Origin of the sequence: Microbacterium sp. ZKA21, assembly GCF_050434165.1 — a bacterium.
In the GTDB taxonomy this organism is placed as follows: domain Bacteria; phylum Actinomycetota; class Actinomycetes; order Actinomycetales; family Microbacteriaceae; genus Microbacterium.
This window is the reverse complement of the sequence record NZ_JBNPVV010000004.1, coordinates 286,841-341,304: the sequence shown is the minus strand read 5'-3', so window position 1 is coordinate 341,304 and position 54,464 is coordinate 286,841. Positions and strand designations below refer to the sequence as shown.

Sequence of the window (54,464 nt, the reverse complement as noted above, 5' to 3'; positions counted from 1 at the left end):
GCGACGCCACGGAGCGAGAACGCGTACCCGCGGTCCGGGGTGACGTTGATCTCGACGGCGACATCGTCCAGCCCCAGCAGAGCGAGGGCGTCGATGCCGACCTCGGGATCGAGACCCAGCGTGGACAGGACCAGGATGCCGTTGTGCTCGTCGCCCAGACCGAGCTCGCGGGCCGAGGCGATCATGCCGTCCGACACGTGCCCGTAGGTCTTGCGGGCCGCGATCGGGAACGGACCCGGGAGCACTGCGCCGGGCAGGGTCACCACGACCTTGTCGCCGACGGCGAAGTTGCTGGCACCGCACACGATTCCGCGGGCACCGCCGTTCGCTTCGCCGACATCGACCTGGCACCACCGGATGGTCTTGCCGTTGGACTGCGGCTCCTCCTCGAACGAGAGGACCTGCCCCACGACGACGGGGCCGGAGATCTCGAACCGGTGGATCTCCTCCTCCTCGAAGCCGACGGCCACGAGCGCCGCGAAGACGTCCTCGGGGGTGGCATCCGCAGCCACATCGACGTACTCACGCAACCACGAAAGCGGGACGCGCATCACACCACCATCCCGAACTGCTCGCTGAAGCGGACATCGCCCTCGGCCATGTCGCGCATGTCCTTCACATCGCTGCGGAACATCAGGCCCCGCTCGATCCCCATCCCGAACGCGAACCCGCTGTACTCCTCGGGGTCGATACCCGCGGCGCGCAGCACGTTCGGGTTGACCATGCCGCAGCCGCCCCACTCGATCCAGCGCGCGCCGCCCTTGAACGTCGGGTGCCACAGGTCGAGCTCGGCAGAGGGCTCGGTGAACGGGAAGTAGTTGGTGCGGAAGCGCGTCTTCGCCTCCGGTCCGAACAGCTGGCGCGCGAAGTGGTCGAGCGTGCCCTTCAGGTGCGCCATCGTGATGCCCTTGTCGATGACGAGGCCCTCGAACTGGGTGAACACGGGCAGGTGGGTCGCGTCGAACTCGTCGGTGCGGTAAACGCGACCGGGGCACAGCACGTAGATCGGCACCTCGCGGTCGAGCATCGAGCGCACCTGGACGGGGCTCGTGTGCGTGCGCATCACGAGGTGGCGCGAGGTCGGGTCGACGTAGAAAGTGTCCTGCTCCTGACGAGCGGGGTGGTCGACGTCGAAGTTCAGGGCGTCGAAGTTGAACCACTCGTGTTCGAGCTCCGGCCCCTCCGCGATCTCCCAGCCCATCCCGACGAAGATGTCGCACACCTCGTCCTGGAGCAGGGTCAGCGGATGCCGCGCGCCGACGCGCGTGCGCGAGGACACCGCGGTGATGTCGACGCGCTCCGCCTCGAGGCGGGCGGCGGTCTCGGCCTCGGCGAGCTCGGTCTCCTTGGCTGCGAGCGCCTGGGTGACCCGGCCACGGCCCTGGCCGACGAGCTTGCCGAACGCCGCCTTGTGCTCGGGTGCCACCTGGCGCATCGAGGCGTTCAGGACCGCCAGCGGCGATCCCTCCCCCACGTGCGCGGCGCGCGCGGCCTTCAGCTCTGCGGTGCTGGCTGCGGCGCGGATCGCATCAAGCGCTGCTGCGACGGCGGTCTCCACCGCCTCGGGCGTGATCTCGGGTACGTCTGACACGAGAATCGAGTCTACCGGCGCGCGGTGGCCGCGCCGGTACGTCAGATTCCCGGCATCCCTCCGATATCGTGCTTGCCCGCACCCTTCTGCAGCGCGATCGCCTCTGTCAGCGTCGACTCGTCATCCGCCGCCGGGTTGTGCGCATTCGCGATCGCCCGGAGCTTCGGTGACCGACGCGTGCGGATCTCGATGTACTTCGCAATCCCCGAGAGGATCAGACACATGACGATGTAGATACCGCCGATGATGAACGCCGATTGCAGGATGGGACGCCCCTGCTGCGATCCGAGCAGCTTCGCGAAATACAGCAGTTCAGGGTACGTGATGATGAATCCGAGAGCGGTGTCCTTCATGGTCACCACGAGCTGAGCCACGATCACCGGGAGCATCGCCCGGACGGCCTGTGGCAGCAGGATGAGTCGCATGACGCCGTTCTTGCGCAGCCCGATCGCGTAGCCGGCTTCCTTCTGGCCGCGGGGCAACGATTCGATGCCGGCGCGCAGCACTTCGGCAAGTACCGACCCGTTGTACATCATGAGCGCGATGACCACGGCCCAGTACGGCGGCATCCTGACACCGATCACAGGAAGGCCGTAATACAGCAGCATCATGAAGACCAGCACCGGGACAGCCCGGAAGAACTCAGTGACGACCGTCACGGGGACGCGCACCCAGGCATGCTCCGACAACCGGCCGATCGCGAGCACGAAGCCCAGGATCAGGCTCAGAACCGCCGCCAGGCCGAACGCCGCAAGCGTCCGCCCCAGAGCGTCGAAGATCTGCACCCAGACAGCGGAGAACGTGAAGACGTACCAGCGAGAAGCCTCGAACTGTCCGCTCTGCCACAACTGGTAGGAGACGAAGCCGAGGACAGCGAGGACGACGATGACCGTGGCCACGCCGAGGATCCGATTGCGGAGTATCGCCTTCGGGCCGGGCACGTCGTAAAGGACGGAAGTCATCGCGCGATCCTCCACTTGTTCTCGAGATAGCGCTGCAGCCAGCTGAGAAGCATGACGAGCGCCACGAAGATGACAGCCACCCACAGTAGGACGACCAGCGCATTCTCCCCGCGTTCGCTCATGTACGACCGGACGGCACCCAGCTCGACCACGGAGAATCCGGCCGCAACGGTCGTGTTCTTGAGGAGCGCGATGAAAACGCTCATCATCGGCGGCACCACCGAACGGAACGCCTGCGGCAGCACGACCAGGGTCATCACCTGTCCGAATGGCAGGCCGATCGCCCGCGCTGCTTCCGCCTGCCCTGTCGGCACCGTGTTGATGCCTGCGCGGATCACTTCGGCAACATACGTCGCGGTATAGATCCCCAGTGCGAAGATGCCCAGGACCGTCGGATCGACCTTGGGAAGTCCCAGTTGCGGATAGCCGAAGATGAAGAAGAAGAAGACGAGTGTCAGTGGCGTGTTGCGGACCAGGTTGACGTATACCGTCCCGACCCCGCGCGCGATAGGCACGGGCGCGACACGCATGGCGCCGACGAGCACGCCGATCACCATTGCAAGCGCGCCGCCGGCGAAGAACAGCACCAGGGTGTTGCCCAGTGCCTCGCCCCACAGGTCGAGATTCCCGAAGATGACGTCCACGCCGCCCTCCCCTTCCGTGTGTCGAAGAGGGACGGTCCTGAGGACCGTCCCTCTTGAGCCGATCAGTCGACCGCGGGCTGTTCGACCTCGATACCCGACGAACCGAGGTTCGCGTCGAAGATCGCCTGCCAGATGTCGCCGCCGTCGGTAAAGAGCGTGTTGATGTGCTCCTGCAGCGCCGCATCGCCCTTGGTGAGGCCGACGCCGTAGCGCTCCTCAGTGAACGGCTCGCCGACGACCTTGAGGTTGTCCGGGTCCTGGGCTGCGTAGCCGATCAGGATCGCCTGGTCGGTCGTGACTGCCTGGACCTCGCCATTGAGCAGTGCCTCGACACAAGCCGAGTACAGGTCGAACTCGCGAGTCGGAACCTCCGGGTAGTTGTCCCGGATGTTCTGGATCGGAGTGGAGCCGGTCGCAGAGCACACTGTGGTGTCCGCGTTCAAGTCCGCTTCGCTCTTGATGTCGCTGTCGCTGCCGACGAGGAGTCCCTGCCCAGTGATGAAGTACGGACCAGCGAAGTCGATGATCTCCTTGCGCTTATCGGTGATCGAGTAGGTTCCGACGTAGTAGTCGATGTCGCCGTTCACGAGCGCCTGCTCGCGGTTCGCGGACGCGATCGCCTTGAACTCGATCTGGTCCTCGTCGAAGCCGAGGGAGGCCGCGATCCATCGCGCGATGTCGACGTCGAAGCCGGTGCGCTCCTGAGTCGTCACGTCGAGGTAGCCGAGACCGGGCTGGTCCTCTTTGACGCCGATGATCACGCCGTCGCGCGCGCTCATGTTGTCGAACGTGGGGCTGCCTTCGAGCGTGACGTCCTCGGCCACCTCGAACCAGGTCGTCTCCTCGCCGGTGTCGCCGCCGTCGGTGTCTCCACCGGGATCGGTCGGTGTGCCGCTGTTGCAGGCGGTCAGCGCGAGCAGCGCTGCTGCCGCGATCCCGATCCCTGCCAGTGTCCGTGTGCGTCGCATGTGCGTCTCCTTCGTGTGCTGTGTGTGCAGGATGGTCAAGTCGGATCAGTGGGTGAGGAGCTTCGAGAGGAAGTCCTTCGCACGGTCGCTCTTCGGCTTCGTGAAGAACTCCTCCGGCGTGGCCTCTTCGACGATCTTCCCGTCCGCCATGAAGACGACACGGTTCGCAGCTTTGCGGGCGAAGCCCATCTCGTGTGTGACGACGATCATCGTCATCCCGTCATGGGCGAGCCCGACCATGACGTCGAGGACCTCGTTGATCATCTCGGGGTCGAGCGCACTCGTCGGCTCGTCGAACAGCATCACCTTGGGGTTCATGGCCAGCGCCCGTGCGATCGCGACGCGCTGCTGCTGCCCGCCGGAGAGCTGAGCCGGGAGCTTGGTCGCCTGCTGCGCCACGCCGACGCGGTCCAGCAGCAGCATGGCCTCCTTCTCGGCATCCGCCTTCTTCATGCCGCGGACCTTGATCGGCCCGAGCGTGACGTTCTCGAGGATCGTCAGGTGGGCGAAGAGGTTGAACGACTGGAACACCATGCCGACGTCGGCTCGCAGGTGCGCGAGTCCCTTGCCCTCGGCGGGGAGCTCCTTGCCATCGATCGAGATCTGGCCGCTCGTGATCGTCTCGAGTCGGTTGATCGTGCGACACAGCGTCGACTTGCCCGACCCGGACGGCCCGATCACCACCACGACCTCGCCCTTGCCGACGGTGAGGTTGATATCGGTCAGTGCCTGGAACTCGCCGTAGTGCTTCTGGACGTTGTCCACGACGACAAGGGGTGCACCAGTCTCGGTCATGCTCCCCACCCTAGGAGTCGGCGGGCGCCGGAACCAGAGCCGAACCGCCCGAGTTACATAGTTGTAACCGGGCGGAATCGTTCAGCGCGCGGCAGCGGCGCGTTGCGTGAACGCGCTCTCGTACAGGCAGACGCTCGCCGCGGTGGCGAGGTTCAGGGATTCCGCACGTCCGAAGATCGGCAGCTTGAGCGCACGGTCCGCCAGCGCGAGCGACGCGTCCTCGAGTCCGCGCGCCTCGTTGCCGAACAGCCAGGCGGTCGGCCCGTCCAGCACACCCTCGGCGCGGGCTGCGAGCAGGTCGTCGCCCTTCACGTCGGCCGCGAGGACGGTGATGCCGGCGGCACGGGCTCGGGAGACGACATCCACCAGATCCCCGCCGACCGACACGGGCAGGTGGAACAGCGAACCGGTGGTCGCCCGGACGACCTTCGGATTGTAGGGGTCGACGGTGCGGCCGGTAAGGACCACAGCGTCCGCGCCGGCGGCATCCGCTGCCCGGATGATCGTGCCGAGGTTGCCGGGATCCCGCACCTCCTCGCAGATCGCGATCAGACGAGGGGATGCCGCGAAGATCTCCTTCACCGCCGTCGGCGTCTGCTGGACCACCGCGACGAGCCCCTGCGGCGTGACCGTGTCGGCCATCGCGTTCAGGACGTACTCGGTGACGTACTCCACCTCGACGCCGTGCTCGCTCGCCTTGGCGCGGATATCGGGATGCTTCTCCCACCCGGTCGGCGTAGAGAACAGCTCGACGATCGCCTCGGGGCGGTACGAGAGCGCTTCGCGCACCGCCTGCGGACCCTCCAGCAGGAACAGGCCCGTCTCGGTGCGGGCACTGCGCTTGGTGAGCTTGGCGACGGCGCGAACGCGGGGGGACCGGGGATTCTCCAGCACGGTCTCAGTCTAGGGACACGGGGACCGCTCCCGCGCGCATCGCGGAGCGCTGTTCACTCGGCGTCCACGCAGATCAGCGGGCTAGTGTGCCCTGGTGCCCTCCGCCGTCCCGCGCTCCCCCGCCCATCGGCGCATCGCCGTAGGCACGGCGGCCGTCCTCACGATCGCTGCGGGGCTCCTCGTGCACCGGTACGGGTCGGGTGATTCCGGAGACATCGTCGGCGACGCGCTCTACGCGGTTCTCCTGTATCTGCTGCTCGCCCTGCTCGCCCCGCGCAGCCCGCGGCGCCTGATCGGCGCGCTCGCGCTCATCCTCTGCGCCCTGGTGGAGTTCCTGCAGCTCACCGGCATCCCCCGCGAGGCCGCGGCCGTCTTCCCGCCGGCCGCGCTCGTCCTCGGTGCCGGATTCGATCAGCGGGATCTGCTCGTCTACGCGGCAGCGGTCGTGATCACGATGATCGTGGATGTCGTGATCTCGCGTGCCACACGTCCGCGCTCGCACACGGCGTAGGAACGACGAAACGGGCGCCCTCCCGAAGGAGGACGCCCGTTTCCGAGAGGATGCTTACGCAGCCGTCTTCGGTGCGTTCACGTCCGAAGGCAGAGCCTTCTTGGCCGTCTCGACGAGCGAGGCGAACGTGGCCGGCTCGTTCACCGCGAGCTCGGCGAGCATGCGACGGTCGACCTGCACACCCGCGAGGCCGAGGCCCTGGATGAAGCGGTTGTACGTGATGCCGTTCTGGCGGGCCGCAGCGTTGATGCGCTGGATCCACAGACGACGGAAGTCGCCCTTGCGCTTGCGACGGTCACGGTACGCGTAGACGAGGGAGTGAGTGACCTGCTCCTTGGCCTTGCGGTACAGACGCGAACGCTGACCGCGGTAACCGGACGCGCGCTCGAGGATGACGCGACGCTTCTTGTGGGCGTTGACCGCCCTCTTGACTCTTGCCATTTTCCTGTGTTCCTGTTCGTGCGTTCGGGCGCGTCAGCGACCGAGAAGCTTCTTCGCGACCTTGGTGTCAGCCTTCGACAGCACCTGGTCCTGGTTGAGGCGGCGGGTGCGACGGCTCGACTTGTGCTCGAGGTTGTGGCGCATACCGGCCTGCTGCTTCTTCAGCTTTCCGCTTCCGGTGATCTTGAAGCGCTTCTTAGCACCCGAGTGGGTCTTCTGCTTCGGCATCTTCTCTTCCTTCGTATGGCGCCTTCTCAGGCGACGGTGTTCACCCGCGCAATGCGGGAGTCTGTGGGGCGGGCGTTACTCCGCGGCGGCCTCGTCCACGGCATCCGTGGTCTTGCCGTCGCGGGCGGCCTGCTTGTTCGCGGCGCGCTGTGCGTCGCGGACGGCGTTCTGCTCGGCCTTCGCCTCGGACTTGTTCTTCAGCGGAGCGACGACCATGACCATGTTGCGTCCATCGATCGTGGGGTTCGACTCGACGGTTCCGAACTCGGCGACATCCTCCGCGAACTTGCGGAGCAGGCGCACACCCTGCTCGGGGCGCGACTGCTCGCGTCCACGGAACAGGATCATCGCCTTGACCTTGTCGCCGGCCTTCAGGAAGCCCTCGGCACGCTTGAGCTTCGTCGTGTAGTCGTGAGCCTCGATCTTCAGACGGAAGCGGACTTCCTTGAGGATCGTGTTCGCCTGGTTGCGGCGAGCTTCCTTCGCCTTCTGGGCGGCCTCGTACTTGAACTTGCCGTAGTCCATGATCTTGACCACGGGCGGCTTCGAGTTGGGGGCAACCTCGACGAGGTCGAGGTCGGCTTCCTGCGCGAGGCGCAGCGCCGCCTCGATGCGGACGACGCCGATCTGCTCACCCGCGGGACCGACGAGGCGGACCTCGGGGACGCGGATGCGCTCATTGGTGCGGGGATCGCTGATGCGGAACTCCTTAGACGATGGTTTCGGCCACCAGGATGCTGTCGGCATCCCGGGCGAAATCAGAATCGTCTCCCACCCACCGGCATTCAGACGCCGGCTGGCACCCTGTCTACCGGTCGATCTTTCGAACGGAACCGGCGGAGTGCTAGACCCGGTAGCCTGGAACGGCAAGCGCGGGTGGGAAGTGAATCCTCTTTCGTACCGGAACAAAACGTTCCGGAGCCCGGCACAGTCTAACAGAAGGCAAGGCGAAGTGACGACTCAGGCATCAGGCGACGACCACCGGCACGACGAGTGGGCTCGGCAGGAGGATGCCGCGACCGCCGCATCCCGCGATATCGCCGACGTTCCGGCGGTCGAGGTGATCACCACCACGGCCGTGCACCTCATGAGTGCGGCGGCCGTGAAGCTCGGCCTGGCCGACGACCCGGACAATCAGCTCGACCTCGACGAGGCGCGCAAGCTCATCAACGCACTGGCCGGCCTGATCACCGCAGGGGCACCGGAGATCAGCGACATGCACGCCCGCTCGCTGCGCGATGGACTGCGGTCGCTGCAGCTCGCGTTCCGCGAGGCATCCGCCATCCCGGACCCGATCGGCAAGGGGCCGGGCGAGAAGTGGACGGGGCCGGTCACGTAACCCGGTCGACGGGCTCCGGTCCTGCGGGCTCCGGGGCGCCGCCTTCGCTCGCAGAGCGGGGACCCTCCCGCTTCGCGGGCCCCTCCCGATGCTCGCTCCGGTCGGCGCCCCTGCGCCCTCCGGACCTGCGCCCTCGCGAGTCCTTGACTGGTGGATGAGGAGGAAGCTCCCGCGACGCCCCTGCTGACTCCGGCTGCTCGCTCGCATTCGTCGCTGAACCGGTGGATGAGGAGAGGAGGCGGGCGGAGTCGAGAAACCAATCCGGGCTCGAGAAACCATGTCTGCGGGTGTTTCTCGAGCGGAAAGTGGTTTCTCGGGTTCAGGCGGAACGGCGGAGCTTCACCGTCAGGGAATCCGCAAGGACCGCGATGCGGTCGTCGGCGGCCCAGCGCTGCGCGAGGCGGGCGAGCACGGCATCGAGGACCTCGCGCTCCAACCCGTCGACCAGTTCGAGGACGACGACGAGCTCTGGGCCGCGCAGCCGCGCGTCGGGGTCCCCCGGCGCCACGGCGACATCGATCACGGCCAGTTCGTGCGCGACGCTCTCCTGCAGCGCCGCATAGACCTCGGGAGAGAGGAAGCTCGGTTCCCAGGCATGCCCCTGCGCCACGGCCCACACCGCCGGGCGGCGCAGCACGAACTCGGTATCGCTCGTCGGATCGAGCACGATCAGATCCGTGTCTTCGGCTGACGCCGCCAGAGCGGCGCGCACGGCCTCGACCGGTATCGGCCGCGCCGAAGCATCCCACCGCTGCATCGCATCGACCGAGGAGAACACGGGCTGGACACGTCGTCCGTCGGGGGCCGCGACCGTCACGATCGACAGCTCCTGCGTCTTGTCCACCGCGAGCCCCGAGGGCGCGATGCCCTCCTCGCCCTTCTCGGCGATCAGCGGGATCAGGACGCGCGCCGAACGGAACGCGTCGACGACCTCGGCCTGACTGCCGGCTCCCGCACGGAAGCGCAGCAGTGCAGCGAGCAGCGCCGGGTCGGCTGACCCGTCGTCCGCGGCGTGCGGGTTGGACTCGAAGCTGCGCCCCGCCCAGGGAACACCGGCCGAATCGCCTGCGTCCGGGTGATCGCAGGAATCAGTCTCCCGCGACATCCAGTGCCTCTGCCAGCGTGAACGCGCCGGCGTAGAGAGCCTTGCCGACGATCGCACCCTCGACACCCAGCGGCACGAGCTCGCGCAGAGCCGCGATGTCATCGAGGCTCGAGATGCCGCCGGAGGCGACGACGGGCTTCGGGGTGCGCGAGGTGACCTCGCGCAGCAGTTCGAGGTTCGGGCCGCGCAGCGTGCCGTCCTTGGTCACGTCGGTGACGACGTAGCGGCTGCAGCCGGCCTCTTCCAGACGGTCGAGCACTTCCCAGAGGTTTCCGCCCTCTTCGGTCCAGCCGCGTGCTGCCAGCGTCGTGCCGCGGACGTCGAGCCCGACGGCCACCGCCTCGCCGTAGCGGCTGATCACGTCGGCCGCCCATTCCGGGTTCTCCAGAGCGGCCGTGCCGAGGTTGATGCGGGAAGCACCGGTCTCGAGCGCCGCCTCCAGACTCGCGTCATCGCGGATGCCGCCGGAGAGCTCCACGTTCACGCTGCGGAACTGCTTGATGACCTTGCGGAGGATGTTCGCGTTCGAGCCGCGCCCGAACGCGGCATCGAGGTCGACGAGGTGGATCCACTGGGCACCCTGGTCGACCCATTCAGCCGCCGCATCCAGCGGGTCGCCGTAGCTGGTCTCGCTGCCCGCCTCACCCTGGGTGAGACGCACCGCCTTGCCGCCGGCCACATCGACGGCCGGGAGAAGGGTCAGGCTGGGTGTTGACGCGAAGTCGTTCATGTCGTCCTCGGGTGGATGAATGTGCACCGTTCGCGGGCACGAGACACGAGACTAGTCCCGTCTGCGGCACGGTTCAAAACGATGACGCCCGCGTGACGGTGCGCGTCGTCCGCTCAGAGCGTTCCGACCCAGTTGCGCAGCAGCCGGATGCCGGCCTCGCCGGACTTCTCCGGGTGGAACTGGGTCGCGGACAGTGGCCCGTTCTCCACGGCGGCGAGGAAGGGCGAACCGTACGTCGTCCACGTCAGCGCGGGCTCGGGGAACGGCGGCATGACGTCGAGTTCCCAGTGCTGCGCGGCGAAGGAATGCACGAAGTAGAAGCGCTCCTCCTCGATACCACGAAAGAGCACGCTGCCCTCGTCCGGCGTCACCGTGTTCCAGCCCATGTGCGGCAGAACGGGCGCGTCGAGTTCGGTGACGGCACCAGGCCACTCCCCCAGGCCCTCGGTGTCGATGCCCCGTTCGACGCCGTGTTCGAACAGCACCTGCATTCCGACGCAGATCCCGAGCACAGGGCGACCGCCGGCGAGGCGGCGCTCGATGATCTCGTCACCGCCGTGGGCCGCAAGAGCCTCGCGCACGGCCGCGAACGCGCCGACGCCGGGCACGACGAGGCCGTCCGCCTCGAGCGCCTCGGCCCTGTTTCCGGTGAGCACGGCATCCGCGCCAGCGGCGATCAGCGCCTTGACTGCGGAGTGGACGTTGCCGGACTCGTAATCGAAGACGGCGACGCGAGGACGACTCACAGCGCGCCCTTGGTGGACGGGATGCCGGAGACCAGCGGGTCGAGCGCCTTGGCCTGGCGGAAGGCGCGCGCGAAGGCCTTGTACTCGGCCTCGGCGATGTGGTGCGGGTCGCGTCCGCCGAGCACGCGCACGTGGACGGTGAGCCCGGCGTTGAACGTGATCGCCTCGAAGGAGTGGCGCACGAGAGAGCCGGTGAAGTGTCCGCCGATGAGGTGGTGCTCGAAGCCGGCGGGCTCGCCGGAGTGCACGAGATACGGCCGACCGCTGATGTCGACGACGGCCTGAGCGAGCGCTTCGTCCAGCGGGACGAGCGCATCGCCGTAGCGGGAGATGCCGGACTTGTCGCCCAGCGCCTCACGGATCGCCTGACCCAGCACGATGGAGATGTCCTCGACGGTGTGGTGCGCATCGATGCCGGTGTCGCCGGACGCGCGCACGGTCAGGTCCGTCAGCGAGTGCTTCGCGAAAGCGGTCAGCATGTGATCGAAGAACGGCACCGACGTATCGATGTGGCTGATGCCGGAACCGTCCAGGTTCAGCTCGAGTTCGACGGACGACTCGGACGTGCTGCGGGTGCGGCTGGCGGTGCGGCTCATGAGGCCGATTCTATCGATGCCAGCGCGTCCAGGAACGCCGTCGTCTCGGCCTCGGTGCCTGCCGTGACGCGCAGGTGCCCTGCGATGCCCACATCCCGTACGAGAACCCCCCGGTCGTACAGCGCCTGCCAGGTCGCCTTCGGATCCACCACCCCGCCGAACAGGACGAAGTTCGACCAGGATTCGTGCGGCGCGTAGCCCAGCGCTTCGAGCGTCGCCGTGATCCGATCACGCTGCTCGACGATCTCGTCGACCATCGCGAGCATGGTGTCGGCGTTGCGCAATGCCGCGATCGCCGCGGCCTGGGTGAGAGCGCTCAGGTGATACGGCAACCGGACGAGGCGCAGAGCGTCGATGAAAGCCGGATCGGCCGCGAGATAGCCGACACGTGCACCCGCGAACGCAAACGCCTTGCTCATGGTCCGCGAGATCGCCAGACGCGGGCGACCCTCCAGAAGCGTCAGCGCTGACGGTTCATCGCGAGGGGCGAACTCCTGATAGGCCTCGTCGACGACGACGATGCCACGGGATGCTTCGTACACCGCCTCGACGACATCGAGGCCGAGCGGTGTGCCGGTCGGATTGTTCGGCGAGCACAGCAGGACGATGTCCGGTTCGACGGCCGCCACCTGTGCGGCGGCGTCGTCCGGCGTCACCGTGTAGTCCGGCTCGCGCTTGCCTGCGATCCATGTGGATCCGGTGCCCTGCGTGATGAGCGGATACATCGAGTACGTCGGGGCGAAACCGAAGGCGGTGCGCCCCGGTCCGCCGAAGGCCTGCGCAATGTGCTGCAGGACCTCGTTCGATCCGTTGCCCGCCCAGATCCGATCCGCCGACAGCCCGTGGCCCAGGTAGTCCGCGAAGCTCTCGCGCAACGTCGTGAACTCGCGATCCGGGTAGCGGTTCACGTCGCGAAGAGCGACCGCGATGTCGTCGAGGATGTCACTGGCGACGGCATCCGGAATCGGGTGCGTGTTCTCGTTGACGTTCAGCGCGACCGGAAGCGGCGCCTGCGGAGCGCCGTACGGGGTGAGGCCGCGCAGATCATCGCGGAGAGGAAGGTCATCGAGGGAGGTCACCCGCCCCATGCTACCGAGACGGCTCCACCGCCCGAGGCCGATATGACGAAGCGTCTCAACCCGCGTAGGCCGCCGGGATCGCCAGTTCTTCACCGATCATCAGCGTGCCGCCTTCGAGCAGGTTCAGCTTCTGCAGGCCGTCGACCACGTCACGCGGATCGGCACCGGGCGCGATCTCCTCCGCGATCGACCAGAGAGTGTCGCCGGGCATGACGGTGACCGTCTCGAACGACGAGGTCACTTCCTCACCACCGGCGTAGGCGGATCCGCCGCTGAGCGCCGCGAAGGCGAGACCGACCGCCAGGGGAAGCGCGGCGAGGGCGAGCAGGACGCGGCGACCCCGTGCCGTCAGACGCAGCCGGGTGACTGCCGCGGACGGACGGATGGACGGTGCGGTGACGCTGATGCTGCTCATGATCGCTGCTCCTCGTACTTCCTCTCCCGATCGGGAGACTTTGGCGTAGCGTTCGCATTCCCCACTCGGCCGGGAGTGGGGGATGCGAAGCTACGTACCGAATGTATCTTCGATTTCGAATGACTGTCAAGTCTTTTTCGAAACCGGATCGTCGAATCCTCCGACACGCTCGAACAGATCTTCCCCGCACGCGGAATCTCGGATACGGTTTCGCTAACGACACCTCACCACGGGCCTCCGACATCGATGCCGGACACCCGATCGGTCAACGAAGGAGCAGCCATGAGCGACGCATCAGCCCCCGGCACCGAGGCACCGCGCACTCGTCGACGCAAGAGCCTGAGCGCCAAGCAGATGGCGATCCTCGAAGTCATCCAGACGTCGATCGCGCGGCACGGCTATCCGCCGAGCATGCGCGAGATCGGCGACGCCGTCGGACTGAAGTCGCTCTCGAGCGTCACGCATCAGCTGGGCCAGCTCGAGCTCAGCGGCTACCTGCGCCGTGACCCGGGCAAGACGCGCGCCATGGAGGTGCTGATCGATCTGCCGGGCAGCGGCACCGAGAACCCGGCGGACACGGCTCCCCCCGTCGGCGACGCAGCGCTCGTGCCCCTCGTCGGGCAGATCGCGGCCGGCGTGCCGATCACTGCAGAGCAGCAGGTCGAGGAGATCTTCCCCCTGCCGCGCCAGCTCGTGGGCAAGGGCGAGCTGTTCATGCTCAAGGTCAACGGCGAGTCGATGATCGATGCCGCCATCTGCGACGGCGACTGGGTCGTGGTGCGCACGCAGAACACGGCGGAGAACGGTGAGATCGTCGCCGCCATGCTCGATGACGAGGCCACGGTCAAGACCTTCCGACGCCGTGACGGCCACACCTGGCTGCTCCCGCGGAACTCCGCGTTCGAGCCGATCCCTGGCGACGACGCGACCGTGCTGGGCAAGGTCGTCGCGGTGCTGCGCGCGGTCTGATCCCCTTCGACAGCAGAGCGGCCTCTCCCGATCGGGAGAGGCCGCTCTGCTGTCCTGGTGCGATCAGATCGCCACTGACACGTCCTCGCGGACGCGGCGGGTGGCCTCGACGATGTTGCGCAGCGACTCGGTCGTCTCGTCGTACCCGCGGGTCTTCAGACCGCAGTCCGGGTTGACCCACAGCTGACGGTTCGGGATCTCGGCCGCCGCACGGCGCAGCAGCGCCTCGATCTCGTCCGTGGAGGGAACGCGCGGCGAGTGGATGTCGTAGACACCCGGCCCGATGCCGTGGTCGAAACCGGAATCGACGATGTCGTCCACGACGTCCATCCGGCTGCGTGCCGCCTCGATCGACGTGACGTCGGCATCCAGCGCCCGGATCGCGTCGATCACGACGCCGAACTCCGAGTAGCAGAGGTGGGTGTGGATCTGGGTCGCCGCGACCGCTCCGCCGGTGGCGAGGCGGAACGAGTCCACCGACCACTTCAGGTACGCGGCCTGGTCCGCCTGCTTGAGCGGCAGCAGCTCGCGCAGCGCGGGCTCGTCGACCTGGATGATCTCGATGCCGGCCTTCTCGAGATCGGTGATCTCCTCGCGCAGCGCGAGGGCGACCTGGTTGGCCGTCTCGCCGAGCGGCTGGTCGTCGCGCACGAACGACCAGGCGAGGATCGTGACGGGTCCCGTGAGCATGCCCTTCATGTGCTTGGCCGTGCGGGACTGGGCGTAGGTCGACCAGTCCACCGTGATCGGCGCGGGACGGGACACATCGCCCCACAGGATCGACGGGCGGGTGGCGCGCGATCCGTACGACTGCACCCAGCCGTTCTCCGTGACCGCGAATCCGTCCAGGTTCTCGGCGAAGTACTGCACCATGTCGTTGCGCTCGGGCTCGCCGTGCACGAGGACGTCGAGGCCGAGGTCCTCCTGCAACGCCACGACGCTGTCGATCTCCGCACGCAGGAACTCCTGGTACTCCGCCTCGGTGATCTCGCCGCGCGTGAAGCGCGCACGCGCACGGCGGATGTCACCGGTCTGCGGGAACGAACCGATAGTCGTCAGCGGGAGCGCGGGGAGGCCGAGGGCCTCTTCCTGCGCCGCCTCGCGCTCCGCGTAGGAGACGCGCGAGAAGTCGGCATCCGACAGGGTGCGGGCGCGCACGCCGCCGTCGCGGACTCCTGGTGCCGACAGGCGGTCCGCCAGAGCCGCGGATGCCGCGTCCAGCTCGTCCTGGATCGCCGCGCGTCCTTCGGCGAGACCGCGGGCCAGCGTGACCACCTGCGCGACCTTCTGGTCGGCGAAGGCGAGCCAGGAGACCAGACGACCGTCGAGCTGGTACTCGTCCGTGACGTCATGCGGCACATGCAGCAGCGAGGTCGAGGTCGAGGCCGCGATCCCTGCCGCACCGAGCGCCTTCAGCGCTTCGAGCCGGTCGAACGCCGCTGCGAGGTCGCCGCGCCAGATGTTGTGGCCGTCGATCACACCGCCGACGAGCACCTTGTCCGCAAGCCCTGCGGCGGCCGCGGGAACGGAGCCGCGGACCAGGTCGACGGCGATCGCCTCGACCGGTGCGGCGGACAGCACGGGGAAGGCGGCATCCAGCGACGCGTAGGGAGCAGCGACGAGGATCGCGGGACGCTCGGATGCCCCGCCGAGCACGGCGAGCGCGCGCTCCGCGGCAGCGGTGAGCTGCGCGGTCGACGCCGGCAGCGACTCGCTGACCAGGGCGGGCTCGTCGATCTGTACCCAGGCGGCACCGGCGGCCCGCAGACGCGCGAGCAGGTCGACGTAGACCGGGAGCACGTCCTCGAGGCGGGACAGCGGGTCGAAGCCCTCCGGCGCGTCATCCGAGGCCTTGGCCAGGGCGAGGAGCGTGACCGGCCCGACGATGGCAGGACGCGTCACGAATCCGGCAGCGGCGGCCTCGACGACCTCGCGGACGAGGCGGTCGCTGGAGAGCGAGAACGACGTCTCCGGACCGATCTCGGGCACGAGGTAGTGGTAGTTGGAGTCGAACCATTTGGTCATCTCCAGCGGCGCGCGGTCGCCTTCGCCGCGGGCGACGGTGAAGTACGCCGGGAGTCCGATGGTGCCGTCCGCGTCGCGCAGGTTCTCGAAACGCGCAGGGATCGCACCGACGGTGACCGCGGCATCCAGAACCTGGTCGTAGTACGAGAACGACTCGGGGATCGCGGAATCCGTGCGGCCCAGACCCAGCGATGCGAGGCGCTCGCGGGTCGCGGCGCGCAGCTCGGCGCTGGTCGCCTCGAGCTGCTGCTCGTCGATCCGCCCGGCCCAGAACGCCTCGACGGCCTTCTTCAGTTCGCGGCGGCGCCCGATGCGGGGGTAGCCGAGGATGGTGCCCTCGGGAAATGCAGTCATGGTCGGTCCTTTCAGGAGGGGTCTAGTGGTGAAGAGCGGGGAGGATGTCGGCCGACTCGAGGACGTTCAGGACCGTCTCGTGCTGGTTGAACGCATACAGGTGCACACCGGGTGCGCCGCCCGCGACGACCTCGCGGGCGAGCCGCGCGGCCCAGTCCACGCCGATCGCCCTGCGTCCCTCGACCGTCGGCTCGACCTCGAGGGCGACCTGGAGCTCGCCGGGGATCTCCTCGCCGGTGAGCTCGAGGACTCTGGTCAGGCGCGTGGGCGAGGTGATCGGCATGATCCCCGGGAGGATCGGAATCGTGACGCCGGCGCGGCGCGCGCGCTCGACGAACGCCAGGTAGTCGTCCGGGTGGAAGAACAGCTGCGTGATGGCGAAGGTCGCACCAGCCGCCTGCTTGGCCAGCAGCGCCTCGACATCCTGCGTGCGGTGCGCCGAGCGCGGATGCCCCTTCGGGAACGCCGCCACGGCGATGCTCACCTTCCGGCGCGGTCCGACGCGCGCGGCGCCGGGGATGCCCGGAACGGGCGACTCCTCGTACGGAGCGCGCTCCGCCTGCACCCGATCGATCAGCTGCACGAGCTGCGCGGCGCTCTCGAGGTCGCCGAGGAACGGCTCGTCCTGACCGGTCGGCGGATCGCCGCGGAGAGCGAGGAAGCTGCGGATGCCGGCATCCAGGAACTCGCGGATGAGCTGATTGGCACCGGCGTACGTGTTGCCGACGCAGGTGAGGTGGGCGAGCGGCTCGACGTCGGTGTGCGCTCGGATGTACCGGAGCACTTCGAGCGAGCGCCCTCCCGTCGATCCGCCGGCACCGTACGTCACCGACAGAAATGCGGGGCCTGCGGCCGCCAGGCGGAGCACGGTCTCATGCAGTGCGTCCGCGCTGGACGGCGTGCGCGGCGGGTACAGCTCGAAGGAGAACGGCACGCGCGAGGCACCGACGGGGGTGGAGTCCTCGGAGGTCATGTTTCTCTCCTGCTGACAGTGCGGACACGGGGCGGCCGCGAAGAACCTGCGCTTCGCGGGCGGATGCCGGGCTCGGCTGTCGCTCCACGCTCCAGGGCGAACGGGGCGTTTCCATGAAGGTAAGGCACCGGGCGCACCGCGCGCACCTGTGTGACGCCATGTGTCGTGTGGCGTGCGTCTCGTAGGCTCGGAGCATGCCCCAGCCGTTCGGTTCCTGGCCATCGCCGTTCCACGCCGCCGATATCGCGGCATCCGCTCCCCGCATCGACGGCGCCCGCTTCGTCGGAGACGAGATCTGGTGGGGCGAGTCCGTGCCGTCGGAAGGCGGGCGCGTGACCGTGCGCAGTTCGACGGGGGCCGAGGTGCTCCCGGCACCATGGAGCGCGCGTTCGCGCGTGCACGAGTACGGCGGCGGATCCTGGACGGCGGATGCCGACGGCATCCTGTACTTCGTCGAGGCCCGCGGCCAGCAGGTGCACCGGCTGGTGCCGGGCGGAGCGCCGCAGCCGCTGACCGCACCTGGGCCGGCCCACGGCGGTCTGCGCCTCCAGCACGGCCGACTGCTCGCCGTCCGCGAGGACCTGACGGCCGACCCGCACCAGCGCGCGATCGTGGAGATCCCGACCGACGGCTCGGCCGCGGACGATCCGTCCGCCGTGCGCGTGCACGCGCAGGGCCCCGGCTTCTTCGCCCACCCCGCGCTCTCCCCCGACGGCACGCGGATCGCCTGGGTCCAGTGGCAGGGCGATCGGATGCCGTGGGAGAGCGCCCAGGTGGGCATTGCGCGGGTCGGCGGCGAGGCCGCTGTGATGCCGACTCGCGCGGCGCTGCAGCCGGAATGGGCCGATGACGGCGAGCTGCTGTACGCGGACATCCCCGACGACCGCTGGACGCTGCATCGCGTGGAAACGACCGGCGTTACGCCGTCCACCGGCATCGCGATCACCCCGGCCGATGCGGACACCGGATACGGACTGTGGGTGCTCGGCAACCGCTGGTATCAGCCCGTGGCCGACGGGCGCATCGTCGCCGTGCGCACGAACGGACGCGACGAGGTCGTCGTGATCGATCAGGACGGCCGGCTCCGCGTGCTCGAAGTCCCCGGCGACGGTCACGTGAGCATCGACGACGTCCAGGGGTCGCGCGTGCTCCTGACGGGAACGGGATCGACGGTCTCCCCCGGGCTGTGGTCCGTCGACATCGACTCGGGCGCCGCCGCAGCGATCGTCGGAGGCCACCCGGTGGATGCCGCGTGGATGCCGCCGGCGCAGCCGATCATCGTGGACGGCGCTCATGGTCCGGTGCACGCCTTCGCGTACGCACCGGCGCACCCCGAAGCCGTTGCGCCGGATGACGAGTTGCCGCCGTACATCGTGTTCGTGCACGGTGGGCCCACCGCCCATGTCACCGGCGCCGCGTCCGCGGGGATCGCCTACTACACGAGCCGGGGCATCGGCGTACTGGATGTCAACTACGGGGGCTCGACCGGCTACGGACGCGCCTATCGGGAGCGCCTGGACCGCAATTGGGGCGTGGTCGATGTCGATGACGTTCTGGCCGCTGCGCGCGGGCTGGCGGAGGCAGGCCTGGCGGACCCCGCGCGCATCGCGATCCGCGGCAGTTCGGCCGGCGGCTGGACCGTGCTCGCAGCCCTCGTCCGCGGCCGTGTCTTCGGCGCCGGGATCAGCCGGTACGGGGTCACCGACCTGCGCGCCCTCGCCGCAGACACGCACGACTTCGAGAAGGAGTACCTGAACGGACTCGTCGGCCCCTTGCCCGAAGCGGAGGCCCTGTACGTCGAGCGGTCACCGCTGACGAACGCGGACCGCATCGAGGTCCCTGTCCTGCTGCTGCAGGGGGCGGACGACCCCGTCGTGCCGCCGTCGCAGTCCGAGGCCATCCGGGATGCCCTCGCCGCGCGCGGCATCGACCACGAGTTCGTGGTGTACCCGGACGAGAGCCATGGGTTCCGCAGCGCGGAGACGATCATCGATGCGCTCGAGCGCGAACTGGGCTTCCTCGGCCGCGTGTTCGGATTCCGCCCCGAACGGTGACCGCTACTCGCCGACGCGGTTGCGCAGGCGCATCGCGCGCTCCGCCTCGCGGGTGTCCTGACGTTCGCGCAGCGTCTGGCGCTTGTCGAACTCGCGCTTGCCCTTGGCCAGTGCGATCTCGACCTTGGCCCTGCCGTCGGAGAAGTACAGCTTGAGCGGAATCAGGGTGTAGCCGCCGGCGGAGACGGCATGCTGCAGCTTGTCGATCTCGTCGCGGTGCAGCAGCAGCTTTCGGACGCGCTTGGAGGCGTGATTGGTCCAGTGCCCCTGCGAGTACTCCGGGATGTGCACCGAATCGAGGAACGCCTCGCCTGCCTTGATGAACGCGTAGCCGTCGCTGAGATTGGCGCGCCCCTGGCGCAACGACTTCACCTCGGTGCCGGTGAGCACGAGTCCCGCCTCGTACGACTTCTCGATGTTGTAGTCGTGACGTGCGCGACGATTGGTCGCGACGACCTTCTCCCCGCGTTCCCTGGGCATACTGCACTCCTGTGTCCGCGCCGTGCGGGCGCACGACAGCCTGTCAGCTTATCAGGTGCGCAACCAGCGACGGATCGCGAAGCCGGCCGACAGCGCCGCCAGCACGACGCCGATCACGATGAGAATCGGCACCACGAGTGCGGCGTCCTGCATCGAGACCCAGGTCGTGATCGACGGCACCCGCCCTCGGAGATAGCCGTCGACGCCGAAGTGCATCCCGGCGAGCACTGCCGCGCTGGCGAGCACGGAACCGAGGAAGGCCGCGAACACGCCCTCGAGGACGAACGGCGTCTGGATCACCCTGTTCGATGCGCCGACCAGGCGCATGATGCCGATCTCCTTGCGCCGGGCATAGGCCGACAATCGGATGGTTGTGGCGATCAGCAGCACCGCGGCGATCAGCATGAGGGCGGCGATGCCGACGGCGATGTACGTGGCCACGGTCAGGGCGGAGAAGAGCGGATCCAGATACTTCAACTGATCGACCACCTCCTCGACGCCCTGCACACCGGTGAACGACTCGGCGATCACGCGGGACTGGGCAGGGTCCTTCAGCGTCACCCAGAAGCTCTGCTGCATCTGATCCTCGGTGAGCACGCCCGCCTGCTCCTCGCCGACCAGTTCGACGAGATTCGCGTACGCCTCGGCCTTGTCCTCGAAACGCACGCTGCCGATGAGCGGCGACAGCGCATCGCCGTCGAGTTCGGTCTGCACGGCATCCAGCTGCTCCTGCGTCGCCTCGCCGTCCAGACACGTCTCGGTCTCGGAGACCGGCGAGCACATGTAGACCGCGACCTGTGCGCGTTCGGACCAGTAGGCCCGCATCGTGGAGATCTGCTCCTGCATCAGGATGGCGGCGCCGACGAACGTGAGGGAGACGAACGTCACCAGCACGACGGAGATGACCATGGATGCGTTGCGCCGAAGCCCCACCAGGGCCTCGGTCAGGATGAGTCCGATCCTCATGTCGTCGGCCCCACTTCGTCGTCGTCCTTGTCTGTGAGTCCGAGACGATCGGCCACCCCCACCTCGGCGATGTCGACCTCGGGGAGGGCGATCGGATGCGTCAGGGACGGTGCCTGTTCCGGCACCGCGGCTGCGGCGTCAGCCGCGGTCGGTGCGGATGCCGGGGCCGTCGTGACCGGTCCGGTCGCCGCTCGGTTCTTCACGTCCCGCATGCGCGCGAGCGTCTCGGCGTCCAGCGGCGGGATGGAGGCCGTCTCGCGCTGCACCTCCTGCACGGCGGTGAGCGCCGCGGCGGCTGCCGCACCGCGCTCCTGCGCGGGAGCGAGCAGAGGAATGGCCGAGGTGTCGCCGTATCCGCCGTGCACCTCGTCGCGGACCATCTCACCGTCGCGGAGCTCGATCACGCGGCGCTGCATCTGGTCGACGAAAGCGGCCTCGTGCGTCGCCATCAGCACGGTGGTGCCGCCCGCGTTGATGCGTGCCAGCAGCTGCATGATGCCGACCGAGGTCGCGGGGTCCAGGTTTCCGGTCGGCTCATCGGCCAGCAGGATCTGCGGTCGGTTTACGATCGCGCGCGCGATCGCGACGCGCTGCTGCTCTCCGCCGGACAGTTCGTGCGGCATCCGCTTCTGCTTGCCGTCCAGCCCGACGAGTGCGAGCGCCTCTGGCACGGCCTGCTGGATGAAGCCGCGCGAGGAGCCGGTGACCTGCAGCGTGAACGCGACGTTCTGATAGACGGTCTTCGACGGCAGCAGTCGGAAGTCCTGGAACACGGAGCCGATGTGGCGGCGGAAGTACGGCACCTTGCGGTTGGCGAGCGAGCGGAGGTCGCGACCGAGCACAGCGACGCGCCCCGTGGAGGGGACCTCCTCGCGCAGGATGAGCTGCAGGCAGGTCGATTTCCCGGAGCCCGAAGCACCGACGAGGAAGACGAACTCCCCGCGTTGGACTTCGAAGTCGACTCCTGACAGGGCGGGGCGCTTGGTGCCCCGATAGCGTTTGGTGACGTTCTCGAACCGAATCATGGCGCTACGAGCCTAAGCGCGGGCACGGCGCTGCCCGCGAGCGACACTCCTCTGCGCCGCGCGGGACTGCACCCCGCGGATGTCGCACAGGACTGATTAGATGAAGGGGGACACCGGAGGGGTCGTCCTGCGCCCGTGCCGCGCACAGCAACGGCGCGAGAACTCGAGGACATCATGAGCACGCCTGCCGGTTGGTATGACGACGGATCGGGCCGCCAGCGCTGGTGGGACGGCACGCAGTGGACGGACCAGTTCGCCCCCGAGACGGCGGCGCCGGACTCCGGCGTCCCGCCCTACGCTTCGAACCCGGCCGCCGGTACGCCCGCACCGGGCGGCGCAGCGCCGTACGCGGCTGCCGGACCTGTCGGTTCCGGCGTGAAGCCGAAGCCGCACATTCTGGCGTGGATCGCCCTCGGCGTCGCGGCACTCGGCTTCCTCCTCGCCTGCATCCCGCCGACGGTGATCGTCGGGCTCATCCTGCTTCCGATCGGTCTGATCCTGTCGATCGTGGCGCTGTTCATGAAGGGCGCGAAGTGGCCGGCCATCACGGGCCTCATCCTCGCCGTCGTCGGCGGGATCATCGGCACGGTCGTGCTGGTGGTCAGCATCGTCGCCGTCGGCGTGCAGGCGATCGAGGAGATCTCGGACACGACGGTCTCGTCGTCGCCGCAGGACGAGGCCGACGACTCCGACGATGCGTCAGACGATGCCGCCGAATCCGGTGCACGGCCGACCGTCGATGAGCTCGAAGACGGCATCGAGGCGTACCTCGTCGCCACCGGTGTCGAGGACACCTTCACGGATGCTCAGCTCACCTGCCTCGCGGAGGCCTTCGTGGCGTCCGATACCGATGACGCGACGCTGCGGGCCATCGTGGAAGCCGACGGAGACTTCACGGACGTGGAGGCCGCCCAGGCTTTCGCCACCCTGCTCGGGGAGAGCACCGTGACGTGCGCGACCGTCCAGTGACGCACTGACAGCATGAAGGCGGCCCCGGTGGATCACCGGGGCCGCCTTCATGTGCACGGTTCAGTCGTCGTCGCGACGCTTGCGCCAGCGGATGCCGGCCGAGATGAACCCGTCCAGGTCTCCGTCGAAGACCGCAGCCGGGTTGCCCGACTCATGTCCGGTGCGCAGGTCCTTGACCAGCTGCTGGCCGTAGAGGAAGTACGAGCGCATCTGGTCGCCCCAGCTCGCGGTGATGTTGCCCGCGAGCTCCTTCTTCTTCGCCGCCTCCTGTTCCTTCTGCAGCAGCAGCAGGCGGGTCTGCAGAACGCGCATGGCGGCGGCGCGGTTCTGGATCTGCGACTTCTCGTTCTGCATCGACACGACGATGCCGGTCGGAAGGTGCGTGAGTCGCACGGCCGAGTCGGTCGTGTTGACCGACTGACCACCGGGACCGGATGAACGGAACACGTCGACGCGGATGTCGTTCTCGGGGATGTCGACCTCAGTGGCCTCTTCCATCAGCGGAATGACCTCGACGGCGGCGAACGACGTCTGACGCTTGTCGGCTGAGCCGAACGGGCTGATGCGGGCGAGCCGGTGCGTGCCGGCCTCGACCGACACGGTGCCGAAGGCATAGGGCGCGTCGATCTCGAACGTCGCGGACTTGATGCCTGCGCCCTCGGCGTACGACGTGTCCATGACCTTGACCGGGTACTTGTGCCGCTCCGCCCAGCGCAGGTACATGCGCATCAGCATCTCGGCGAAGTCGGTGGCGTCGTCGCCACCGGCACCGGAACGGATCGTGATGATCGCGCTGCGCTCGTCGTACTCGCCGTCCAGCAGCGTCTGCACCTCGAGCTGGTTGATGAGCTCGGTGAGCGCCGACAGTTCGCTGCGTGCTTCGAGCGCGGATTCCTCGTCGCCCATCTCGTTGGCCAGGTCGATGAGCACCTCGAGATCGTCGAGCCGCTGCGCGATGCCGGTGATGCGAGCGAGCTCGGACTGTCGATGGCTGAGCGCGCTGGTCACCTTCTGGGCGCGCTCGGTGTCGTCCCAGAGATCGGGCGCGCCGGCCTCTTCACTGAGTCGCGCGATGTCATCGCGGAGACGGGAGACATCGACGACCTCGCTGATGTCGCCGAAGGTTTGCCTGAGCGCCTGGATTTCGGCGGAGAGATCGAGTTCGAGCATGACACCCCAGCCTATCCTGCTTCGGGACGCGGTGAGAGGTCGGGGCGCCGCGAGTAGAGTGGCCGACGATGAGCAGCGCATCCACGGTCCTCAAGCAGTTCGGGCCGATGGTGTACCTGCCGACGATCCTGTTCTCGCTCGGCGAGGGTGCCGTCCTCCCCCTGATCCCCGTGATCGCCGCGAACATGGGCGCCGACGTCGCCTCGGCCGCCCTGGTCGCTTCCGCGCTCGTCGTCGGGCAGCTGTGCGGGAATCTCCCCGCCGGCTGGGCCGTCGCACGCATCGGCGAGCGCTACACGATGGTGATCGCCGGCCTGATCTCGATGCTCGCCGTCGGAGGCATGATCGTCGCGCCCGTGATCGGCGCCTTCGCCGCTGCGGTGTTCCTCCTCGGTTTCTGCGCGGCCGCCTTCGGGCTCGCCAGGCACGCGTTCATGACGACCCGAGTGCCGATCGCCTTCCGCGCCCGCGCTCTGTCGCTGCTGGGCGGGAGCTTCCGCCTCGGCGTCTTCATCGGCCCGTTCGTCACTGCGGCGCTCCTGCAGGTGTTCGACGAGACCGCGGCGATCTGGTTCTTCCTGGCGTGTCTGGTCGCGATGGTCGCGCTCGTCCTGTTCGGCCCCGATCCGGAGAAGACGATTCCCCCGAGCTCCGCGAACGGCACGCTCACGGAGGACACCGGCGAAGCCGTGTCCGGCTCCATCCCGACGATCGAGCGACCGGGGGTCTTCCGCACCATGTGGCATCACCGCGGCGTGCTCGGCCGACTCGGGCTGGCCGCGGCATCCCTGTCCGCTGTCCGCTCCGCCCGCCAGGTCATCCTGCCGCTGTGGGGCGTCTCGCTGGGTCTGGATGCCCAGACGATCGCGCTCGTCGTCGGCGTCTCAGGGGCCATCGATTTCGCCCTGTTCTATGCGAGCGGTCAGGTGATGGACCGGTTCGGCAGGCTCTGGGCGGCGATGCCGGCCATGGTGCTGATGGGCTCGGGCTTCCTGGTGCTCTCGTTCACCCACGACGGCGACGCCGCGGTGCTCTGGTTCGGCATGCTCGCAGCCGTCCTCGGCGTCGGCAACGGCCTGTCCAGCGGCATCCTGCTCACGCTGGGCGCCGACGTGGCGCCGCGCACGGAGCCCGCCGCCTTCCTCGGTTCCTGGCGGACGCTGACGGATGCCGGGGGCGCCGTCGCCCCGCTCCTCGTGTCGGGCGTGACGGCGATCGCTTCGCTGTCCGTCGCGACTGGTCTCATCGGAATCGTGGGTCTCGTCGGCGCGCTGGGCTTCGTGCGGTGGATTCCGAAGTTCAGCCCGCGCCGACCGGACTGACCGTCACTGCAACGCCGACCGGACTGACCGTCACTGCAGCGCCGACCGGCTGACCGTCACTGCAGCGCCGACCGGACTGACCGTCACTGCAGCGCCGACCGGACTGACCGTCACTGCAACGCCGTGCGGCTGGTCGCCGATGCCTCGAGCGCCACACCGTCCGGGACGAAAGGCGAGAACAGCGGCGGATGCCAGGTTGCCGCCACTGTGACGCGTGCGGTCACGCCGTCCGGGGCGTCTGCGGACACGAGCGTCGCGACCCCCGGCACCGCGGCCACGACGGCCTCGGCCTGTTCTCGCACGCCCGCCGGCGTGAGCTCGGCACGCGCGGACTCGCCGTCGACCACGAGCGTGAAGCCGTCGGATCCGGCCAGTGCCGCGGCATCCGCCAGCGAATCGAGTCGCTTCTGGGCGATGTACAGGTCCGTCGCGCATACGCAGGCGACGATTACCGTGATCGCGAGCACGGCGTACCCGAGCATGAGCGGGAGGATGCTCCCCTCGTCATCCGCCATGGTCCGCGTGCGCTCGGCCATCATCCCCCGCCCCACACCCGGGAGATCTTCTGCGCCGCCGATGCCTCGACCGGGATCGCGGTGGCCTGGTCGAGTCCGAGGATCGGGGGCACGAAGGGCAAAGAGACCCGTGTCGTGACGGTGACGATCACGGTCGCGCCGGGTGCCGGGCATGTCGCGGATGCCGGAGTGCACGCGATCGCGACCTGCACGGAGCCCGGATCCATGCCGTATTCCTCCACGGCCTCGGCGATGATGGCGTCTCCGCGCGCGGTGGCCGATGGGGCATCCGGAGCCTGGCCCATGGCGCGCGCGGTGTGGCGCGCGGCTGCCTCGGCGCCCAGGGTATGCTCCTGCACGGCACCGAGCGCGAGCAACAGGTAGACGAGCGGAACGAGCAGGATCACACCGACGACGATGAATTCGAGCGCGGCCGATCCGTCCTCCTCACCCGCCCAGCGATTCCAGCGGGGCATCCGCTTCCACCTCCAATCCGAACGGGATGCCGATGAGTCCCAGCACGGGCAGCGCCGTGCGGACTCGGACGGTGACGACATCGTGGCCCGCTTGCTCGCCCGCGCTCACCGTGATGTCGCCGGCGTAGTCGCCGCCGATGGCCGTGGTGATCACGTCGGCTGTGCGGGCGGCGCCGTCCTCCAGACCGGTGTCGGCGAGCGCCGCGTAGTGGGCGCCCTCCGCAGCGGCGTCGTGCACGACGTTGCGGACGTATATCGCCAGCCCGAGCTGCAGCACGGCGAGCGTGAGCACCGTGAGGATCGAGCCGACGAGCACGAACTCGACAGGACTCGACCCGTCTTCGTCGCCCACGATTCGCCGGAGCACGACTCAGATCCCCGAGACGCTCGCGATCGCCTGTTCGAAGAGCGACGTCAGGGCGGGGCCCGCCACGGCCCAGATCAGGACGACCAGCCCGGTCATACGAAGGATAGGTAGAGTCGGGGGTATGGCAACCGACCTCGACTTCCTCGGCCCCGAGACCTGCGCGGTCTATCTCCGCATCAGCCAGGACCGCACCGGCCAGAACCTCGGCGTGCAACGGCAGAAGAAAGACACCGTCGCCCTCGCGAAACAGCTCGGCCTCCGCGTCACGAAGATCTACACCGACAACGACATCTCCGCGACCAGCGGGAAGATCCGCCCCCAGTTCGAACAGATGCTCCGCGACCGCCCCGAAACGATCATTGCCTGGCATCAGGACCGCCTCCTGCGCCTCACCAGCGACTTGGAGAAGGTGATCGACCTGGCCACCCCGGTCCACTTCGTCACCGCGGGCACCCTCGACCTCGCCACACCTGCCGGTCGCGCCGTCGCGCGCACCATCGCCGCCTGGTCGCAGTACGAGGGCGAGCAGAAAGCCGTCCGGCAGAAGGCCGCGAACGTGCAACGCGCCGAACGCGGGCACTGGCAGTTCTCCCGCCGCCCGTTCGGCTACCAGCGTGTCGACGGGGAAGTTCTTGTCATCCCGGAGGAGGCCGAGATCGTCCGGGAAGGCTACCGCCGCTACATCGCCGGGGAGACCTACTACGCCATCGCGCAGGACTGGAACAGCCGCGGCATCCGCACCCTCGGCACCGGCAACGGCGAGGGCACCACCTGGTCGATGGCTCGCGTCACGCAGCTTCTCCGCAACCCGCGTTACGCCGGGATCGTGCAGTCCAAGGGCGTCATCTACGACGTGGAACCGCAGTGGGAGGCGATCATCGACCGCCGCACCTGGGACGACTACCTCGCGACGCGTGAAGGCCGCAGGAAGCCGCACGGCTGGTCCCGCTCGGTGAAGCACATCCTGTCCGGTGTCGCCCTGTGTGGTGTGTGCGGTGGCACGTTGACCGCCCGCCCCGAATACCGGAACACCCCAGACGGGCGTGTCGCCGAGCAGGCGTACGCGTGCTTCGACAACTGGTGCGTCGCGGTCCGCGCCGACGAGATCGACCCGTTCGTGAACGGCCTGATCAAGGCCCGCTTGCAGGACAAGGAGATCGTGCGCGGGCTGCGTCAGACGCCGGACACCGAGCCGTTGGAGAAGGAGATCGGCCAGCTACGCCGACGCAGGGAGAACATCACCGACCTGCTCGCGGACGGCATCCTCGACCGCAGGCGGGCCAGGGAGCAGGCCACGGACCTGACCCGCAGGATCGACTCGATCTCAGCGCGGTTGTCGGCGATGCGCAGGCAGTCCCCGCTGACGGACCTGGCCCTGTCGAAGTCTGTCCCGGCGAAGTGGGACAAGCTGCCGGTGCTGCAACAGCGTCGTGTGATGGACGACCTCGGGTTGCAGATCACGGTGGGCCGGTCGGCCAGGCGGGGCAAGCGGCCTCGTGATGCCGAGGGGCAGGTGATCCCCGAGTTGGACCGGTTCACGGTGGACTGGCTCCCCAGGTGAGTCGGGGACTGTGGGAGGCATGGAGATGACACCCGAGGCGCTGGCGTTGATCGCTGTGGTGGATGCGGCGAATGACCGGCTGGCCGCGTACCGGCAGACGTTGGCGGCGGCGGGCGACGAGGACGACTAGAGGCTGGTTCTGGCCTGTGAAGCCCCGGCTTGGTGCCGGGGCTTCGTTGTGTGTGCGGCGCGTTGGAGGCGGAGTTGCACCTGCTCGGCGGCGCGGATGACTTCGGCGGCGTCGCGGCGTCGCTGTTCGCATTCGGTGCAGGTGGTCATGGGGCCATCCTCTCACCCGAGGGTATCTGGCTGACACCTATAAACCCCTGATGAGCTGGTCAAAATAGGCCCGAATAGATATGCTTGGGGTTAAAGCAAAGAGCGGTCGAATCCCGCCATTGGCCCCCAAGAGTCCGGGGAAGCCGAGTCGCGCCCACAACGCGTCCCGTCTACGCAGAAAGCCAGCCAATGGCACCGATCAGCACTCCCCAATCCGCCCGCGCCCAACTCGGCGTCGCGACCCGTTTCAACGCATCACCCGAAGTACTCACCGCCGCCCGCCGCAACCTGGCCGAGGCGAACATCGCGAAGCGCATCACCCTCGAACTAGAGAAGGCTCCGCCGTTGACCTCGGAGCAGGCCGACCGGCTGGCCGCGCTCCTGCGAGGAGCCGACGCATGAACGGGCCGGTCATCACCGCCGACCTCGCGGACCGGGCGCACGCCCTCCGCGACCACCTCACGAAGCTGCGCATCCCCGAGGGCGACACGGTGATGGGCACGCTGGTGGCGGAGTCCATCGACGCCGCGGAACTGGTGATCGCCGAGTTCGACCGGCAGGAGGCCGGGAACGGTGAAGTCCCCGGCCAGATGGCCGGGGACGCCCTCACCGAATCGGGCCTGCCAGGAACCGATGGCACCAGGGTACCGCCGGTCGGAGGAACCCGATGATCGTCAACGCCTGCATCCAGATCGACCTCACTCAAGGCGAGACGGCTACCGACGCCCGCCGCCGCATCCGCGCAGCACTCGAAGGCATCCCGGCCGGGTACTTCGTGCAGCTTCGGGTGGACCGGCGCACGCCGGTGGACTTGGCCTCCGAGGTCGGCTGCTGCTTCTCGCTGATTCAGGTGACCGCGGATGACGCGCACACGGCGGTCGCGTGGGTTGAAGCGATCACGAAGGCGGCGAACGCATGACCCCGGCGCAGGAGACCCGGAGGGTAGACAGCCTAGACAATCCGTCTAGCCCGTCTTCCCTTGAAAACACTGGGCTAGACAGGGTAGACGGTTTGTCTACCCTTAGCGTCCCGGAGTTCTGGGATGCACGCCCTGACCTCGCCACCATCCGTGACTTCTCCCTCGCCCGACGTGTCGCACCCTGGTCCACACTCGGCATCGTCCTCTGCCGCGTGATCGCCTCCACGCCGCCGGAGATCCGCCTGCCCCCACTCGTCGGCGGGTACGGCTCCGCGAACTTGTTCATCGGCATCGTCGGGACATCGGGACGCGGCAAGGGAACGTCGACCAGCGCAGCAACAGCCCTGCTCCCCTCGGAGGACATCTTCGACACCATCCCGGTCGGCTCCGGCGAGGGCATTCCTGCGGCGTACGTGCACCGCTCCGAAGGTGAGGTCATCCAGCACCAGACTCGAGTCCTGTTCGACGTCGCCGAGGTTGACACCCTCACCGCGCTCGGCAGGCGCGTCGGTTCGACGCTGATGCCGGTGCTCCGGCAGGTGTGGTCCGGTGAGGCTCTGGGATTCCAGAACATCGATCCGACCCGCCGACTGCTGGTGCCCGCGCACACGTACAGGGCCGCGCTGATTGTCGGCATCCAGCCTGAGCGTGCGTTCACTCTCCTGGACGACAGCGCCGGAGGTACGCCGCAGCGGTTCCTCTGGCTCCCTGGTGAAGATCCAGCCGCGCCGAATGTCCCCCCGAAGGAACCGGCACCGCTGGACTGGGCACCTCCGATCCCCTCCCGGTTCATGATCGACCGGCAGGGCCACCGTGTGATGCAGGTGTGCACTGCTGCTCGCGCCGACGTGGACGCGGACCGGCTACAGCACCTCCGTGGCCACGGGAACCCGCTCGATGCGCACGCAATGTACGCCCGCCTCAAGGTTGCGACGGCGCTGGCGCTGCTCGATCGGAGCACCGAGGTCCGTGAAGACGACTGGGAACTGGCCCGCGTCATCATGGCGGTGTCGAACGACACTCGGCGTGAGATTCGGGATGCGCTGGCGGATGCTGCGGTGCAGTCGGCGGTCGTCCGGGAGCAGACCCGCGCACTCGTCAAGGATCGCGTCGCGGATGACCAGGTGGAGAAGGCGAAAGCCAAGATCTGCGGCAAGGCGTCCACCGAGTGGCAGAGCGCATCGACCATCAAGAATCAGATCGCCGTATCCCTTCGACCGGCCGAAGTGTTCGACGCCGCCGTCGATGGTCTGGTCGCGGAGCTGGTCATTGAGGTGCGTGATGCGGTCGGCGGAGGCACGACGGGTCGGCACATCCGGTTGAGGGTAGATACCCCGTCTCGCCTGTCTAGCCCAGCAATCCCAAGGGGTGACGCGAATCTCCCCTCATCACCCCTCGTCTCCCCTCCCCCGGCATCCTTCGACCCGGACCACCACATCGACAATGCGCGGGACTCCTGGACTAAGGCGGTGGCCCCGTGAACACTCCCTGCGACCGTTGGCCGCTCTGCGACCACTACCCGAACGCCCTGGTCGACACGATGGAGATTGCCGCCGCGATCACCGAGTACTTGGAGAAGTACGGGCCGCTCGGCTACCGCGAGGTGCAGGCGTTCGCGGTCGGTGTTGGGCGGACCGCGGGATGGATCACGGAGGACGCCGCATGACTCGCCGGTCCTTGTTCGCCGCCGCGACGGTCATGGAATCGACCCACGGGAGGAATCCATCCCCAGCACGGCCAGACGGCGATCTCCGCGACGAACCCAGCCCCGCACGACCAGGAGGCCCAGAACGCCCCTCAACGCGGGAAAACGGCCCCCAGCGAATCAACCCTGCGGCGAGCGCGAACCTCAAGCACACCCCCGACCTCATGGACACGTTGGAGAACCAGTGACCCGGCCCAGCAACCCTGCCCGCCAGTGCACCGCGAAAGCGAAATCCACCGGCGAGCGCTGCGGCAACCCGGTCGTCCCCGGAGCCACCATCTGCCGCCACCACGGCGGAGCAGCAGCCCAGGTGCAACGCCGCGCTGGCCTCCGGCTGATGGAAGTCGTTGACCCGGCCATCGCGACCCTCGTCCGCGTCATGGTCCACTCCCCGAACATGTCCGAGCAGATGCGGGCCGCGGACTCCCTCCTCGACCGTGCCGGTATCGGCCGCTCCGGGGAAGCGGCCCCCGGCATGGACGAACTGATCGTCGTGATCGAAGAACGCCTCACCCAGATGGAGAACCCGAAATGAACGAACAGCACCTTGCGAACCTGCTCGCCCGGATGACGCCCGACCAGCGGGCAGCGATCCTCCCGACCCTGTCCGCCGAGGTTGTGGCGCGCGTCGTGGACCCGGAGAAGCTGCTGGCCGCGCTCACCTCCACGACGGCGACCCTCACGCAGGACCAGGCCACCCTGATCGACGCCTGGTGTGACGGGCACATGATCGTGCCGGGCGAGATCGTCACGGACGACCTGCCCGCCCTGACCGGCATCATCGACGAGATCCTGCTGTTGACCGACGACCCGGACCCGGTATCCCAGGTGCGCACGGCGATCCTGCTCCGCCAGGCCACCGCACACCTCACCTGGGGTGCGGTCACCCAGAACCGGCTGACGGGCGTGCAGGGCGACTACTACGGGCCGTCTTGGGATCAGGTGGCCCGGCTGAACGCCAGCGACCGGGCCGACCTGGTCGAGATCATGGGCAACCTGGGCCGGTTGCCTCGGACCGGCGCGAAGGCGGTGGCGTGATGCGTCGGCGGTGGGATGAGCCGGTGTGGCTGGGCAGGCTGGTCGCGGTCGGATGGCAGGAGCAGGCGGAGCGGGAGGCGTTCGCGCGCCGCCGCGACGCCGCCCTGGCCAGCGTCATGAGACTCGAGACCAACGGCAGCATCCGGGATGGCCGTTACGTCGGTGAACCGCTGGCGTCCCAGGTTGCCCGCCTGCGCCCTGTGCTCGCGGCGCTGATCGCGGACTCCCCCGACGCGCACAAGGCTCAGTTCCAACGGTGGCGCGAGCAGCGAGGCCAGGTGATCGCCCGGTGAGCAAGCAGCGACGCAAGACCCCACCGGTGGAACCGGAGCCGGTGGACACCTCGAAGCTCGCCCGATCCCTCGTGCACCGCGGCCTCGCGTCAATCGAAATCCTCGAACCGTTCGAGCGGCAGGGCTTCGGACGCCTCATCGAACGAAGTAACCCCCGTTAGGAGAACACCCTCATGAGCAACCTGAACCACGACGACGCGACCGGCGTCACTCACGACTACGACGCCCGCACCGTCCACGACTGGCTGACCTCCGACGAGACGCTGGCCACCCCCTGCCCGGTGCACGACGCGGCACCCGGCGACTACTGCTGGACAGACGCAGAGCACGAGTCGGCGTTTCTGTGCCCGGAGCGGCGGGCGACGGCCCGTGCCGCGGCCATCGCGTCGAACCCGGAACGCCTCGCCGCGGCCAACGCCGCCTTCGCCGAGGAGCACCCCGCGTGAGCACCGTCGATTGCCGCGACTGTGGCCGCGCCGTCGCCGACCCGACCGAGACGTTCCCGTCCGCGACGACCGGCGGCGAGCGCCCGACCACGCTCACGCTCTGCCCGACCTGCGTGGAGGACATCGACCACGCCGAGCACCTGGCCTCACGCCTGCACCTCGACCCTGTGGCGGTCCTCGCCGTGATCCGCGCCGTCGGCATCGTGAAGCCGAAGGACCGCCGCTGGACCACCGACGACCCCGACCTGTACGCCAGCGGTTCGTGGCATGTGCACGCGGCTCTCGCTGCTGCTGGCGGTGACGCTGGCCCGTACCGGCTCCGCCTCGACGGGGAACGCCGACGCACCCAGGACACATCCCCGTGGGGATGGCTCCCCGACCGTGTGGTGGAGAAGCTGACGACCGCGCTCGCCAAGGCCGAAGCGGAGGCCGACCACCTGGCCGAGAACCCGCCTACGACTCGTGTCGCCGCCCCGGCCCCCGGCGGCTGCTCCGTGTGCGGTGTGAACGGTGCCGACGCGCCCACCCTCGACGTGTACCGCGGCACCGCGAAGCCGTTCACCCGCCGAGCGAGCATGATGCTCTGCCCGTCCTGCGCGCAGCTCCCCGGCGACCGGGATCAGATCGTCCGCTACAGCGCGGTCATCACTGCCGGGATCACCGAGGACGTCGCCCGCGCGAACGAGCAGGCCACCGCACGCGGTGACCGCCCGCCCCGTCTCCCCCGGCTCACCCCGTGGTCGCGGTCCGGCAAGCCCGCCTCCGACGAGCCGTGGGGCTGGTTCGACATCGAAGGCTGGGCGGTGGAGGCGCTTGCTGCGCTCACCCCGGCCCGGCCGCGGACTCCGACGCTGGAAGAACTTGCCGAGCGTGTCGCGCGTCTCGAACACCGCGCTGGGATCGGCGGCTGAGAACTTGCGGCGCAGGCCCGAGGAACTTGCGCCGTCGAGGCTAGTAGCCCCGGATGCCGGGCACCCCGCCGTCGTCGGGCTTCTCGACCTGCTCGACCGGCACGAGGTGCCCGCATCCGGCGCACCGCCACCCGTCCGTCACCTCGCCGAGCAGCACCCCGCAGGACGGGCACCTCGGGCTGAGCGCTTCGTCCGAGATCAACAGCCCCGAATCTGAGGTTTCCGGGGTCGGGATGCCGCGAACCTGATCGTCTGTCTCCCCTGATTTCATGCGGTCAAACCCCCTCGCCGGTCTAATCGTCTTACGACCGGTAGACCAGCCGTCATCAGTGTCACGAGCACCCAGCCGGGAACGTCCCCGGTCTCGTCCTCGACGAGCTCCCTGGTGCGATCGGCCAGGCGGATGCGCCACTGTCGAAGTCTGTTCATTTCGGTTCCTTTCGTGGGGGTGTGCGCGCTCAGCCGAGACCGAGCCGGAGGATGAAGAGGCCGGGGAAGATGGCGAACAGGACGGAAAGAGGAAGGATCAGGAACACCAGCGGGAGAAGCATGTAGATCTCCTTCCGGCCGGCCTGCTCGATGAGCCCGCGCTTCGCGTCCTCACGCGCATCCGTGGCCTGGGCGTGCAGAACGGCGGCGAGGGGCGCCCCGTGCTCGAGTGCGGCGACGAGCTGATCCACCGCGCGGGACAGCCCCGGCAGCTGCAGACGCGACGCCATCTCTCCCAGGGCATCGGCGAGCGGGGATCCGGTGTTCACATCCAGCACGACGCGACGCAGCTCCGCGGTGAGTTCCCCTGAGCCGACGTCTGCGACACGGCGGATCGCGTCCAGGAGGCTCTCCCCGGCCGACAGGCACAGGGCGAGGAACTCGAGCGTCGTCGGCAGCTCCTCCTCGAGGCGGGACAGCCGCGCGCGGGCGCGGGCGGTGAGCAGCATGTCCCACCCGACAGCGCAGCCGACACCGGTGAGCACCGGCAGCACCATGGTCGGTGCGGTCATCCGCCCGGCGACGGCCAGCACGATGACGACGAGCGCTCCTGCGGCCAGCCCGATGAGCCCCCAGGCCAGTTGCCGACCGCGGAAGGCGCTCGGTTCGAGAGGACTGCCTGCCTGCGAAAGCCGCGTCCGCAGTGCTTCTCCCCCGCCGACGAGCCGCTCGAAGAGGCCGCGCAGTCGCTCCCATCCGGTGCGCCCCGTCGCCGACAGGGCGCCAGCGGTCGGCAGGATGCCCCGCGGCAGCAGAGCGTCGGGGACGACGTCGCGCACGTACGGCGCGATCCGGACGCTCAGCAACGCCGCACGCCAGCGCGGGAACGCGCCCAGGACGAAGAGCGCTCCGGCGGCGAACAGCCCGCCGAGCAGCACGGCGATCGCGAGATCGGTGACCGCCGTCACCCGAACCACCGCTTCGGCTCTGGCAGGCGTCCGACGCGGATCATGATCCGGAACGCCACCACTGAGACCGCAGCGCCCGCGACGATCACCAGCACGCCCTCCGGCGTGCCGTAGGCCTCCGCACCCTCCGGGCGCATCACCAGCAGGCCGAGGATGACCCACGGAGCGACAGCGCCGAGCACGGCGGCGCCGTGGATCCAGGACTGTCTGGCCTCGACCTCGCCACGCAGCGCGGCATCCGCCCGCACGGAGGAGGACAGCGCCCGCAGCACACCGGTCAGATCGGTGCCGCCGACCTGGCGCGCCATCCGCAGGGTCTCGATGATGCGGTCGGCGATGGGATCCGCGAGGGTCGCCTTCAACCGGTCGAGACTGGTCTCGAAGCGTCCGGTCGCCCGCAGATCCCTGGCGAACACTGCGAAGGCCGGGCGTACCGCGTGCGGCGCCGATTCGGCGAGGCCGGCCACGGCATCCGGCAGCGACAGCCCCACCCGGATCGCGGCGATGAGCAGGTCGCAGACATCCGGCCACAGTTGGCGGCGCGCTTTGCGCAATCGCAACCGCCGTCCGCGCAGGTAGGTCACGGGCGCTGCGGCGGCCGCGCCCGCCGCCAGAGCAGCGAGCGCCGCGAGTCCCGTCAGCAGCCACACGAGGGATGCAGCGACCGCCGCCACCGCGACCATCACGATCACGAGGGTCCGCGAGCGGACACCGCCGAGCCCTGCTTCCTCGAGGAGAATCGTGAGCGCATCGGTGCGAGCCTTCGGTTCGACCACGCGTTCGCGGGGCGGCCAGAGCCACGGCGATGCGCACAGCAGCAGGCCGGCAGCGAGGATCGCCCCCATCAGCAGTGTCATGCGCGCGCCTCCGCTCGATGCAGCGTCCGCGTGATGATGCGGCCTTCGACGAGCTCACCCGTCGGCGCGAGCACCTCGGCCACGTGACGGCGGCCCGCGGCATCCCGTGCGCAGTGCACCACCAGCGACACGGAGGACGCGATGGCGGGCGCGATGAAGGAGCGATCGATGTTGCGGCCGGCGAGCAGCGGCAGGATCGAGAGCTTCTCGAGCGCCTCCGCCGCGGAGTTCGCGTGGATCGTCGCCGCGCCCGGCACGCCGGTGTTGAGCGCGAGGACCAGGTCGAGCGCCTCCGCGTCACGGACCTCGCCGATCACCAGCCGGTCCGGACGCATGCGAAGCGCCTCCTTCACGAGGCGGCGGAGCGTGATCTCGCCCGTGCCCTCGAGGCTCGCCTGCCGCCCCTGGAGGGCGACGAGGTCCGGCCCCTCGACGGCGAGCTCGAACGTCTCCTCGGCGGTGATGATGCGCTGCGTGTCCGCGCACGCGGCCAGCAGAGCCCCCAGCAGGGTCGTCTTTCCCGCGTGCGTCGCGCCGGATACGAGCACGCTCTGCCCCTCGCGCATGGCGCGGCTCAGCATCTCGGCCACGTCCACCGGCATGGCGCCCTGACCGACCAGTGCCTCGAGGGTCCGGTAACGCGGCAGGAACTTGCGGATGTTGACCGCCCAACCGCCGCGGACGACATCGGCGATCGCGACATGCAGGCGCGAGCCGTCAGGAAGCGACGCGTCGACGAACGGCTGGCTGATGTCGACCCGTCGTCCCGTGGACTGCAACATCCGCTCCACGAGATCGCGGATCACCGCATCCGTCAGGCGCAGACGGATGCGATCGGTGACGCCACCGCGGGCGATGTGCACCTGTTCGGTACCGTTGATCCAGATCTCCTCGATCTCCGGATCCTCCAGCAGCGGCTGGAGAGGCCCGTACCCGTGTACCGACGCGAGCACCTCCCGGACCAGGGCGACCTCGTCGTCCACCATCGCCTCTCCGCGCGACAACGCCAGGTCGTTGTGGCGGCGCACCTCGGCCTGCGCGACGCGCCTGGCCTCGACGGGATCGATCGATGGATCGGTGCGATCTGCACGCAGGCGCCGACGCACGCGGTCTGCGACGACGGATGCGGGAAGGCTCACGCGTGCATCCTCGCAAGAATCGGCCGAGCGCCTCGGAAGTTATCCACAGCCCGTCTTCGCCCGCATCATCCGATCGGCTGGTCGATGGCGACCCGCTGGACGATGCGGATGCGTCTCGCGGGATCGAGAATCGGATCACCACCCATTCTTCGGAGGTCCGTCATGCGCCGCGCATCCCCCCTGTTCGTCCTCGTGACGGCGGTGGCGGTCACGCTCGCGCTCGTGGCGTGCACTTCTCCGGCGCCGACGCCCGGGCCGGCACCCGATGAGGAGACCACGATGCCCGAGAGCACACCTGAGCTGAGCGACGTGGACGCGTCGCTCATCGACGCGGCCTGGGCCGACGACGTCCCCCGCGCCTCCGAGCTGATCGCGAAGGGAGCGGACGTCGACGCGCAGGATGAGACCCTGCAGTCCGCCTATCTCATCGCCACCAGCGAGGGCTATCTCGACCTGCTCCGTCTCACGCTGGCGAATGAGGCGGATGTCGATGCCAAGGACAGCTGGAACGGCACCGGCCTGATCCGCGCCGCGGAGCGCGGCCACGGCTACGTCGTCGGCGCACTCCTGCAGGCTGGTATCGATCGGGATCACGTGAACCGGATCGGGTATCAGGCGATCCACGAGGCGATCTGGCTGGGCGACGACACTCCCGAGTACGCCACGACCGTGCGCGCCCTGGTCGCCGGCGGCGCCCAGCTCAATCGCCCCTCGGCCGGCGAAGGGATCACGCCTCGGCAGATGGCCGAGCAGCGCGGCTACGCTGTGGTGGCGCAGACGCTGGACACCGCGTTGTCCTCCCCTGCTCCTGCCGACCCGGATGCCGCGCTGCTCGCGGCATCCGTCTCCGGAGACGCGGATGCCGCGGCCGTCGCGATCCGCGCCGGGGCCGATCTCGAGGTGAGGGATGCCGAGCACGAGCGCACGCCGCTCATGCACGCGGTGCTGAACGATCACGTCGCGGTCGCTCAGCTGCTCGTCGCCCTGGGCGCCGATCCGGACGCGTTCGACGACCGTCGGGACACGCCGTGGGTCATGACGGGCGTCATGGGCAGCGTCACGATGCTGGAGGCGCTGCTGCCCGGCGGGCCGGATCTGACGATCGCGAACCGCCGTGGTGGAACCCCGCTGCACCCCGCATCCGAACGCGGCCACGTCGAGTACGTCCGCCGAGCCGTCCAGCTCGACATCGATGTGAACCGGGTCAACCTGAACGGGTGGACCGCCCTGCTCGAGGCCGTCGCCTTCGGAGACGGCGAAGCGGGTCAGCAGGAGATCGTCCGACTGCTGCTGGCAGCGGGCGCCGACCCCGGCATCCGGGATGCGAACGGGCGCAGCGCGCTCGATCATGCGCGCGAACGCGGCTTCGACGAGATCGCCCGGATCCTCGGCGGATGATTCCGGAAAACCGGAAGCGGATCCGGCGGTTCCCCGACCCGCGAGACGTCCGAAGCCCCGGCTAGACTGACATCGCGCAGCGCGGGAGTGGTGAAACTGGCAGACACGCAGGATTTAGGTTCCTGTGCCTTCGGGCGTGTGGGTTCAAGTCCCACCTTCCGCACGAGCGACGAGGTCGCGGTCCGTCGGGCCGTGGCGTCTCGCATGCTCAACCGCCGACCGCGACGCACGACGGGACACCATGCATCACATCGCACTCATCCCCTGGCTCGACCCCGCCATGATCATCGGGGCCGCAGGGCCCTGGGCGCTGCTCGTCGTGTGCTTCATCATCTTCGCCGAGACCGGACTCCTCATCGGTTTCCTGCTGCCGGGCGACACCCTGCTCGTGATCTCGGGTCTGCTCTCCCACCCGCAGTCGTACGCCCCCAACGGCGTCTTCGGCATCAGCGTGTGGTGGGTCGCACTGCTCATCGGTCTCGCGGCCTTCGTCGGCGGTGAAGTCGGGTACCTGATCGGTCACAAGGGCGGTCCGGCCGTCTTCGAGCGCAAGGAATCAGGACTGTTCAGCCGGAAGAACGTCGAACGCACCAATGCGTTCTTCGAGCGGTACGGCGGACTCACGATCATCCTGGCGCGCTTCGTGCCGATCGTGCGCACCTTCGCCCCGGTGGCGGCGGGCGTCGGGCACATGCACAAGGGCAAATACACCCTCTACAACCTCATCGGCGCCGTGCTGTGGGGCTTCGGTCTGACGATGTTCGGCTACGCCATCGGGTTCATCCCGCCCGTCGCCCGCTTCGTCGAGGACTACATCGATCTGATCCTGCTGGCGGCGGTCGGCGGCACGGCGATCATCACGCTGTGGCACTACTTCTCAGAGCGCCGCAAGGTCCGCAAGGAACTTGCGGCCGGCGGCGACCCAGAGGTCGACGCCGCGGAGGCCGCCGAGCTCACGCTCGACCCCGACGTCTTCGACCGCTCGCCCGATCTGGACGGCGACGGCAAGCACTGACCGCGCCCAGGTGAAGGTCAGCCGGCGTCGCGCTTCTTCGACCGCGACTTCTCGACGCTGGCGCGCAGCGCCTCCATGAGGTCGATGACCTCGCCGCCCTTCGTGTCCGCTTCACCCTCGTCGCCGAACGTCTCCGAGACGTCGAAGGTGTCGCCGGCCTCGATCTTGGCATCGATGAGCGTGCGGAGCTCCTTCTGGTACTCGTCGACGAACGACTCCGGGTCGAAGTCGCTCGAATAGCTGTCGACGAGGCTCGCCGAGAGTTCGAGCTCCTTCTTCGAGATCTTCACGTCCTCGTCCAGGGAGTCGAACGACGCCTCCCGCACCTCGTCCGCCCACAGCAGCGTCTGCAGCACCAGCACGTCTCCGCGCACGCGCAGCGCTGCGAGCCGCGTCTTCTGGCGCAGCGTGAACCGCACGATCGCCGTGCGATCGGTCTGTTCCAGGGTCTTGCGCAGCAGCACGTACGCCTTCGGGGATTTCGAATCCGGTTCCAGGTAGTACGCCTTGTCGAGGGTGAGCAGATCCACCTGCTCGGTCGGCACGAACTCGACGACGTCGATCTCGCGGCTGCGCTCTGCGGGCAGCGCGTCGAGGTCGTCCTTCGTCAGCACCACCCGCTGGCCGTCGTCTTCGTACGCCCTGTCGATGTTCTGATACGGCACGACCTCGCCGCACACCTCGCAGGTCCGCTTGTAGCGGATGCGTCCGCCGTCCTCATCGTGGACCTGATGCAGCGGGACGTCGTGATCCTCGGTGGCGGAGTACACCTTCACCGGGACGTTCACGAGCCCGAACGTCAGGGCGCCTTTCCAGATCGACCTCATGACACCAGTGAACACTGCAAGACCGGTCCGGGGCCAGAGGCTTGCGGCTACGATTTCGGCATGCCCAGTAACGCGCAGATCGTCGAGGTCGACGGTCGGCGTGTGCGGCTGACGAACCTCGACAAGGTGATGTACCCCGCGACGGGCACGACGAAGGGCGAGGTCATCGCCTACTACTCGGCCGTCGCCGCGCGGATGCTTCCGCTGCTGTCCGGCCGTCCCGTCACCCGCAAGCGGTGGGTGGAGGGCGTCGGCCCGGCGGATGCCCCTGCTGATGCCTTCTTCACCAAGCAGCTCGAGCAGGGCACGCCGAGCTGGGTCGTCCGGAGGCCGATCGAGCACTCGGACGGTCCGAAGGACTATCCGCTGATCGATGACCTCCCGTCCCTCGTCTGGTTCGCCCAGATCGCCGCGATCGAGTTGCACGTCCCGCAGTGGCGCTTCACGCCGGACGGCGACCGCGGCAACCCGGATCGCCTCGTGATCGATCTCGATCCGGGGCCCGGTGCGGATCTCGCCGCCTGCGCGCATGTCGCCGGTCTCGCCCGCGCCATCCTGCGCGACATCGGTCTGGACCCCGTGCCGGTGACGAGCGGCAGCAAGGGCATCCATCTCTACGCGCACCTGGACGGCTCGCAGACCAGCGATCAGGCGTCCGGTCTGGCGAAGGAACTCGCTCGCGCGATCGAAGCCGATCACCCGGACATCGCCACGAGTGTGATGGCGAAGGCTGCGCGCGGCGGCAAGGTCTTCCTCGACTGGAGCCAGAACAACGCATCCAAGACGACGATCTCGCCCTACTCGCTGCGCGGACGCTCCCACCCGACCGTCGCCGCTCCCCGCACATGGGACGAACTCGAGGCCCCCGGCCTCCGCCACCTCGAGTTCGACGAGGTGCTCGAGCGGATCGACGCCGGCATCGATCCGATGTCGGACTTCGCGCGGACGGCATCCGCGGAGCACCTTGCGCCTTACCTGTCCAAGCGCACAGCGGGCCGCACTCCGGAGCCGATGCCGGAGCTGCATGCCGTCGAGCCGTCGCCTCCAGGCGCCCCGCCGCGCTTCGTCATCCAGGAGCATCACGCACGTCGGCTGCACTTCGATCTGCGCATCGAACGCGACGGCGTCCTCGTCAGCTGGGCGGTGCCCAAGGGCATCCCCGAGCTCGGCGAGCGAAACCATCTCGCCGTCATGACCGAGCCCCATCCGCTGGAGTATCTCGAGTTCCAGGGGGATATTCCCAAAGGGGAATACGGCGCCGGAAGCATGACGATCTGGGACACCGGTACCGTCGAGATCGAGAAGTGGCGCGACGAGGAGGTCATCGCGACCTTCAGCGGGCAGGGTCCGCTCGGGCGTGCACGGCTGGCACTGATCCGCACGGAGGGCAACGGGGAGAAGTCCTCCTGGCTGCTGCACCGGATGAAGGATGCCGAGGCGGCGGGTGCTCGGCATCCGATCGTGACGCGATCGCAGCCGACCTCGCACGCGGATCCCGACCACGCACCGGCCTCGTCCCCGGACTCCGGGGCATCGTCCCCGCCCGAGCCGATGCTCGCGGAGACGGGAACCGCAGGGCTCGCGCGCGCCCTCGGCCATGCCTGGGCCGAGATCAAGTGGGACGGCATCCGGGCGATGGGCGTGTGGCAGGAGGGACGTCTGCGGCTGTATGCCCGCAGCGGCACGGACATCACCGCCCGCTACCCCGAGCTGACCGCAGACGGCGCTCCGCACCTTGCCGTCTCGGATGCCGTGATCGACGGCGAGATCATCGCTCTGGACGCCTCAGGCCGCCCGAGCTTCAGCCGCCTGCAGAATCGGATGCACCTGACCAAGCCGCGCGAGATCGAACGCGAGGTGGTACGGACCCCGATCGTCTACCAGCTCTTCGACCTGATCCGGTTGGCGGGCCACGACCTCACCAGGACGCCGCTGCGCGACCGACGGCGACTGCTCGAGACGCTCGCCGAGAGCGCCGACGGTCCCGTGATCGTGCCGCCGGTCTTCGATGACATCGACGCCGCATTGGAGACCAGCGAGGAACTCGGCCTGGAGGGCGTCGTGGTCAAGGACGCCGACTCGATCTATCGCCCAGGGACCCGATCCGGGGCGTGGCTGAAGATCAAGCACACCAGGACGCAGGAGGTCGTGATCACCGGCATCCGCCCGGGCAAGGGCAACCGATCAGGCGGCATCGGGTCCCTCCTGCTCGCGATTCCGGAGGACGGACGGCTGCGCTACATCGGCCGTGTCGGCACCGGCTTCACCGACCGCATCCTGCGCGACCTGATGTCACGGCTGGATCCCCTGCGCATCCCGAAGGCCCGGGTCTACGGCGTTCCACCGCCGGACGCCTCGGATGCCGAATGGGTGCGTCCGGAACTCGTCGGCGAGGTCGAGTTCGCGAACTGGACGCCGGACGGGATCCTCCGCCACGCGCGATGGCGGGGACTCCGACCCGACAAGCGCGTCGACGAGATCGTCGTCGAATCCTGATCAGGCGTGCGCCTGTTCGCACTGCGCGGCGTCGTCGGGCTCGATCTGGAACGTCGAGTGCTCGACGTCGAAGTGCTCGGCGAGGCAGCCCTGCAGTTCGGCGAGCAGGGCACCCGAGCCCCCCTGCGCGACGATCTCCGGAGCGACGCTGATGTGCGCGGTGAACACCGGGGCGCCGCGGGTCAGCTGCCAGACGTGCACGTCGTGCACGCCCGTGACGCCGTCGAAGGCCTGCAGATGCGCACGGATGTCAGCCACCGTCATGCCCTTCGGCGCGGACTCGGCGAGCACGGAGAAGACCTCGCGCAGCAGCGTGACGGCACGCGGGATGATCATGGCCGCGATGAACAGCGACGCGATGGCGTCCGCCGGCATCCACCCCGTCGCGATGATCACCACGGCCGCGACGATGACGGCGGCGGACCCGATGAGATCGCCGAGGACTTCGAGGTAGGCGCCTCGAACGTTGATGTTCGTGCGCTGAGCGGCGCTGAGCAGCCACATCGAGATGCCGTTCGCGACGAGCCCGACCACCGCGACCACGAGCATCAGGCCGCCGGCCACCCCGGCCTCACCGGGATCGAGCAGTCGCGAGATTCCCTCGATCCCGACGGTGACGGCCAGGACGATGAGGATGATCGCGTTGACCAGCGCTCCGAATACCTCGGCGCGCTGATATCCGAAGGTGCGCCGATCGTCGGCGGGGCGCGCGGCGACAGCACTGGCGATGAGGGCGATCACGAGCGCGGAGGCGTCCGTGAACATGTGCGCGGCGTCGGCGAGCAGCGCGAGCGACCCGGTGAGCACCGCTCCGACGACCTGCACGAGCATGATCGTCGCCGTCAGGCACAGCGAGATCGTCAGGAGCCGGCGGCTCCCTGCTCCTCGAATCCCCGGGGGGTGGGCGTGATCGTGCATGGCTCAAGCGTACGAGCGGAACAGACCACCAGCGGCGATTTCCCGTAGTCGGGAATGGTGACGATTCTCAGTAGCGGCGCGCTGTCAGAGCGTCTTGAGCAACGGGATCAGCGCGTCGAACGCGCGAGCGCGGTGCGATTGCGACTGCTTCTCCTCGGCGCTGAACTCACCGACCGACCGCTGTTCGCCCTCCTGGCCGTCCGGCACGAAGATCGGGTCGTACCCGAACCCTCCGGAACCGGATGCCGCGTGCGCCAGTCTCCCCGGCCACCGGCCCGCGACGACGTGCTCGTCGCCTCCCGGCGTCACCAGTGCGATCGTCGAGACGAACTGCGCCGTGCGGTGGTGGTCGGCGATGTCGGCGAGCTGGTCCAGGAGCAGGTCCAGGTTGGCCTGGGCATCCTTCTTCTGGCCGGCCCAGTACGCGGAGAACACCCCGGGCGACCCGCCGAGCACGTCGACGCAGATGCCGGAGTCGTCTGCAAGCGCTGCGAGTCCCGTGTGCTCGGCCGCCGCCCTTGCCTTGATGAGCGCATTCTCGGCGAAGGTGACGCCGTCCTCGACCGGCTCAGGGCCGTCGTATCCGACGATCTCGAGATCGGGCCTGGTGCGCGCGACGATCTGTGCGAACTCCGAGACCTTGTGCGGGTTGTGGGTGGCGAGGACGACGCGCATCAGTCCGCCAGAGACGTGAGCTGCAGCGTCTTCAGGTCCTCGCACCCGGCGACGCCGAGTTCGAGCAGAGCGTCCAGTTCGCGCTTGTCGAACGGAGCGCCCTCCGCCGTTCCCTGCACCTCGACGAACAGACCACGACCGGTCACGACGATGTTCATGTCGGTCTCGGCGCGGACGTCCTCGACGTAGGCGAGGTCGAGCATGGGCTCGCCGTCGATGATCCCGACGGACACCGCCGAGACCGAGTCGAGCAGCGGCTTGGCGTTCTTGCCGATGAACTTCTTCTCCCGGCCCCACTCGATCGCGTCGGCCAGCGCGACGTACGCGCCCGTGATCGCCGCCGTGCGTGTACCGCCGTCGGCCTGCAGAACGTCGCAGTCGATGACGATCGTGTTCTCGCCCAGCGCCTTGGTGTCGACGACGGCGCGCAGGGCTCGTCCGATCAGACGCGAGATCTCGTGCGTGCGTCCGCCGATGCGGCCCTTCACGCTCTCGCGGTCGTTGCGGCTGTTCGTCGCCCGCGGGAGCATCGCATACTCGGCGGTGACCCAGCCCTTGCCCTTGCCGGTGAGCCACCGGGGGACGCCGTTCGTGAAGGATGCCGTGCACAGCACCTTCGTCCCGCCGAAGCTGATGAGCGCCGAGCCCTCGGCGTTGGCGCTCCAGCCGCGTTCGATGGTGATCTCGCGGAGCTGGTTCGTGGCGCGACCGTCGGAGCGGACGATGTCAGACATGGGGTTCCTTCGTTTCGAGGGATTGTGCTTCGGGAAGTGTGATGACGCCGGTCTGCACGAGCTGGACGTCGCGTACCTCGCGACCCATCAGTCGGTTGGCCAGCGCCGTGAAGTCATCGGCGGAGTCTCCGGTGGCCTCGTACACGTAGGTGGCCACGGCATCCGAGGGGGCGAGCAGATCGCCGCGGACGAGCTGACGGTACACGTCGGCGGCCGTCTCGTCATCGCTGGAGACGAGCGAGACGCCTTCCCCCATGACGTAGCCGATCGCACCGCGCAGGAAGGGATAGTGCGTGCAGCCGAGCACCAGGGTGTCGACGCCGGCGTCACGCAGCGGCGCGAGGTAGTCCTCCGCAGTGGCGAGCACCTCTGGCGCACCGGTGATGCCCGCTTCGACGAACTCGACGAACCGTGGGCAGGCGGCCGTGAAGACCTCCAGCCGCTCGTTGACCTCGAGCATGTCCTGGTAGGCGCGGGACCCGATCGTGCCGACCGTTCCGATCACGCCGATGCGCCCGTTGCGGGTCGTCGAGACCGCGCGGCGCACGGCCGGGCCGATCACCTCGACCACCGGGACGTCGTAGCGTTCGCGGGCATCGCGCAGCATCGCCGAGGATGCCGTGTTGCATGCGATCACGAGCATCTTGACGCCCTGTTCTACGAGCGTGTCGAGCACCTCGAGGCCGTATCGGCGGACGTCGGCGATCGGTTTCGGGCCGTACGGGGAATGCGCGGTGTCGCCGATGTAGACGAACGATTCGCGGGGAAGCTGGGCGCGGATCGCCCTGGCCACGGTGAGCCCGCCGACACCCGAGTCGAAGATTCCGATGGGCGCGTCGTTCATGACTCACCAGCCTACCCTTCGGCACGCGCAGGGACGCCCTTCGGCACGCTCAGGGACCGCCGTGCTCGTGCCGGACGTGCGCGTCCGCTCACTAAGCTGAGCGCATGACCTCGTCGACGGCGCTTCTGACCGACCGCTACGAACTCACGATGCTCGGCGCCGCGCTGCGCGACGGCACGGCCGCACGCCCCTGCGTGTTCGAACTGTTCTCCCGTCGATTGTCCGGAGGACGGCGCTTCGGCGTCGTCGCCGGCACCGGACGCCTGCTGTCACTGCTGCGCGAGTTCCGCTTCGGCGAGGACGAGCTGCGCTTCCTGCGCGACGCGCACGTCGTGGATGCCGAGTCGTTGACGTACCTGGAGAACTATCGGTTCACGGGTTCCATCAGCGGTTACCACGAGGGCGAGCTGTACTTCCCGGGTTCGCCGATCCTCACGGTCGAGGGCAGCTTCGCCGACGCGGTCGTTCTGGAGACGCTGGCGCTGAGCGTCCTCAACCATGACTCCGCCGTGGCGACCGCCGCATCGCGGATGAGCATCGCAGCCGGCGACCGTCCGCTCGCGGAGATGGGCTCGCGTCGCGCGGCCGAGCACTCGGCGGTCGCCGCCGCCCGGGCCGCGTACATCGCCGGCTTCGGCTCCACCAGCAACCTCGAGGCCGGACGCCGGTGGGGAATCCCGACGATGGGCACGGCTGCTCACTCGTGGACGCTCCTGCACGAGACCGAGGAGGACGCGTTCCGCGCGCAGATCGCGAGCCTCGGAACCGATACGACGCTGCTCGTCGACACGTACGACATCCGCACCGGCGTCGACACGGCCATCCGCGTCGCCGGGACCGGACTCGGCGGTGTGCGCATCGACTCCGGTGACCTGCCGATCGTCGCGGCCGAGGTGCGGGCGCAGCTCGACGAGCTCGGCGCGACCGGCACGCGCATCACCGTGACGAGCGACCTGGACGAGTACGCGATCGCCTCCCTGGCCGCTTCGCCCGTTGACGCCTACGGTGTCGGAACATCGGTCGTCACGGGGTCGGGCTATCCGACCGCGAGCATGGTCTACAAGCTCGTGGCACGACAGGATGCCTCAGGCGCGTGGATCGGCGTCGCGAAGGCATCCGCCGACAAGGCCTCGCAGGGCGGCCGCAAGGCGGCGTTCCGCACACTCGCAGACGGGGTCGCGACCGCGGAGACAGTGGTCGTGTCCGATGGGTTCGAGGAACTGGACACCCCGTCCGAGCATCCTGGTTCTCGGCCGCTGCAGGTGCACTTCGTCGACAACGGCGAGACCGACAGCGCGTTCGAGGGCGCCGAGGGAACCGCAGCCGCGCGGGCGCATCACCTGCGTGTGCGCGAGGAGCTGCCCGTCAGGGCGCTCGCGCTCAGCAAGTCGGATCCTGCGATTCCGACCGTTCTGATCGACGCGGTCTAGAAGACCATCGATTCGTAGATCTCTTTGCACGTGGGGCACACCGGGAACTTCTCGGGGTCGCGCCCCGGGGTCCACTTCTTGCCGCACAGGGCGCGCACCGGCTTGCCGGTGATCGCCGATTCGAGGATCTTGTCCTTCTTCACGTAGTGGCTGAAGCGCTCGTGGTCGCCAGGCTCGATGTTCTCCTGCTTCAGGAGCTCTTCGAGTTCGCGATCAAGCGTTGCCACGCCGCCCTGATCGGGGCTGTCCAACGGAGTACTCATGGGCCGATTCTAGCCGGGAGGGCGACATCGCGGGCCGCGATCATGCCGTCTCGACGAACTCCATCAGCCGCTCGCCGCTGCTCTCGAAGATCCGTCCGCCGACAGCCGTCCCGATCAGCAGCACACCGATGCCCGTTCCGATACCGGTCCAGAATGCTGTCCACGTGTGCGCGCCGCCCTCGACGACCGCGAGAGAGAACAGCCAGACCGTGGGAGCGGCGAGCAGGATGGCGCCGACGAAGACGCCGGCCTGCCCGAATGCGCCTCGGGATGCCGCGCGCTGCGGCTGCTGGAACGGACTGTCTCCTGGCCGTGAGACCGCGTACGGCGCGATCACGGACACGACGCTGGACAGGCCGAGACCCGCGAAGAACAGGCAGATCGCGAGGCCGCTGAGCGGCAGCAGCAGCCGCCAGCCACCGGTGAGCGCCAGAGTGACGGGGACGGCGACGGCGAGCGCCGGAACTGCGACCAGGAAGATCGGGATGAGCCGTCCGAACCGGTCCGGGAGCCCCCGGACCCCGCTGGCCACGTGCACCCAGAACGCGGTCGAGTCGTAGGCGATGTCATTGTGCGGCAACCAGCCGAAGAACAGCGCCATGACCGGCACAGGCACCAGCACCGCCACCTCGAACGGCACGCCCGCCACGAGCAGGGGGAAGACCGTGAGCACACCGGCGATCGGAACGACGACGATGTTGACGATGTATCTCCGGTCGCGCAGCCAGTACACGAGGCTGCGCGCGGCGATCGCGCCGAACGCGTTCGAGGGAAGCAGCGCGAACCACCCCAGGCCGGTGCGCTCCCGCGCCGTCACCGGGCGCTCCGTGGTCGTCAGCAGGCGGCGCACCAGCAGGATCCATGCCGCCGTGATGCCGATGAGGGAGATGACCGCGACGACGCCGCTGATCCACACCGCCGCTGTGTCGCCCGAGGCGAGCGCGAACAACAGGCCCAGCGGTGCCGCGACCGGTGTCGCGCCCACGATCGAGGTCACCGCATCGACGGCTGCGGGCACCTCACCGTCCCATTCCAGCGACGCCAGGAACACCGCGACCGGGAAGGCGATCACGACGACCGCGAGCGTGAAGAGCGCCGTCAGCTCGCGTGAGCGGCGCTCCGGCAGCCACATGGCGCTGATGGCCATGCCGACGCGCGCCGCGAGCACGGTGGTCGCGAGACCCAGGAGCCCCGTGAGCACGGCGGCATAGGCCGGAACGCCGAGACGGATGCCGACGATCACGACGCAGGTCGTCACGGCCAAGAGCGCGAACGAGGGAACGCTGATGAGGGATGCGAGGGCGAGGATCCACGGCATCCGCCGCTCATCGACGCCGAAGACGGCGAATCGTCGGGGATCGAGCTGATCGACGGCACCCGTGAGCATGGGGCCGACGAGGAAGGCGAGGAACACAGCGGCACCGCCGAGCACGATCACTGTGCGCGCCACCCCCGTCGTCGCATCGCCGAGGCTGAGAACGGCGATGCAGACGATCACCGTCGCGACCATGACGACGAGCAGGCCGGCGGCCGTCCTCACGGCGTGGTGTCCGCGGAGCGCCCCGAACAGCAGCGCGGCCCTCAGCCGGAGAACGTGTGCAACCACTCCAGGCCCTCCACCTCGCTGCTGGAACCGGCGAGCTCGACGAAACGCGACTCGAGGGTCTGGCCTGCGCGGACCTCGTCGACCGTACCCTCGGCGAGGACCTCGCCTCCGACGATGATCGCGACGCGGGAGCAGACCCGTTCGACGAGATCCATGCCGTGGCTGGAGAGGACGACCGTGCCGCCGTGCGCGACGTACGCGCGGAGGATGTCGAGGATGACGCCGGACGAGACGGGATCGACCGACTCGAACGGCTCATCGAGCACGAGCACTCGGGGCGAGTGGATCATGGCGCCGGCGAGCATGATCTTCTTGGTCATGCCCGCGGAGTAGTCCGATACGACGCGGCTGAGCGCGCCCGTGAGGTCGAATGCCCGCGCGAGGTCGGCCGAGCGCTTTTCGATGACGCGCGCATCGAGCCCTCGCAGCAGCCCGTAGTAGTGCAGCAGCTGACGCCCCGTGAGACGGTCGAAGGTGCGCAGCCGATCCGGCAGGACGCCCATGACCTTCTTCGCGGCGAGCGGGTTCGCCTTCTGGTCGATGCCCGAGACGTAGACGGTGCCTCCGTCCGAGCGCAAGAGGCCGGTGATGATCGAGAGCGTGGTCGTCTTGCCCGCGCCGTTCGGACCGACGATGCCGTAGAACGATCCAGCGGGAACGGTGAGATCGATGCCGTTGACCGCCCGCTGGTCTCCGAAGTCCTTGATCAGCCCGCGGACGCGCAGGGCGTCGACGGCCGTCGGGGACTCGATGCCGTCGAACGCGTCCTCGACGTCGGACGCGGAATCGACTGCGACGGCTGCGGAATCGACATCCGCTTCCGGTGCCTCCTCGACAGCCGGAGCATCGTCTGCGCTCTCGGCCGGAGCCGTCTGTTCGGCAGGAGCGGCGAGTTCGGCGTCAGCAACTGCAGTGGCCGAAGCGTCGGCCGCTGAGGCCGCGTCGGCCTCCGGAGTCGCCTCGATCTCGGGAGTCGCCTCGATCTCCGGCGCCGCCTCACCTTCGGGATCGACCGCGCGGACCGACTCGTCCCCGAGCTCGTCCGCGGCGACCAGGGCCGGCTCAGCTTCGACGACGGGTTCGGCCGTCGACTCGTCGGTCGGAGCATCGACGAGCGCAGCATCCACCGACTTCTCGGCAGGCGTCGGAGAAGCCGCCGGCGGCGCGACGGTCTCGGCGGCAGCGGCAGCCGAGTGAGCGGCGACGGCGCGAGCGGCCGTCGTCCGGGACTTGCGCGGTTTCGCGACGCGTTTCGCCGCCGGCTTCTTCGCGGCGGCAGACGCTGATGTCTGCTCGAACTGTTCGTGGGCGACCTCGACGGGGCCATCCGCGACCGCCGCATCCTGGCGGCCATCCTTCGCGGCCGCTTCCTTCGCCGCCGTCTCCTTCGCCGCAGCGGCCTTCGCCGCTGCCGTCTTCGCGGCAGCCGTCTTCGCGGCAGCCGTCTTCGCCGCGCTGCTGCGCGCAGCCGACGTCCTGGCCGCGGTCTTCGCGGCGGTCGCCTTCGCGGCTGCGGTTTTCGCGGCAGCCGTCCTGGCGGCATCCTTCGCCGTCGAGGACTTCGCGGCCGAAGCCTTCGATGCCGTCGACGAATTCGCGGTGCGCGCCTTCACAGCGGCGGTCTTGGCCGCGGCATCCGGCGCAGTCTTGCGAGCCGGGCGCGCCTTCTTGGCCTGAGCCGTGGCGGTCGCCTCGTCCAGCTGGTCGTCAGGGGAAGGAGTCACTGTATTACGGTATCAACGGGGACCGACTTTGCCCGGCTCCAGCGCAACATTCCGCCGGATCCGTACCTCGCTTCACGTAACCTGGGAGCTGGGTGTGCAGTCGGTCACGAATTGGCAACGGCCCCCAGCCCGACCAGGGCCTTCGCAGGAGCCGTCGCTAGCATGAAGGCGGCACGAAGAGGTGTCGGGTCGGTGAACCGGCCGTGAACACAGATTCTTTTTAGGAGCTTTCGTGACTCTTCAGACCGTTATCCTCGCAGCCGGTATGGGCTCGCGCCTCGGGCGTGCACTGCCCAAGCCCCTCACCGAGCTGAGCGACGGCCGCACGATCATGCAGCAGCAGCACGAGAACATCCGTGCCGCATTCGGCAAGGACGCGCGCATCACCACGGTCGTCGGCTACCGCGCTGAGACGATCATCGAGGCCTTCCCGCACGTCAACTACGTGCACAACGAGCGCTACGACGAGACGAACACGTCCAAGAGCCTGCTGCGCGCTCTCGGTGCGACCGGCAAGGGCGGCGTGCTGTGGATGAACGGTGACGTCGTCTTCGACCCGATGATCCTCGGCCGCGCTCTCGAGTACATCGAGCGCGACCAGTCGTTCGTCACCGTCAACACCTCCAAGGTGAGCGACGAAGAGGTGAAGTACACCGTCACGGCCGAGGGCTTCATCAAGGAGCTCTCGAAGACCGTCAAGGGCGGTCTCGGCGAGGCCGTCGGCATCAACTACATCTCGGCAGCACACAAGAAGGCGTTCATGCGTCAGCTGCAGCGCGTCGAGGACCAGGACTACTTCGAGCGCGGTCTCGAACTGGCGATCGCCGAAGACGGTCTGCTGCTCGAGCCGATGGACGTCTCCGATCTGTATGCGGTCGAGGTCGACTTCGCCGAGGACCTCGAGCGCGCGAACCTCTACGTCTGACACCTGCTCCGACACAGCGTCGAAAGCCCGGCACCTCGAGGTGCCGGGCTTTCGGCTTTCTCGCGGCATCGGTCCATAGGATCGGGACATGGCCGACAAGGTGCACAGGATCCACTCCCTTCCGGACGATGCCCCCTGGGACAAGGGCGTGCCGCCGGTGGGTTCGACCGAGCATCCCTTCACCATCCGTGGCATCGACAGGGTGCTCGCGATCCAGCGCCCGCTGGTGCTCGCGCACATCCGCAGCATCCGGCTGCGCAATCCGAGCGCTGCACCCGCCGACATCATCCGGATGCTGGAGCAGCGATATCTCGCGGCCGTGACAGCGGGCGGTGCGACAGTCGGTGCGACCGCCGTGGTGCCGGGCATCAGCACGGGTGTGACGCTCGCGCTGTCCGGAGTCGAGACGCTCGGCTTCGTCGAGTCGACCGCGCTGTTCGCGCAGTCGGTCGCCGAGGTGCACGGCATCCCGATCGAGAATCCGGATCGGGCGCGAGCGCTGGTCATGACGCTGATGCTGGGCAAGGAGGGCGTCGATCTGCTGTCGCAGCTCGCGGGGCAGGCGGCCGGACGCGGCGGGCCCCGATCGGCGTACTGGGGCGAGGTCGTGACGAAGTCGCTCCCCCGCGCTGCGGTCGGGCCGATCGTGGACCGGCTGAAGACCATGTTCCTGAAGCACTTCGCGGCCGCCGGTGGTGCGTCGTTCATCGGAAAGGCGCTGCCCTTCGGCATCGGTGCCGTGATCGGCGGAGCAGGCAACAACATACTCGGCCGCCGCGTGCTGGTGACCTCACGACGCGCGTTCGGCGCGGCACCGGATGTCCTGCCGCCGGAGCTCGAACCGGTGACGGGCGCCGAGCGGCTGGAGACCCGTGTGGTGCGGGGGGCTCGGTATGCGGGATCGGCTCTTGCGGCCGCGGCGGGGACGACCGCGCGCGGAGTGGGTTGGGCGGGGCGCCGGATGACCGAGATCGGGCGTTCTCGGCACCCGAAACCGGATGCCGAGACTCCTGCGATCGAGAAGGATCCGGGGCGCTAGGGTCGCGCCGCCGAGGCGACCTGCGGCCAGGAGGCCCATCGATCAGCACGGGATCGTAGAGTCGACATGGCCGCTTCGAGGCGTTCCACGGGCAGGTCTTCTGCCCGGCTCTTCCCCGAGGTCGCGCCGTCGGGGAAGGTGAGAGCGAACCCGACCCAAGGCTCCGGACCGACCAGTTCGCGGTAGTGTCCGCCGACGAGGGCGAACACGAGTTGCTCCAAACCATCCGCCTCCGCGTCCCACGTCGTATCGCAAGCATCGCAGCCGCAGACCGGGAAGTGGAAGTCGTGGAGCAGTCCCGCATGCACGTACAGGCCCGGGTAGGCCGTGAAGACGAAAGTCAGCGTTGCGCACGCCGGGTCGTTCGGCTGGATCCTGACCGCCTTCGTCACGTCGAAGTACGGGGGCCGGAGCAGGTCCGCGATCACTGAGCGATTCTCGATGATCTCGACGTCGTACACGTCCCGAAGGTGCACGATGAGTGCATCGGCAACGGTGTGCAGCGGAGCGAAGCGCTCCGGATGGGTGTCGACCGAGTAGGTCTCCTCCGGCGGTGAGTCCGGCCATCGGTTTCCATAGTCGATCACCTCGCCTGCGGCGTCACGGAAGACGGGCGGGTCGATCGGCGGTCGGACATATGCGTTCACGCCCTCAGTGTGCCGCACTCCCCCTGCACTGCGACGATGTCTTCGTGCGTTGTGCACAGGTCAGGCTCCAGAGATCTAACGGGATGCTCCCGCGTCGGATGCCGTTCCTACCGTCGTTCGCATGTTGAGACCGATCGAACCCGCAGAGATTCCACCTCCTGTCGCCTATCGCGTGCCCTGGGCCGTCGACAGAACGGATGGCGCGCACCCTGGCGTCATCAATGAGTCGCGTGGAGCCGCGGACTTCGTGCGCGTCTTCCATGCCGACGCCGACGGTGAGGAGCGCACGCAGTTGTGGGGGCAGGTGCTGGCTGGGGAGCGGATCGAGCTGTGCCTGTGCACCGCGGATCTCGACGAAGTGGTGGTGACGGTCGCGTGGTTCCGTCAGGAGGACGGACTGGAATACGTCTGGAGGTTCGTCGTGTGAGCGTCAGCTGCCACCACGGCGGCGCAGCTCACGACGGAAGTCCGCCTCGGAGTAGGGCTTGAGGTTCTCGGGCAGATCAGCCGAGGTGAGGCCCTTCACGAAGGTCTCCGGCTTGACGTCGAGCGCAGTGGCCAACTGGATCAGGACGAACAGCGTCGGGTTGCCGTCTCCGGCCTCGATGCGGGCGAGGTGTCGGACGTCCATATCCGCGCGCTGCGCGAGCTTCGACCGGCTGATCGACG

General features: G+C 68.5%; 63 protein-coding genes and 1 tRNA gene (2 of these 64 running past the window's edge). 25 read left to right on the top strand and 39 right to left on the bottom strand.

What is annotated here, in order from left to right:
• From pheT to M2317_RS11160, 7 genes are all read right to left on the bottom strand, one after another.
• On the bottom strand, positions 1–551 hold the 5' end (the start) of the coding sequence (gene pheT, locus M2317_RS11190; protein WP_429460168.1) for a phenylalanine--tRNA ligase subunit beta. The gene continues 1,951 nt to the left of window position 1, outside the view; 551 of the gene's 2,502 nt are visible here — the first part of the coding sequence; its start codon is at positions 549–551; the stop codon falls past the left edge of the window.
• Entirely contained in the window at positions 551–1,591 is a 1,041-nt protein-coding gene (pheS, locus tag M2317_RS11185; protein ID WP_429460167.1) for a phenylalanine--tRNA ligase subunit alpha, read from the bottom strand. Before pheS ends, pheT begins: the two co-directional genes overlap by 1 nt.
• A 41-nt stretch (positions 1,592–1,632) precedes the next feature.
• Positions 1,633–2,553, bottom strand: a complete 921-nt coding sequence (locus M2317_RS11180) for an amino acid ABC transporter permease (protein WP_429460164.1) — start codon at positions 2,551–2,553, stop codon at positions 1,633–1,635.
• On the bottom strand, positions 2,550–3,197 hold the full coding sequence (locus M2317_RS11175; protein ID WP_429460162.1) for an amino acid ABC transporter permease: 648 nt from the start codon (positions 3,195–3,197) through the stop codon (positions 2,550–2,552). The genes M2317_RS11180 and M2317_RS11175 overlap by 4 nt, the downstream gene beginning before the upstream one ends.
• 62 nt (positions 3,198–3,259) lie before the next feature.
• Positions 3,260–4,165 carry a glutamate ABC transporter substrate-binding protein gene (locus M2317_RS11170; protein ID WP_429460160.1) on the bottom strand — a complete coding sequence of 302 codons (906 nt, stop codon included), beginning with the start codon at positions 4,163–4,165 and terminating at the stop codon, positions 3,260–3,262.
• Positions 4,166–4,210: 45 nt separating this feature from the next.
• Positions 4,211–4,960, bottom strand: a complete 750-nt coding sequence (locus M2317_RS11165; RefSeq protein ID WP_429460159.1) for an amino acid ABC transporter ATP-binding protein — start codon at positions 4,958–4,960, stop codon at positions 4,211–4,213.
• Positions 4,961–5,041: 81 nt separating this feature from the next.
• On the bottom strand, positions 5,042–5,854 hold the full coding sequence (locus M2317_RS11160; protein ID WP_429460157.1) for a TrmH family RNA methyltransferase: 813 nt from the start codon (positions 5,852–5,854) through the stop codon (positions 5,042–5,044).
• Between the two features lie 94 nt (positions 5,855–5,948).
• Between M2317_RS11160 and M2317_RS11155 the strand changes: the two genes are divergently transcribed.
• Positions 5,949–6,365 carry a DUF2809 domain-containing protein gene (locus tag M2317_RS11155; RefSeq protein WP_429460155.1) on the top strand — a complete coding sequence of 139 codons (417 nt, stop codon included), beginning with the start codon at positions 5,949–5,951 and terminating at the stop codon, positions 6,363–6,365.
• Between the two features lie 54 nt (positions 6,366–6,419).
• Here M2317_RS11155 and rplT read toward each other — a convergent pair whose 3' ends face one another.
• From rplT to infC, 3 genes are all read right to left on the bottom strand, one after another.
• Positions 6,420–6,806 (bottom strand): 50S ribosomal protein L20, encoded by a 387-nt coding sequence (rplT, locus tag M2317_RS11150; protein ID WP_376179528.1) that lies wholly within the window; start codon positions 6,804–6,806, stop codon positions 6,420–6,422.
• 33 nt (positions 6,807–6,839) lie between these two features.
• Positions 6,840–7,034 (bottom strand): 50S ribosomal protein L35, encoded by a 195-nt coding sequence (gene rpmI, locus M2317_RS11145; RefSeq protein ID WP_017828564.1) that lies wholly within the window; start codon positions 7,032–7,034, stop codon positions 6,840–6,842.
• 75 nt (positions 7,035–7,109) lie between these two features.
• Positions 7,110–7,781: a translation initiation factor IF-3 gene (infC, locus tag M2317_RS11140; protein ID WP_429460152.1), complete on the bottom strand. Its 672-nt coding sequence runs from the start codon at positions 7,779–7,781 to the stop codon at positions 7,110–7,112.
• Between the two features lie 205 nt (positions 7,782–7,986).
• Here infC and M2317_RS11135 point away from each other — a divergent pair, with 205 nt between their 5' ends.
• On the top strand, positions 7,987–8,373 hold the full coding sequence (locus M2317_RS11135; RefSeq protein WP_429460150.1) for a DUF1844 domain-containing protein: 387 nt from the start codon (positions 7,987–7,989) through the stop codon (positions 8,371–8,373).
• Positions 8,374–8,692: 319 nt separating this feature from the next.
• Here the strand turns inward: M2317_RS11135 and M2317_RS11130 are convergent, their stop codons facing one another.
• The 6 genes from M2317_RS11130 to M2317_RS11105 form a co-directional block, all read right to left on the bottom strand.
• The gene (locus M2317_RS11130) at positions 8,693–9,478 is read right to left on the bottom strand and encodes an SseB family protein (RefSeq protein ID WP_429460148.1); all 786 of its coding nucleotides are present in this window, start codon (positions 9,476–9,478) and stop codon (positions 8,693–8,695) included.
• Entirely contained in the window at positions 9,462–10,208 is a 747-nt protein-coding gene (priA, locus tag M2317_RS11125) for a bifunctional 1-(5-phosphoribosyl)-5-((5-phosphoribosylamino)methylideneamino)imidazole-4-carboxamide isomerase/phosphoribosylanthranilate isomerase PriA (protein WP_429460147.1), read from the bottom strand. Before priA ends, M2317_RS11130 begins: the two co-directional genes overlap by 17 nt.
• Positions 10,209–10,321: 113 nt before the next feature.
• The gene (gene hisH / locus M2317_RS11120; RefSeq protein ID WP_429460146.1) at positions 10,322–10,954 is read right to left on the bottom strand and encodes an imidazole glycerol phosphate synthase subunit HisH; all 633 of its coding nucleotides are present in this window, start codon (positions 10,952–10,954) and stop codon (positions 10,322–10,324) included.
• A complete protein-coding gene (gene hisB, locus M2317_RS11115; RefSeq protein WP_429460144.1) occupies positions 10,951–11,550 on the bottom strand; it encodes an imidazoleglycerol-phosphate dehydratase HisB in 600 nt (199 codons plus the stop codon). Before hisB ends, hisH begins: the two co-directional genes overlap by 4 nt.
• Positions 11,547–12,638, bottom strand: coding sequence for a histidinol-phosphate transaminase (locus M2317_RS11110; protein ID WP_429460142.1), 1,092 nt, complete (start codon positions 12,636–12,638; stop codon positions 11,547–11,549). The genes hisB and M2317_RS11110 overlap by 4 nt, the downstream gene beginning before the upstream one ends.
• 46 nt (positions 12,639–12,684) lie before the next feature.
• A complete protein-coding gene (locus M2317_RS11105; RefSeq protein ID WP_429460140.1) occupies positions 12,685–13,044 on the bottom strand; it encodes a LysM peptidoglycan-binding domain-containing protein in 360 nt (119 codons plus the stop codon).
• Positions 13,045–13,326: 282 nt separating this feature from the next.
• On the opposite strand from M2317_RS11105, the gene lexA reads away from it, so the two are divergent.
• Positions 13,327–14,013 carry a transcriptional repressor LexA gene (gene lexA, locus M2317_RS11100; RefSeq protein WP_429460139.1) on the top strand — a complete coding sequence of 229 codons (687 nt, stop codon included), beginning with the start codon at positions 13,327–13,329 and terminating at the stop codon, positions 14,011–14,013.
• A 63-nt stretch (positions 14,014–14,076) separates the two neighbouring features.
• Here lexA and metE read toward each other — a convergent pair whose 3' ends face one another.
• The gene (gene metE, locus M2317_RS11095) at positions 14,077–16,392 is read right to left on the bottom strand and encodes a 5-methyltetrahydropteroyltriglutamate--homocysteine S-methyltransferase (RefSeq protein WP_429460137.1); all 2,316 of its coding nucleotides are present in this window, start codon (positions 16,390–16,392) and stop codon (positions 14,077–14,079) included.
• 22 nt (positions 16,393–16,414) lie between these two features.
• Positions 16,415–17,365, bottom strand: coding sequence for a methylenetetrahydrofolate reductase (locus M2317_RS11090; protein WP_429460135.1), 951 nt, complete (start codon positions 17,363–17,365; stop codon positions 16,415–16,417).
• Between the two features lie 194 nt (positions 17,366–17,559).
• On the opposite strand from M2317_RS11090, the gene M2317_RS11085 reads away from it, so the two are divergent.
• The gene (locus M2317_RS11085; RefSeq protein ID WP_429460133.1) at positions 17,560–19,419 is read left to right on the top strand and encodes a prolyl oligopeptidase family serine peptidase; all 1,860 of its coding nucleotides are present in this window, start codon (positions 17,560–17,562) and stop codon (positions 19,417–19,419) included.
• Positions 19,420–19,422: 3 nt separating this feature from the next.
• Here M2317_RS11085 and smpB read toward each other — a convergent pair whose 3' ends face one another.
• The 3 genes from smpB to ftsE are packed head-to-tail and all read right to left on the bottom strand — an operon-like array spanning position 19,423 to position 21,890.
• Positions 19,423–19,899, bottom strand: coding sequence for an SsrA-binding protein SmpB (gene smpB / locus M2317_RS11080; protein WP_429460131.1), 477 nt, complete (start codon positions 19,897–19,899; stop codon positions 19,423–19,425).
• Between the two features lie 51 nt (positions 19,900–19,950).
• Complete coding sequence (ftsX, locus tag M2317_RS11075; protein WP_429460130.1) at positions 19,951–20,865, bottom strand: permease-like cell division protein FtsX; 915 nt, start codon at positions 20,863–20,865, stop codon at positions 19,951–19,953.
• Positions 20,862–21,890: a cell division ATP-binding protein FtsE gene (gene ftsE, locus M2317_RS11070; RefSeq protein WP_429460128.1), complete on the bottom strand. Its 1,029-nt coding sequence runs from the start codon at positions 21,888–21,890 to the stop codon at positions 20,862–20,864. The genes ftsX and ftsE overlap by 4 nt, the downstream gene beginning before the upstream one ends.
• A 135-nt stretch (positions 21,891–22,025) precedes the next feature.
• Here ftsE and M2317_RS11065 point away from each other — a divergent pair, with 135 nt between their 5' ends.
• A complete protein-coding gene (locus M2317_RS11065) occupies positions 22,026–22,859 on the top strand; it encodes a DUF2510 domain-containing protein (RefSeq protein ID WP_429460127.1) in 834 nt (277 codons plus the stop codon).
• A 60-nt stretch (positions 22,860–22,919) separates the two neighbouring features.
• Here the strand turns inward: M2317_RS11065 and prfB are convergent, their stop codons facing one another.
• On the bottom strand, positions 22,920–24,029 hold the full coding sequence (gene prfB / locus M2317_RS11060) for a peptide chain release factor 2 (RefSeq protein WP_429460125.1): 1,110 nt from the start codon (positions 24,027–24,029) through the stop codon (positions 22,920–22,922).
• A 68-nt stretch (positions 24,030–24,097) separates the two neighbouring features.
• On the opposite strand from prfB, the gene M2317_RS11055 reads away from it, so the two are divergent.
• Positions 24,098–25,351 carry an MFS transporter gene (locus tag M2317_RS11055; RefSeq protein ID WP_429460123.1) on the top strand — a complete coding sequence of 418 codons (1,254 nt, stop codon included), beginning with the start codon at positions 24,098–24,100 and terminating at the stop codon, positions 25,349–25,351.
• A 110-nt stretch (positions 25,352–25,461) separates the two neighbouring features.
• On the opposite strand, the gene M2317_RS11050 is transcribed toward M2317_RS11055, so the two are convergent.
• The 3 genes from M2317_RS11050 to M2317_RS11040 are packed head-to-tail and all read right to left on the bottom strand — an operon-like array spanning position 25,462 to position 26,709.
• A complete protein-coding gene (locus tag M2317_RS11050) occupies positions 25,462–25,890 on the bottom strand; it encodes a pilus assembly protein TadG-related protein (protein ID WP_429460122.1) in 429 nt (142 codons plus the stop codon).
• A complete protein-coding gene (locus M2317_RS11045) occupies positions 25,887–26,342 on the bottom strand; it encodes a TadE family protein (RefSeq protein ID WP_429460120.1) in 456 nt (151 codons plus the stop codon). Before M2317_RS11045 ends, M2317_RS11050 begins: the two co-directional genes overlap by 4 nt.
• Positions 26,314–26,709, bottom strand: coding sequence for a TadE/TadG family type IV pilus assembly protein (locus tag M2317_RS11040; protein WP_429460118.1), 396 nt, complete (start codon positions 26,707–26,709; stop codon positions 26,314–26,316). The genes M2317_RS11045 and M2317_RS11040 overlap by 29 nt, the downstream gene beginning before the upstream one ends.
• A gap of 121 nt (positions 26,710–26,830) precedes the next feature.
• On the opposite strand from M2317_RS11040, the gene M2317_RS11035 reads away from it, so the two are divergent.
• The 11 genes from M2317_RS11035 to M2317_RS10985 all read left to right on the top strand — a co-directional run bounded on the left by M2317_RS11035 (position 26,831) and on the right by M2317_RS10985 (position 33,861).
• Complete coding sequence (locus tag M2317_RS11035) at positions 26,831–28,270, top strand: recombinase family protein (protein WP_429460117.1); 1,440 nt, start codon at positions 26,831–26,833, stop codon at positions 28,268–28,270.
• Positions 28,271–28,738: 468 nt separating this feature from the next.
• Positions 28,739–28,951: a hypothetical protein gene (locus tag M2317_RS11030; RefSeq protein ID WP_429460115.1), complete on the top strand. Its 213-nt coding sequence runs from the start codon at positions 28,739–28,741 to the stop codon at positions 28,949–28,951.
• Positions 28,948–29,220 (top strand): hypothetical protein, encoded by a 273-nt coding sequence (locus tag M2317_RS11025; RefSeq protein WP_429460114.1) that lies wholly within the window; start codon positions 28,948–28,950, stop codon positions 29,218–29,220. The genes M2317_RS11030 and M2317_RS11025 overlap by 4 nt, the downstream gene beginning before the upstream one ends.
• Positions 29,217–29,468, top strand: a complete 252-nt coding sequence (locus M2317_RS11020; protein ID WP_429460112.1) for a hypothetical protein — start codon at positions 29,217–29,219, stop codon at positions 29,466–29,468. Before M2317_RS11025 ends, M2317_RS11020 begins: the two co-directional genes overlap by 4 nt.
• Complete coding sequence (locus tag M2317_RS11015; protein WP_429460110.1) at positions 29,465–30,949, top strand: hypothetical protein; 1,485 nt, start codon at positions 29,465–29,467, stop codon at positions 30,947–30,949. Before M2317_RS11020 ends, M2317_RS11015 begins: the two co-directional genes overlap by 4 nt.
• Positions 30,946–31,134: a hypothetical protein gene (locus M2317_RS11010; protein ID WP_429460108.1), complete on the top strand. Its 189-nt coding sequence runs from the start codon at positions 30,946–30,948 to the stop codon at positions 31,132–31,134. The genes M2317_RS11015 and M2317_RS11010 overlap by 4 nt, the downstream gene beginning before the upstream one ends.
• 223 nt (positions 31,135–31,357) lie before the next feature.
• The gene (locus M2317_RS11005; RefSeq protein ID WP_429460106.1) at positions 31,358–31,708 is read left to right on the top strand and encodes a hypothetical protein; all 351 of its coding nucleotides are present in this window, start codon (positions 31,358–31,360) and stop codon (positions 31,706–31,708) included.
• Positions 31,705–32,211: a hypothetical protein gene (locus M2317_RS11000; protein ID WP_429460104.1), complete on the top strand. Its 507-nt coding sequence runs from the start codon at positions 31,705–31,707 to the stop codon at positions 32,209–32,211. The genes M2317_RS11005 and M2317_RS11000 overlap by 4 nt, the downstream gene beginning before the upstream one ends.
• Positions 32,211–32,504 carry a hypothetical protein gene (locus M2317_RS10995; RefSeq protein ID WP_429460103.1) on the top strand — a complete coding sequence of 98 codons (294 nt, stop codon included), beginning with the start codon at positions 32,211–32,213 and terminating at the stop codon, positions 32,502–32,504. Before M2317_RS11000 ends, M2317_RS10995 begins: the two co-directional genes overlap by 1 nt.
• Before the next feature lie 173 nt (positions 32,505–32,677).
• On the top strand, positions 32,678–32,950 hold the full coding sequence (locus tag M2317_RS10990) for a hypothetical protein (RefSeq protein WP_429460101.1): 273 nt from the start codon (positions 32,678–32,680) through the stop codon (positions 32,948–32,950).
• On the top strand, positions 32,947–33,861 hold the full coding sequence (locus tag M2317_RS10985) for a hypothetical protein (protein ID WP_429460099.1): 915 nt from the start codon (positions 32,947–32,949) through the stop codon (positions 33,859–33,861). Before M2317_RS10990 ends, M2317_RS10985 begins: the two co-directional genes overlap by 4 nt.
• Positions 33,862–33,901: 40 nt before the next feature.
• Here the strand turns inward: M2317_RS10985 and M2317_RS10980 are convergent, their stop codons facing one another.
• The 4 genes from M2317_RS10980 to M2317_RS10965 form a co-directional block, all read right to left on the bottom strand.
• A complete protein-coding gene (locus tag M2317_RS10980; RefSeq protein WP_429460098.1) occupies positions 33,902–34,132 on the bottom strand; it encodes a hypothetical protein in 231 nt (76 codons plus the stop codon).
• 187 nt (positions 34,133–34,319) lie between these two features.
• A complete protein-coding gene (locus M2317_RS10975) occupies positions 34,320–35,258 on the bottom strand; it encodes a type II secretion system F family protein (protein ID WP_429460096.1) in 939 nt (312 codons plus the stop codon).
• Positions 35,255–36,115, bottom strand: a complete 861-nt coding sequence (locus M2317_RS10970; RefSeq protein WP_429460095.1) for a type II secretion system F family protein — start codon at positions 36,113–36,115, stop codon at positions 35,255–35,257. The genes M2317_RS10975 and M2317_RS10970 overlap by 4 nt, the downstream gene beginning before the upstream one ends.
• On the bottom strand, positions 36,112–37,254 hold the full coding sequence (locus tag M2317_RS10965; RefSeq protein ID WP_429460093.1) for a CpaF family protein: 1,143 nt from the start codon (positions 37,252–37,254) through the stop codon (positions 36,112–36,114). The genes M2317_RS10970 and M2317_RS10965 overlap by 4 nt, the downstream gene beginning before the upstream one ends.
• A 162-nt stretch (positions 37,255–37,416) precedes the next feature.
• Here M2317_RS10965 and M2317_RS10960 point away from each other — a divergent pair, with 162 nt between their 5' ends.
• From M2317_RS10960 to M2317_RS10950, 3 genes are all read left to right on the top strand, one after another.
• Positions 37,417–38,652, top strand: a complete 1,236-nt coding sequence (locus M2317_RS10960) for an ankyrin repeat domain-containing protein (protein WP_429460091.1) — start codon at positions 37,417–37,419, stop codon at positions 38,650–38,652.
• A gap of 81 nt (positions 38,653–38,733) precedes the next feature.
• Positions 38,734–38,815: transfer RNA gene (locus tag M2317_RS10955), tRNA-Leu, on the top strand.
• A 78-nt stretch (positions 38,816–38,893) separates the two neighbouring features.
• Positions 38,894–39,667, top strand: coding sequence for a DedA family protein (locus M2317_RS10950; protein ID WP_429460089.1), 774 nt, complete (start codon positions 38,894–38,896; stop codon positions 39,665–39,667).
• A 17-nt stretch (positions 39,668–39,684) separates the two neighbouring features.
• Here M2317_RS10950 and M2317_RS10945 read toward each other — a convergent pair whose 3' ends face one another.
• Complete coding sequence (locus tag M2317_RS10945; protein WP_429460087.1) at positions 39,685–40,494, bottom strand: Ku protein; 810 nt, start codon at positions 40,492–40,494, stop codon at positions 39,685–39,687.
• Between the two features lie 60 nt (positions 40,495–40,554).
• Between M2317_RS10945 and M2317_RS10940 the strand changes: the two genes are divergently transcribed.
• Positions 40,555–42,990 (top strand): ATP-dependent DNA ligase, encoded by a 2,436-nt coding sequence (locus M2317_RS10940; RefSeq protein ID WP_429460085.1) that lies wholly within the window; start codon positions 40,555–40,557, stop codon positions 42,988–42,990.
• On the opposite strand, the gene M2317_RS10935 is transcribed toward M2317_RS10940, so the two are convergent.
• The 4 genes from M2317_RS10935 to murI all read right to left on the bottom strand — a co-directional run bounded on the left by M2317_RS10935 (position 42,991) and on the right by murI (position 46,161).
• The gene (locus tag M2317_RS10935) at positions 42,991–43,908 is read right to left on the bottom strand and encodes a cation diffusion facilitator family transporter (RefSeq protein WP_429460083.1); all 918 of its coding nucleotides are present in this window, start codon (positions 43,906–43,908) and stop codon (positions 42,991–42,993) included.
• Between the two features lie 84 nt (positions 43,909–43,992).
• Complete coding sequence (rdgB, locus tag M2317_RS10930; protein WP_429460081.1) at positions 43,993–44,583, bottom strand: RdgB/HAM1 family non-canonical purine NTP pyrophosphatase; 591 nt, start codon at positions 44,581–44,583, stop codon at positions 43,993–43,995.
• Complete coding sequence (rph, locus tag M2317_RS10925; RefSeq protein ID WP_429460079.1) at positions 44,583–45,317, bottom strand: ribonuclease PH; 735 nt, start codon at positions 45,315–45,317, stop codon at positions 44,583–44,585. Before rph ends, rdgB begins: the two co-directional genes overlap by 1 nt.
• A complete protein-coding gene (gene murI / locus M2317_RS10920; protein ID WP_429460077.1) occupies positions 45,310–46,161 on the bottom strand; it encodes a glutamate racemase in 852 nt (283 codons plus the stop codon). Before murI ends, rph begins: the two co-directional genes overlap by 8 nt.
• Before the next feature lie 104 nt (positions 46,162–46,265).
• On the opposite strand from murI, the gene M2317_RS10915 reads away from it, so the two are divergent.
• On the top strand, positions 46,266–47,591 hold the full coding sequence (locus M2317_RS10915) for a nicotinate phosphoribosyltransferase (RefSeq protein ID WP_429460075.1): 1,326 nt from the start codon (positions 46,266–46,268) through the stop codon (positions 47,589–47,591).
• Here the strand turns inward: M2317_RS10915 and M2317_RS10910 are convergent.
• Genes M2317_RS10910 through M2317_RS10900 form a run of 3 tightly spaced genes read right to left on the bottom strand, consistent with a single transcriptional unit; the run spans position 47,588 to position 51,184 of the window.
• Positions 47,588–47,854: a DUF3039 domain-containing protein gene (locus tag M2317_RS10910; protein ID WP_429460073.1), complete on the bottom strand. Its 267-nt coding sequence runs from the start codon at positions 47,852–47,854 to the stop codon at positions 47,588–47,590. The two genes, M2317_RS10915 and M2317_RS10910, sit on opposite strands and share 4 nt — an antisense overlap.
• A gap of 40 nt (positions 47,855–47,894) precedes the next feature.
• Complete coding sequence (locus M2317_RS10905; RefSeq protein ID WP_429460071.1) at positions 47,895–49,460, bottom strand: hypothetical protein; 1,566 nt, start codon at positions 49,458–49,460, stop codon at positions 47,895–47,897.
• The gene (locus M2317_RS10900; RefSeq protein ID WP_429460069.1) at positions 49,436–51,184 is read right to left on the bottom strand and encodes an ATP-binding cassette domain-containing protein; all 1,749 of its coding nucleotides are present in this window, start codon (positions 51,182–51,184) and stop codon (positions 49,436–49,438) included. Before M2317_RS10900 ends, M2317_RS10905 begins: the two co-directional genes overlap by 25 nt.
• A gap of 232 nt (positions 51,185–51,416) precedes the next feature.
• Here M2317_RS10900 and M2317_RS10895 point away from each other — a divergent pair, with 232 nt between their 5' ends.
• Together M2317_RS10895 and M2317_RS10890 are read left to right on the top strand one after the other, a co-directional pair.
• Positions 51,417–52,109, top strand: coding sequence for an NTP transferase domain-containing protein (locus M2317_RS10895; protein WP_429460067.1), 693 nt, complete (start codon positions 51,417–51,419; stop codon positions 52,107–52,109).
• Positions 52,110–52,197: 88 nt separating this feature from the next.
• The gene (locus M2317_RS10890; protein ID WP_429460065.1) at positions 52,198–53,148 is read left to right on the top strand and encodes a hypothetical protein; all 951 of its coding nucleotides are present in this window, start codon (positions 52,198–52,200) and stop codon (positions 53,146–53,148) included.
• Here M2317_RS10890 and M2317_RS10885 read toward each other — a convergent pair.
• Positions 53,145–53,795, bottom strand: coding sequence for a DUF6226 family protein (locus M2317_RS10885; RefSeq protein WP_429460063.1), 651 nt, complete (start codon positions 53,793–53,795; stop codon positions 53,145–53,147). The genes M2317_RS10890 and M2317_RS10885 overlap by 4 nt on opposite strands.
• A gap of 121 nt (positions 53,796–53,916) precedes the next feature.
• On the opposite strand from M2317_RS10885, the gene M2317_RS10880 reads away from it, so the two are divergent.
• Complete coding sequence (locus tag M2317_RS10880; protein WP_429460061.1) at positions 53,917–54,222, top strand: hypothetical protein; 306 nt, start codon at positions 53,917–53,919, stop codon at positions 54,220–54,222.
• Between the two features lie 3 nt (positions 54,223–54,225).
• On the opposite strand, the gene M2317_RS10875 is transcribed toward M2317_RS10880, so the two are convergent.
• Positions 54,226–54,464, bottom strand: the 3' portion of a protein-coding gene (locus tag M2317_RS10875) for a helix-turn-helix domain-containing protein (RefSeq protein WP_429460059.1). The gene runs 22 nt beyond the window's last position; the window shows 239 of its 261 coding nt (coding positions 23–261); its start codon lies off the right edge, out of view — the gene reads right to left on this strand; its stop codon occupies positions 54,226–54,228.

Bases quoted from the DNA above. Each gene is read 5' to 3' on its own strand.
- M2317_RS11180 (WP_429460164.1), bottom strand. From the start codon at position 2,553: ATGACTTCCGTCCTTTACGACGTGCCCGGCCCGAAGGCGATACTCCGC.
- M2317_RS11170 (WP_429460160.1), bottom strand. From the start codon at position 4,165: ATGCGACGCACACGGACACTGGCAGGGATCGGGATCGCGGCAGCAGCG.
- M2317_RS11165 (WP_429460159.1), bottom strand. From the start codon at position 4,960: ATGACCGAGACTGGTGCACCCCTTGTCGTCGTGGACAACGTCCAGAAG.
- rplT (WP_376179528.1), bottom strand. From the start codon at position 6,806: ATGGCAAGAGTCAAGAGGGCGGTCAACGCCCACAAGAAGCGTCGCGTC.
- rpmI (WP_017828564.1), bottom strand. From the start codon at position 7,034: ATGCCGAAGCAGAAGACCCACTCGGGTGCTAAGAAGCGCTTCAAGATC.
- infC (WP_429460152.1), bottom strand. From the start codon at position 7,781: ATGCCGACAGCATCCTGGTGGCCGAAACCATCGTCTAAGGAGTTCCGC.
- M2317_RS11130 (WP_429460148.1), bottom strand. From the start codon at position 9,478: ATGTCGCGGGAGACTGATTCCTGCGATCACCCGGACGCAGGCGATTCG.
- priA (WP_429460147.1), bottom strand. From the start codon at position 10,208: ATGAACGACTTCGCGTCAACACCCAGCCTGACCCTTCTCCCGGCCGTC.
- hisB (WP_429460144.1), bottom strand. From the start codon at position 11,550: ATGAGCCGCACCGCCAGCCGCACCCGCAGCACGTCCGAGTCGTCCGTC.
- M2317_RS11110 (WP_429460142.1), bottom strand. From the start codon at position 12,638: ATGGGGCGGGTGACCTCCCTCGATGACCTTCCTCTCCGCGATGATCTG.
- M2317_RS11105 (WP_429460140.1), bottom strand. From the start codon at position 13,044: ATGAGCAGCATCAGCGTCACCGCACCGTCCATCCGTCCGTCCGCGGCA.
- lexA (WP_429460139.1), top strand. From the start codon at position 13,327: ATGAGCGACGCATCAGCCCCCGGCACCGAGGCACCGCGCACTCGTCGA.
- metE (WP_429460137.1), bottom strand. From the start codon at position 16,392: ATGACTGCATTTCCCGAGGGCACCATCCTCGGCTACCCCCGCATCGGG.
- M2317_RS11090 (WP_429460135.1), bottom strand. From the start codon at position 17,365: ATGACCTCCGAGGACTCCACCCCCGTCGGTGCCTCGCGCGTGCCGTTC.
- M2317_RS11085 (WP_429460133.1), top strand. From the start codon at position 17,560: ATGCCCCAGCCGTTCGGTTCCTGGCCATCGCCGTTCCACGCCGCCGAT.
- smpB (WP_429460131.1), bottom strand. From the start codon at position 19,899: ATGCCCAGGGAACGCGGGGAGAAGGTCGTCGCGACCAATCGTCGCGCA.
- ftsX (WP_429460130.1), bottom strand. From the start codon at position 20,865: ATGAGGATCGGACTCATCCTGACCGAGGCCCTGGTGGGGCTTCGGCGC.
- ftsE (WP_429460128.1), bottom strand. From the start codon at position 21,890: ATGATTCGGTTCGAGAACGTCACCAAACGCTATCGGGGCACCAAGCGC.
- prfB (WP_429460125.1), bottom strand. From the start codon at position 24,029: ATGCTCGAACTCGATCTCTCCGCCGAAATCCAGGCGCTCAGGCAAACC.
- M2317_RS11055 (WP_429460123.1), top strand. From the start codon at position 24,098: ATGAGCAGCGCATCCACGGTCCTCAAGCAGTTCGGGCCGATGGTGTAC.
- M2317_RS11050 (WP_429460122.1), bottom strand. From the start codon at position 25,890: ATGATGGCCGAGCGCACGCGGACCATGGCGGATGACGAGGGGAGCATC.
- M2317_RS11045 (WP_429460120.1), bottom strand. From the start codon at position 26,342: ATGCCCCGCTGGAATCGCTGGGCGGGTGAGGAGGACGGATCGGCCGCG.
- M2317_RS11035 (WP_429460117.1), top strand. From the start codon at position 26,831: ATGGCAACCGACCTCGACTTCCTCGGCCCCGAGACCTGCGCGGTCTAT.
- M2317_RS11030 (WP_429460115.1), top strand. From the start codon at position 28,739: ATGGCACCGATCAGCACTCCCCAATCCGCCCGCGCCCAACTCGGCGTC.
- M2317_RS11025 (WP_429460114.1), top strand. From the start codon at position 28,948: ATGAACGGGCCGGTCATCACCGCCGACCTCGCGGACCGGGCGCACGCC.
- M2317_RS11020 (WP_429460112.1), top strand. From the start codon at position 29,217: ATGATCGTCAACGCCTGCATCCAGATCGACCTCACTCAAGGCGAGACG.
- M2317_RS11015 (WP_429460110.1), top strand. From the start codon at position 29,465: ATGACCCCGGCGCAGGAGACCCGGAGGGTAGACAGCCTAGACAATCCG.
- M2317_RS11000 (WP_429460104.1), top strand. From the start codon at position 31,705: ATGAACGAACAGCACCTTGCGAACCTGCTCGCCCGGATGACGCCCGAC.
- M2317_RS10995 (WP_429460103.1), top strand. From the start codon at position 32,211: ATGCGTCGGCGGTGGGATGAGCCGGTGTGGCTGGGCAGGCTGGTCGCG.
- M2317_RS10990 (WP_429460101.1), top strand. From the start codon at position 32,678: ATGAGCAACCTGAACCACGACGACGCGACCGGCGTCACTCACGACTAC.
- M2317_RS10980 (WP_429460098.1), bottom strand. From the start codon at position 34,132: ATGAAATCAGGGGAGACAGACGATCAGGTTCGCGGCATCCCGACCCCG.
- M2317_RS10970 (WP_429460095.1), bottom strand. From the start codon at position 36,115: ATGACACTGCTGATGGGGGCGATCCTCGCTGCCGGCCTGCTGCTGTGC.
- M2317_RS10960 (WP_429460091.1), top strand. From the start codon at position 37,417: ATGCGCCGCGCATCCCCCCTGTTCGTCCTCGTGACGGCGGTGGCGGTC.
- M2317_RS10950 (WP_429460089.1), top strand. From the start codon at position 38,894: ATGCATCACATCGCACTCATCCCCTGGCTCGACCCCGCCATGATCATC.
- M2317_RS10945 (WP_429460087.1), bottom strand. From the start codon at position 40,494: ATGAGGTCGATCTGGAAAGGCGCCCTGACGTTCGGGCTCGTGAACGTC.
- M2317_RS10940 (WP_429460085.1), top strand. From the start codon at position 40,555: ATGCCCAGTAACGCGCAGATCGTCGAGGTCGACGGTCGGCGTGTGCGG.
- M2317_RS10935 (WP_429460083.1), bottom strand. From the start codon at position 43,908: ATGCACGATCACGCCCACCCCCCGGGGATTCGAGGAGCAGGGAGCCGC.
- rdgB (WP_429460081.1), bottom strand. From the start codon at position 44,583: ATGCGCGTCGTCCTCGCCACCCACAACCCGCACAAGGTCTCGGAGTTC.
- rph (WP_429460079.1), bottom strand. From the start codon at position 45,317: ATGTCTGACATCGTCCGCTCCGACGGTCGCGCCACGAACCAGCTCCGC.
- murI (WP_429460077.1), bottom strand. From the start codon at position 46,161: ATGAACGACGCGCCCATCGGAATCTTCGACTCGGGTGTCGGCGGGCTC.
- M2317_RS10915 (WP_429460075.1), top strand. From the start codon at position 46,266: ATGACCTCGTCGACGGCGCTTCTGACCGACCGCTACGAACTCACGATG.
- M2317_RS10910 (WP_429460073.1), bottom strand. From the start codon at position 47,854: ATGAGTACTCCGTTGGACAGCCCCGATCAGGGCGGCGTGGCAACGCTT.
- M2317_RS10890 (WP_429460065.1), top strand. From the start codon at position 52,198: ATGGCCGACAAGGTGCACAGGATCCACTCCCTTCCGGACGATGCCCCC.
- M2317_RS10880 (WP_429460061.1), top strand. From the start codon at position 53,917: ATGTTGAGACCGATCGAACCCGCAGAGATTCCACCTCCTGTCGCCTAT.